Origin of the sequence: Stenotrophomonas sp. (assembly GCF_032103445.1) — a bacterium.
In the GTDB taxonomy this organism is placed as follows: domain Bacteria; phylum Pseudomonadota; class Gammaproteobacteria; order Xanthomonadales; family Xanthomonadaceae; genus Stenotrophomonas.
In genome coordinates this window covers 1-54,839 of the sequence record NZ_DAMDFR010000020.1, presented here as the reverse complement: position 1 = coordinate 54,839, position 54,839 = coordinate 1, and the positions used below count along the sequence as shown (strand labels likewise).

Genomic DNA, 54,839 nt, shown 5'->3' with positions numbered 1-54,839 from the left:
GTAGACTAAGCTGGGTAGACTAAGTTTAGGCTCCCGCCATGAAGAGCTTTAACATTCACTACGCTAAGACCCACCTCTCCGCGCTTATCGCTTTGGCGTCGGAGGGGCATTCCTTTGTCATCGCGAAGGCGGGCAAGCCCGTGGTCAAGGTCGTCCCGTTCACCGAGCCGGCACAAAAACCGACCAAAAGAATCGGTTTCCTCAGCGGAGCGGGATTCAAGATCCCTTCGCAGAAGGCATTCGACGCGATGGGGGCCGAAGAGATTGAAGCGATGTTTGGCGGAGATGGAGATCGATGAAGTACCTGGTCGACACTCACCTGCTGTTGTGGGCATCGATAGGGCAGATCAAGGGGGCGGGATCAAGCGCCGGCCTTTCGCGAAAGGCCGTTGATATCATTGCCGATGCCGACAATGAGCTGTATTTCAGCTCGGCTGCGATCTGGGAGGTGGCTATCAAGGCCGCCATGGGTCGACCTGACTTCACCGTAGACGCCGGTGTCCTTCGGCGCGAGCTTCTCGACAATGGATATATGGAGCTTCCGATAACTGGCGAGCACGCCGCCGCCGTTACGGGATTGGAAGCGCATCACGCCGATCCGTTTGACCGCATCCAGATTGCCCAGGCAACCGTTGAGGGAATGCCGTTGCTGACGCAGGATGAGAAGATCGGCTTGTATAGGAAGAACCCGATCAAGCTTGTGTAGGAACAGGGCGGCCAGGGAATGCCGTACCGGTCTTTGACATTAGATCGTGGGATAGACGACCTTTTCATTGTGATCGCTGTGGTCATCAGACCAGATCAGTCGGACCGGTTGCTTGCTTTGGGTGTCGTAATCAACTGCCGCGATGAGATCGACCGATTGATGAGGTTCCATCTGCTCCAAGGGGAACTTGAAGTCAATATCGAATTGAATGAGGCAATCTGTGCCTTCCAACGGCTCTAGGCGCACATTGCGGGCATCAGTTTTTCCCTTGTTGAATACCCTGAGGCGATAAGTGTTGCTTCCCAATTTTTTGAATCTGGCATCCAAGTAGGCCTTCTTCGCGTTGTTGGCTTCTCCAGACTCTTTCGCCAGGAGTAGGCGGTTGAGCAGATCTTGGGTTTCGGCCAACTTTTTCTGACGCCTGTTGAACAGAAAAGTCATCCAGGTCGCGAAGGCGGACAACGCCAGCGCGGCAGTAGCGATAACGTCGCCTGTGTCAAAGGTGATCGGCATTATTTTATCTTGAAATCCTTGTTGGCGCGAAATGCTTTCTTCAGCGTGTGGTGTAGCTGCTTCTGCACATCCTGAGTGACTTGCTTTTTGACCTCTTCGAGGTGAGCGCCAATGTTCTCTGCGTTTGCTTCTTTCAGCTCATTCCGCGTCATGACTCTTTCGCAGCTAGTGCACTTGATAGGCGCGTCGCCGGAAGTCTCCGCTTCGTCGAATTCAAACTGCGTGCCCGTGCAAGTAGGGCAGTTCAGGATAATTTTGCGAGAGTATTTTTCGCTGTTGAACGACATTGCTTTCCCCTATTGAGTCAACGCAGTGGCCTTGGATAAGGCGGAGTGCCGGGATCCGCTTTGGAAAATCGGGCGATCCACCCAGTCCAAGAGGGTCGTGACTAACTTCACGCCTTGGTTGATCGCCTTAAACGATTGTTGCGGGCTCCGACGCGTCGCCAGAGTCCCGAAGGGTCGATGCCCGATCAGGGTCCATGTTGCTGCGCTGTAACGGACAGGCGAGATACCGTAATTCGCCCAAGTGGCCATGTTTCCCCCCTGTGATGGTTGGTAGAGGTCTTTTACTAGGACCGTGTCGCATGGGATGCGACTGAACAAGGAAAGATCGATCCCTAACGGAGGCTGCGAGCAGAGGTGGCCGGTTTGCTGCGGCGAAGAGCAGCCACGTCTACGTGTCGAATGTGGTTGGATGGTGGCCGCAGCGTTCTCCGGGGATTGCGGGGCCCATCCATGGGCCCCGCCCCTGCGCGGAGCGCAGGGGCCAGCCATTCGGCTGTCCGGATTCGCTCCGCGCCGTAGTAGCAAGGACGCGCCGGGTTGAAGAACGCGTCGCCACGCGCCCGGGCGTTGCCGCTAAACCTTTTATCCCCCTCTCTCCGCCAGACAAACGCAAAAGGCCGCCCAATGGGCGGCCTTTTGCGTTTGTCTGGCGGAGAGAGGGGGATCGGATCGACCCGACCCTAACCCTTTGACCCTGCAACAGATCGCAAACCGGACATGTGTCCTGTGTTGTGTCCGGTCCATCATAGCTTCCAAGCGGGGCGGGAAACAGTCGGAGAGTGCCTTGGCCTTGTCCCCTTCAGTGGGAAGGGGTAGAGCGGCCCCAAGGGACTCTGAGCCGCCATCCGTCCAGATGTTACAATCGGTTCCGCTGTCCGGCCCTTGACTGCACGGAAGATTCCGTTAGTTTGGAATCCTTGGCTGTTCAGTCTGTTAGAGCACTTTGTGGGCCCTTAGGAGAGCTTCAGTGACCTTGCGATATATCGGTTCGAAGACTCGCCTCGTGGACGGCTTGGCACCCTTCATCGGGCAATATTCTGGGAAAGGTCGCTTCGTTGACGCCTTCTGTGGCATGGGCTCGGTGGCAGCCCAAGCATCCCAGCTTGGCTGGCCTGTGTTGCTGAACGACCACCTTTCCTATGCTGCTGTCATGAGCTCGGCTCGGCTGACGGGCCGCAACCAGGTGCCCTTCGCTGAGCTGGAAGGCTACACCTCAGCGATAGAGCGGCTGAACGAACTAGACGGCCGGCGAGGTTTCATCTGGAGCGAGTACAGCCCGGCTTCCTTGCAGCATTCCCGCGCAGGTATAGAACGTCGCTACTTCACCGAGGCCAACGCCGCGCGTATCGACAGCTGCCGTTCGCAGATCTTCGACTGGAGCAAGGCGGGGCTGCTGAATCCTTCAGAAGAACGAGTGCTGTTGGCAGATCTGCTTTCAGCCGCCAATCGTGTGGCCAATATTGCGGGCACCTACGGATGCTTCTTGTCGCGCTGGACGGCGCAGAGCCAAGGAAGCCTTTTGCTTCGTCCGCGTGATTTGGTCGACGAAGGGATGCCAGTCGACATTTCGGTGGGGGACGTGATGGATGTCAGCATTACCCCTGATGACACCGTCTACTTAGATCCCCCTTACACGAAGCGCCAATACGCGTCCTATTACCACCTCCTGGAAACGATCGTTCATGGCGATGCTCCCGTGGTGGAGGGTGTTTCTGGGCTTCGCCCTTGGCAGCATCTGGCATCCGACTTTTGCTACAAGCGAAAGGCGCTCGGGGCATTGGTTGACCTGATTCAAGGTGTTGACGCGCGGCGAGTCCTTCTGTCCTACAGCAGCGAAGGTCACGTTGATCTGGACGAGCTGACCGAACGACTGGTTGACACTGGTGTTGTCAATGTTGAACCACTGGCAAGTATTGGTCGCTACAGGCCAAATCAGAAGGCGAGTGACAACGCTTCTGAGGTCAGTGAATACCTCGTCGTGATCGAGCCGAAGTCAGCGGCCTCGCTGACAAGAATGAGTGCGACGGCACGGAAATGAGTTCACCTGGAACATTAGAACAAGCTCGGCTGCGCGCTGCTGCGTCTCAGATTCGCGATTTCTCAAACCAGTTCAAGTCTAAGCAGGAAGAAGCTCGATTCCAGTTGCTGGAGGCTGTGGCAGCACGCCTTGGCTCACACGACGTTGCAGAGTTCCAAGCAGCTTTTGGCCGGGCCTTGATTGCTCCAGCTCCTCAGCTGGACGAAGTCGCCGGCGCAGTGCTTGCACGGATTCGTATGGCTGGCATTGAACCGGCCCTTGCTCTGAGTGCACTCTCTCGGGAGTCAGTTACGGCGTCCTTGCAAAAAAGCACTGGGGCGTATCACACCGACTTTCGACTCGCTCAGCGTCTGGCCAAGGTCTTGGCTCCGAGCCTAACGGCCAAAAGTAAGGTCATCGATCCGGCATCGGGTTCGGGGATTTTGCTTGTAGCGCTGACCTTGGCTGTATGCGGGGATGATCGTCGGATGACGGCTCGTTGGCTTCGGAATGGCGTCCATGCAATGGACCTTTCTGAAGCTGCGCTTCGCGGGGCAACATTGTCTCTAGCGGCGCTCACCGATGACCTTAGTGCGGTTATCGAGATGCGTAAGCGTTGGAGAGCAGGCGACAGCCTTGCGCTAGAGGCGGCAGAGTGGGAAAGGATGGCTCCGCGCGGCTTTGACGCGATCATTGCTAATCCCCCGTGGGAAAAAGTCCGTCTAACTAAGCACGAGTTCCTCTTGGGAAAGGGCACCGCTCGTCACTACGGCTCTGATCTCGAACACATGGACCGCGCGGCGTTCGAAGCATCGTCGGGCGAGGTGAAGTCTTACGCAGAGTTCCTGGCGAGGCGTTTTCCTCTCCTGGTTCGAGGCGAGCCAGACTTGTATGCGGCTTTCATGGCGCTTTACTTGAATCTGCTGAAGCCGGGAGGTCAGGCATCAGTCTTGGTTCCGGGGGGGCTGATACGCTCTCAAGGCACTCATGCTATCCGGGAAGCACTTTTCGACCGCGCTGAACGGCTCGAGATTGGGCTATTCGACAATCGCGCCCGCTTCTTTGGAATAGATACCCGCTTTAAGTTCTTGGCGCTCAGCTTTACTCAGCACGCTAACACCCATACAAAAGAGCCTATCCAACTGACCCGTGAGGGTGGGACGGAAACTGAGACGGAGGTGTTGAGCCGAGTTCGCATTGGAAGAAAGACCCTGCGCGCAGTGCGGCCGGACCTTAGTGTGCCAGAGGTCCATAGCAATGCGAGCTGGGCATTGTTCCAGCGTTTGGTTGAACGTGGAGAGCGTATGGACGACCCTCTTTCGCCCTGGTTTGCGGAGTTCTGCCGCGAGGTCGACATGACAGGCCAGCGCTCATCTTTCACACGGTGTCCGGGCAAGGGAAGGATCGGAGTTATTGAGGGCCGTCATGTTCAGCAACACCGCTTTGGTGCGAAGGCCTACGTCGCCGGATCGGGCCGTTCAGCCGTCTGGGAAAGTCTTCCGTTGGGAGGGGCTGAGGTTGTCCCTCAGTTCTACATCGCTGCGAAGGACTGCCCTGCCAAGGCCCAAGAGCGCATCCAGCGCCGTAGGGTCGGCTTCTGTGATATCGCAGGTCAGACTAACGAGCGCTCAATGATGGCGGCCCTGGTGGAGCCGGGCTACGTGTGCGGTAACAAGGTCCCAACAGTCTGCTTCCCCAATGACCCCGATGAGGATCGCCTCTTCGTGTGGCTGGCCGTCGTCAATAGTTTGACCTTTGACTGGATGCTCCGTAGGGTCCTTACGACCAGCATCAACTACTTTGTGCTCGTGGGTATCCCCATGCCCTCGATAAAGCCCAACGGGTTGCCTTGGAGGCGTCTTGCTACCGCTGCGCGGGAGCTCCATGAACTTAACTTGGCTGCCAGAACTCCTGAAACCGACCGGGAGGCCGCAGGGCTACGCGCAAGGATTGAGGTCGAAGTGGCCCGTGCCTATAGCGTCACCCTTGCAGAACTTGATCTAATGTCCTCTGATTTCCCGTTGTTGGATCGTGGGCAGCCTTCCTTGGAACAGGACAGCCGGTCGACGATCACTTGGGACTCTGTGCTCGCTGGCATGTCCGGTGGCAAAGACCCTTGGCAACGGCGAATGGTTGCTGCGCAGGACGCAGGGGCAATCGCCTTTGTTCCAGCTCAGCATTCAGGTTTCGAGCCGGAGGAAGGGGGCACGTATGGAGCAGAGCGGGTCGAGTCAACGTAAAGGGGCAGCAGGCATCGCCCGAGTCCTTTGGAAGGAAATCCTCCCAGGAGACCGCAGGAAGTTTGTTGCGCAGTCTCACGACTCTGACACTGGGGGTGGGGCTAGAGACCTCCGGTTCCGTGGAGATAAAGAGCTGGAGGCTATTGTCTTGGCGATGTTTCCTGCTCAAGAGCAGGCCAACCGTCGGCGGAACGGCGTGTCTACGATCATTAGCCGGCACCGTGGTCTGTTTTGTTGGCGCTCTGGGACCGGGCCGAGTCAACGGACGCGGTCTGAAGTGGCTTACATTGAGCCGCCAACCAGCGCTCGTGAGGGTGAGTGGCGCATCACCCGTGTTCACACCTACGAGGTGTTTCAGGGGTCGCTTCCGCCTTCAAATTCGGGCGAGCGTGTGCTCCTGCTGCTGATTCAGACCGATGACGGCAACATCTGGCCGCGCTTTACAACGGATGTGTCGCTTCGCAAAGACAAATGGAGTGCAGCGGTCAAGCAGCACATCTTGGGATGCCTAGATAGCAAAAAGTCTGAGCGCCGCGCTTCCTACGGCTTCTTTGACCTTCAAAATGGGCGGATGCACTGCCATGTCTGATTCACCATCTAACGCAGCTCACGAGGTTCTTCGCCTTCTGGCGTCTTCAAAGAATGTCCTGCTTTCGGGGCCTCCAGGCGTCGGCAAAACGCGTCTTCTATCAGAGATCGCCGCGGCCTTTGAAGCCGGGGAGCTTGGTTCACAGGGCATGCCCACGTTAAGCCACAGCGATGACGTCGCCATCCAGGACGCGGAAGAAGCGAAAGTTTTTCGGACGGTTTTCCACCAAAACTCAAAGTATCGAGACTTCGTTACCGGACTGGCTCCCGCAGTCGGCGAGGGAAAGGCTGGTCAGTTCACCATCGTGGAAGGGACACTTTTCCGCGCAGCGCAGCATGCGCGCCAAGAGGGTTGCGCTTCGCTTCTCGTCATTGATGAAATCAACAGAGGGCCGGCCGTCCAAGTCTTTGGCGGCTCCATGGTGGCACTCGAGGCGGACAAGCGCCTGAGTCCCGATGGTAGGCCTCACGGGCTCACGCAGTTCTTTGAGGTGATGGTCCCCCCGTCGGGTCTGATCGAGGAATACGCGCTTCCGGATCGACTCTTCATCCTTGCGGTTCAGAACCAAGCTGATAGCTCGGTGGAGCCCATGGACGTCGCTTTCCTGCGGCGGTTTGAACCATATCGACTCGATCCGGACGAAGCCGTGCTGCGAAGCCACTTTCAGATCGAAGGGGGCCAGCAGCGCCATCTTCCGGAGCAGCCGGGGGCCGTGGCTGACCTTGCAGAGGCGAGCACTCGCGCATGGGCGGCGGTCAACAAGAGAATAGCCATAGGCAGGGGCAGGGACTTTCAGATCGGGCAAGGTGTACTGATGCCAGCTTGGTCTACAGCTCTTTCCGTCGCTGAAGCAACGATGCTACTGGCTAAAGCCTGGGACAAGGTAATAGCCCACGTTGCGGAGGTCTTCTATGGAGACATCCGAAGCATGGCGATTACCCTGAACGCCACTGAGTCTTCTGGCGAAGAGTCGCCCTTGAAGCTCGTTGAGCACTCGTTCGGAACCGAGATTCGATACGCTCTGGAAGGCGAAAGCGTGTGGACCCGGGACGATCTGTATAGAGGTCTCCGTAGCATTGCGGGGGCGTAGCGCCGGATGGCTCGCTTCTCCGTCGTTGAATACGGGTCTCCGGCCAATCTTCTTCCTGCCATCGCTGCGTCAATGGGGAGAGGGACTGCGGAGGCGGCGCGGCACCTCTCTGATGCTGGGGCACGGGTCGCCCGCCAGGTCGGGCTTAAGAAGTCGCCGATTGAAGTGAGCGGCCCGCTCGTGTCTTCTAGTAAAGTCGCAGGCCTCCTTCACTTGGGGCGATCGTGCGAGCTTGAGATTGCGCCCAAGTTTTTGGGCGAGCACGCTGGTGGTGCGGGATGGCATGAAGATTTTTTCTTTCTAGCTATGCTCTCCAAGCACGGACACGTCCTTGCCTCCGATCGCATCCGAGCGGACACCGCCGCAGACAGCGATCTAGACTCGCTGCTGGCTCGAGCAATCACGGATATGTATTGGGAGCATCATCACCGCCCAATCAGGTCCTACAAGAGGACCATCGAGCACGATTTCTTCCTCGACGGCGACGTCGACCCATTCGATCTGCGCGTCCCCGGGCCAGCAGGATATCCACAAGAGGTTATTCGATATACCAGAGCCAACCGACACAACGCCATCATTTCCGCTGCTGCAGGAGTTGCCCGTCGGCACGCTCGAACCCCAGCAGTAAGCGGAGAGCTAACCAGAGTAAGAGCGCATTTGGGAGTTCAACCCCGCTTGGTTCGTGGCCACTTGCTTCAGCAAGCAGTCCCCGGTAGGTCAAGGCATTGGCAGGCTCTGATGGATCTGTCGGTTGATGTAGTAAACGGTTTCGGCATGGGGTTCAACGAAGGAGAGGCGAGGGCTCCAGGGTTTGTCATGGGGACTTGGCAGCTATGGCAGGACCTCATCACGGTCGGTCTTCGTTTAGGCTTCGGGGATGGTCACGTTGTTGCAGAGCAGCCATTGAGTCTAGGTGAGAGGCGCTATACGGATGGAAAGATGGGAAGGTTAAATGTGAGGCCTGACACGTCGGTTGTTCTAAATGGGCGCAAGTTCCACGTGGACGCTAAATACAAGGGGCGCTTGGACAGTGGTCGTTTGAATGCGTCTGAGTCAGACATCTACGAGGCCATTGCCTTTTCCATGGCTAGCAAGGGACTACCTGTGATACTGGCCTATCCTAGGCTTGCTTCGGCTCCGCTGACTCCGGTTGGAACAGTTGAGGTGCTGGAACAGGTTGGTGTTAAGGGTTGCGGGCCGATTGTCGCTGCCTCCATCGAGGTGAGAGGCATATCCCGTCGCGGCGCGCTCAAGTGCTTTGCTCAACAAGTGAGACTTGGTATCGCTGATTTGTCCGGGATATTGCATTGAGGCGACGAACCGCGCTATGGATGTCTCGGCTGTAATCGATCGTTGACCAACAGGAGGGTCGCATGGCTGCAGTAGCAGGGGGAAATATCTTCGGGAATGCGCAGCGAATCCTTTTCAAGGCTCTTCCTCCCGGGGATTGGAAGAAGTTTGGCGGGGTCTCTAACAATGATCCCAAGGCTGGCGGAGGCGCGCGCGATCTCCGATACAATGGATTCAAAGATTTCGAGCGTGTCGCTAATGCTCTGTTCCCCACAAAAATGATTCGGAGAACTAGGGACGGTACGCCTAAGCTGATCAGTGCCTATCAAGGATCTCTTAAACACACCTTCGGCCCATCACTTTCGGATGACGCGTTCTTCGAGAATCCCACGGACGTAAGAGACGCGGAGTGGCGGTTCACCAAAGTTAGCTCGAAATCGCCGATTGCGCTTGCAACGCCGCAGGCCGGTGAGGATGATCTTGATATTCTGGTGTTGGTCCAGGAGAGTTCGGGCGAAGTGGTGCCTGTGTTCACTACGCTCAACACGATGCCACCAGGTCAGATTTCTGCGTTCATCCACCAGGTATGTCAGGCCCCCCGAAAGTCGAGGTCTGATGCTACACCCGCAGGTTTTCTAGATATAGCGGGCAACTGGATTGATCACAACTGAAGCATGGGCATTCGCTTGTCTTTGCCCACATGACAACGCCCGAGGGCGTGATATGAGCCCTCGGGCGTTGTTTCGGGCATCTAGTTTGTCAGCTGCGCATAAATCACGAACATAAACATCGGCAGCCCGCTCAGGACAGCGAAGGCCCCGACCGCGCCCATCAGGGTCAAGACGGTCATGGCCCACCACTGCCACCAAGTGAAACCTGTGTCCCGGGCCTGAGCCAGTCGAGCCTCGGCAGGATAGAGGCGTCCTACCTTCCGTGTTCCTCGCCGGGCCATAAGCGGCCCGACAATGAACCCAAAAGGTCCAGTGAGGAGCAGGGCACCCGAATACCACCAGAAAAATCTGTCCCGTGGCGTCATGAGCTTTCGGCGGGCGGGCACCGGCTGGTCAAGCAGGGGAGGAGGCAGACTCATTTGGCGTAGGCCCTCCAGCTCCCTGACTCCTTCGCATACCTAAGGTTCTTGCTGACCGGAATGGGCACCTGGCGGCCGCCGATATCGATGGAGACTTTCCCCTTAGTGTCGCAGCGGTAGCCCGCCATGTCTTGGGCCTCTACGCATCCGGTCAGTTCGAAGTCGCGGATGTCGCCTACCCGTCCAGCCCCGCTTTCCTCCAGAAGGGTCGCGAGTGCCCTTTCGGCATCGTTAGTAGACGGCGGGCCACCGCAAGCAGAGAGGGTCAGTGCAATGGCCAAGCCGGCCAGGGGAAACCTTGCATTCATGGGTCAGTCCTTGAGGGGGATGATGGGGCGGCCATAGGGCCGCCCTGAATGGATGGCGAAAGACAGGGCTTACCGGTCGCGGTTCCCGTCTGCCTTGAAGCCTGCAATCCAGAGTCGGCTGTCCTTGAAGGGCGTCAGCATTCCCGATGGGCCAGGGTGCAGATCCGATGTTTGGATGAAGCCGCTGACCCACGCCACCCTCAGGGCCACGTCGACCGCCTTGTCCGAAACGCCAGGGCGGCTGACATTGACGACAAACGGTTGGGCGGGCGGATTAGGACCAGCGGACCGGGTGGCCCCGGTGTTCGGTTTGCCTGCCGGCACTCGAACGCCCGTCAGGCTGTCGCGCCCCTTCCAAAGTGCCGCCGTGTTGAGCTCGGCGGTGTCGCCCAGGTCATCCGTCTCGGTCAGTGACGCGTTGGCGCAGGTCCGGAAGGTTTCCGTGGTGGACGCGGAGGGGCTGGTCCAAATCCGAGCCTCGACCGTCCAACACGGCAACGTTGTGCCCCATTCAAGGTAGGTCAAAGCGACCCGGGGCCAGTCCAATCGGCCCTGCTGGGCAAGCTGGTGGTTATCGGATTTGAAGAGCCCGGGCAGCTTCCCTGCGCCGCTGACAGGGGCATAGATAGCCCCATTGCTGCCGGTGGTCGTCGTGCTGCCCGCAGCCGGCTTCACCCCCATCATCTGTTGCCCAGCGTCCTTCAGGCTGCTGCCCAACTGTCGGAAGAACCCCGGTTTGCTGGGGATCTCCTCCTGCTCCGGGTGGGTTTGTGCGCCTGCGCTCTGGGAGGTCAAAAGAAATGCGGCCGCCAGGGCGGTGGCCATCCTTTGGTTCTTCTTCATGAAAACCCCTGTGGTCGGTCGGGAGGGTGCTACATTTCATGAAGAGTCTGCCATGCATTGAGGGACCACGTCATGCTGTCCACCCAAGTTTTCAACATTCGTTCACGTGCCCAAGGCTTCCCCCCGTTCATTGTTCGCCGCCCGCCTCAAACAGGCCCGGGAACTGCGCGGCATCGCCAGCCAGCGAGCGCTGGGGGTTTTGATGGGGCTCGATAAGAAGCTGGCGAGCAGCCGGGTCAACCGGTATGAGACCGAGGTCAGTGGGATTGATCTAGACGGGTTGGGGCGTTTGGCGGACGTTTTAGGCGTGCCAATGGCCTACTTGGTCGCGAGAGATGACCACACGGCCGACGTTATTCTGGCGTTGGAAGAGCTTTCGCCGGAGGAGCGCGCTGATGCGGCGCTTTGGTTGCTGAAAAAGCTCAAGCGGTGACTGTCGTTGTTTCCCTTTCTAGAAGGAGAGCAGCAAATGGCAACGAGGAAAGTCGGACGCGATGCTGGAACGGGTCAGTTCAAGCCCGTGAAGGAAGCTCAGCGGGACAAAAAGGGATCGGTGGTTGAGACGATCAAAACGCCGCCCCCGAAGCCCAAGAAGAAATGACCGATCGGTGCCACAGGGATGTGGCACATCTTGGAGAAAGTCAGGAGGAAACCGCCCTGCCACAGGCCACCGCGAGCACGCCCGCAAGCTGGGACAGGGTGTAGGGTTTCCTCAGCAGGGTGAAGCCATGGTTGGGGTCTTGGGCCAGCAGTTCGCTGTAGCCGCTTGTTAGGATCACGGGGAGAGAGGGATATCGCTCTTTGACTAGGTGCCCCAGTTCGACCCCGCTTCTTCCGGGCATGACCACGTCACTGAAGACGACGCTGAAGCGCTCATGGTCCTTCTCAAGTTCCGCGATAGCCTCATCCACGTTGTGCGCGTGGACGACGCCATAGCGCAGCCCTTTGAGCGCGTTGAAGGCGAACTCTGCCACGTCGACGTTGTCCTCGACCAGTAGGACGCAAATGCCGTCGCCGTCCAGTTGCTTGTAATCTCCCTGGACGGCTGACATCCCATCCGACGATACGCTTCGCGGAAGGTAGAGGGTGAACGTGGTTCCTTGCCCTGCCACGCTCTGAACCGCTATGTCCCCCTCGGATTGCTTTGCGAAGCCGAAGACCTGGCTCAAGCCCAAGCCGGTTCCCGCTCCTACTTCTTTAGTTGTGAAGAATGGTTCGAAGATTCTTTCAACATCGTCCTCGGCGATCCCGGTTCCATCATCGCTGAAGCTAATGGCTACGTAACGACCGCTTATCCTTCCAGATGAACGTATCGCAGGGATACTGTCGCAAGTGGCTACTTTGATCTTCAGCGTTCCGCTTCCGACGACCGCATCCCTCGCATTGACGGCGATGTTGATGATTGCCGTATCGAGCTGGTTTCGATCAATAATGACCGGAACAGGGTGCTGCGGCATCTCCATTTGAACTCTGATTCTTGCCCCAACCAATGTGGAGACGATATCTGTCATTGACCGTATGCTTTCGACCAAGTCAAAGACCTCAGGGGTCAAGCTCTGACGCCGCGCGAAGGCCAGCAGCTGTGAGGTCAGTTTGGTCGCTCTGTCGGAGGCGCTGATGATTCCATTGACGTATCGAGCTTGGTCCGGGGTCAGCTGGCCAATGTGTTGCAGCATGTCCGCAGAGCCACCGATGACTTGAAGGAGGTTGTTGAAGTCGTGGGCGACCCCGCCCGTCAGCTGCCCCATTGCTTCAAGCTTTTGGCTCTGGCGAAGCTGCTCCCTGGCCGAAACCAGTTCTTGATTGGCTTCTCTCGCCTCTTCTGTGAAGGTGGCAATCTGACGGCTATGCGTATTGCGCTCCTCCACGATCTCCGTCTGTTCGCTGACCACGCAGAGGAGGCCCTTCACCTCTCCTGAGCGTATGCGAAGCGGGGAGTAGGAGAAGGTCCAAACAGTGTCTTCCAAGAAGCCGTCCCGATCCATCCGGAGCCTCATGTTCGTCAGGCTCTGCGCTTGGCCGTCGAAGGTGGCTTGAAGAAGGTCTTTCACCTCTTCCCAAACGTCCTTCCAGACCACCTCCATCCGGTTGCCCATCGCCCCGTGCAGCTTTCCGCGAAGGAGAGGGAGATATGCGTCGTTGAAGAAGAAGCGCTTCTCCGTCGGGCCCCAGGCGATCCACAACGGCTCAGGGGAATCGAAGATCATGCTCAAGGCGGAGCAAAACTCACAACTGGCCCCCTTCATCCCCCCTCCTTGAACCCAGTCGCAGTCTTTGAACAGCCTGAAGGCCAGGGAGTTCGGGTTCGATACGGTGGGGAGCATTGGGGGTCCAGAGGGAGGGCTAAAGGCAGCTGGTTCAGTATGCCTCATGCCTTGTGTAGACCAGCCACACAGCTGGCCGCCCCTATCCCGCCGGCGACACCGCCCTCCTGCAGTCGCCCGTTGTCGGCTAAAACCGGTGTTCTTGGGTCACGCAAGGCGTGCGGGACTGACTGCCCGGGTGACTTGACCCGGGTAGTTGCGGGTGGCGGGCGCTTCGCGCCCTCAGCACGGTGTTGGAAAAGGATCAGCAGCGTAAGAGCTGGGCGCACTGAAGCGGCCACGTTGCCCCTGTGCTTTACCTAATGAGGAAATCCGTGGGTGACTTTCCGTTTTGGACCAGCGCTGCCATCCACTTGGGTCGCTTTCCACGGCCGGTCCAAGTTTCGTCCGCATTGACTGGGTTGCGATACTTTGGAGCCACCTTGCCGAGTTTCCGGCCAAGGGTGCTTTTCCGAGCACTCGCTCTCTTCGGGTCGCCGGATGGTCTTGCGGAAGAGATGCCATAGAGCTCCTCAATCGTATAGCCATGATCCTTAACGTATTTATTTATTTTGGAGCGCATGGCTGTCGCCGTTGGACGTGTCAGAATCTTGGTTTGCTGCTTCTCCGCGGTGCTAATCAGGGAGCGCAGCTCCTTAGCGGACAGCCTAGTCAAATCGATAGTCATTGGGGCTTCTGTCAGAAAGAAAGGCTGTTAGCCTAGTCTGGAAAGTGCTTGATTGCCAATGCTAGAGGGTGTTCGGGTTCGACCAACGTGTGCTGATGAGACTGCCGACAGCGCTTCGCTTTTCTAGTCCTTGAGCGCAATGAGGCGACATATCCATCAGAAGGATGACATGTTCATTTACGTCGACGAATCCGGCTCGTTCGTCCCTGCTGCGAATAGCAACAGTTGGTGCGTAGTTGCGGGGTATGTTGTCCCAGAGGTGGCCAAGAGGCAGGTAGAGCAGTCTCTGGCATTGCTCAAGCGGCGCTTAGGGCGCGGTATCCAAGATGAGGTCAAACTGAAAGACCTGTCGGAAGCCAACCTGACGCGCTTCCTGGGCGAGCTTGGTAAGCTCGAAGCAACGCTCTTCATCTCTGCGATCGACCTGGGCCATCAAGACCCCGAAGTGGTGGTGGCCCACAAAGTAAAGCAGGTCGAGAGCGTGAGAGCCAATCGGCCAAATATGCTTTACGAGGAGGGACGTGCTTCCATCGATGATCTGTCGGGCAGGCTGGAGCGACTCTCCCCACAGCTATACACCCAGATGGTTGCGCAAATCAGTCTACTGGACCAGATCTTTCGGATGGCGACGCTTTACTACGTCCAACGATTGCCGGCCACGCTGAGCAGCTTCAAATGGCGCATGGATGAGAAGAACTCAGTTCGACCGCTTTTCGAGCAGACGCTTACTCATATGGCCCCAGGCATCATCCAGGCAAAGTCTTTTCGAGACCCCGGAATCTTTGTGGAAGGCTTCGACTACTCCCACTTTGATAGGAACTTTAGGAGTGCCCCGCAGGACATTCCCGCCTACCTGCAAGAAGCGGTCGACCGTACGATCAAGTCAGCGGTGAACTTGGGAGCGGTCATGCGAGATTCCAAGTTCGTTCGCTCGCACGATGTTTCTGGCATTCAAGTGGCCGACCTGTTGGCGTCGGCCTGGCGCAGGGTGCTGAGGGGAGAGTTTGAGGACAACGAGGGCGTCGCGAGTCTTCTAGGGATGCTGACGGTTGAGGGGCAAACGCCCAATCCCTCCATCCACCTGATGACATTGGGCGAAGATCAGTTGGCGGAAGGGACGGCGTATCGCGCGGCCCTGAATGCAAAACGGACCTGTAGGCCGATGGTCTACAAGAAAGTGGCCAAGGGCGGCAATAGCCGTAAGGCAAAGCCTTCAGGCGGCTAAGTGATGGAAGCCTTGGGGAATCGTGCTCTGAGCCTTCCCATGAAGTCGTGCCACTCCCGTTCAAACATGGAGGATGCTGCCCCCCCATTGGTGAGCTTGGACTCCCTCAAGAACTGCGGGAAGAGGTAGCCTTTGAAGCGTTGAGTCGACTTTTCAGTGAAGATCCGCAGTCCATGCTGGCTGATCGAATCCACCAGTTGCGGAAGCGCTGCATATCCCACAACGGCAAAGGGGTAGCGCTCTTGGATGCCGGCTTCCATGCCCCGTTCCTCGAGCTCGCTTTCCACTAGGGTCGAAAGCGCGTCCACGGACTTGTCCCCAAACAGCACCCAGTCTTCCAAGGTGACAACCAAGCAATAAATGGGGCCGTCTGCCACTTGGATGCCTGCTCGGCCCGACGTTGCGTCAAGAATATTGCGATAGTTCTGGACGACTGCCTTGGCCAAACGCTTCAGGCCGGCCTCCAGATCGCCCGGGTTAGCCGCAAGCTTTGCCGGGATGGGAATGCGCATGGTCTTGCATTCCACGAACACGGTGGCGTTGGTATCCGTCAGCAGCCAGTCACTCCCTTGGTGCTGCGCCCCATGCACGACGTATGGCGCGGGACGCTCAGCCGCCGTTTCGCCCTGGATGAGGCCAAAGCAATCCCCTACCACCTCCTCAAATGCATCGCCATAGGCCTGAGCGAAGCCGGTAGCGTTCGCGAGGTCATAAAAGAGCCCGGCGAGTAGGCGCTTCCCAAGCAACTGTGGTCGCGGGCAGGTAAGGTGATCTGGTGCGTCGGAGCGGAGCTGGATGAGCGGCCTTACGACAACAGGATTGGGTGTGTAGTCCCAAGAAGAATCAAACCTTGCGTCTAGCGTGCATCGGTCGCGTAGTAGCTTAGGCGTGCCAGTGATTGCTGCCACACGGGATGCGACCACCGAAGGATTCAATCCGAGCTTGGCGAGCTGCGGGGCCAAGGGCACTTCGTAGCTGCTCATGAAGAGCGCTTGGGTAGCTCCGGCCAGCAGGAAGTAGTCCTCCGATGTCAGTCCCAGTGCGTTGAAAACAACGCTTGAAAGGCGACCCCGCTTATAAAGTGACCAGTAGCGTCCAAAGTAGGCGGGTCCAAAGCGATCGAAATGAGGCAGTTGTTGGTGACCGATTCGGTGCATGGTTGTCCAGATGTCCAGATCACACCTTGCCTTGAAATCGCTGTAGCTACGGATGGCGTTGTGCAGCGTGCCTAGGTCTTGCCAGTTTCGCAGTGAACGGCGAGCACCTTTTGAGGCTCCTGCGTGCTGAAGCACTTCTCTCAGATAGAGATCTAGGTAGAACTCGAAGGTGTAGGCCTTGACCTGGTTCGGCAGCCCTGGCCGAGAGTGTTCATACTCGATGGGAAGATGGTGCCCATAACCGACATGCAGGCTATAGGCCCAAATATGAAGGATTGAGTCACGCAGGCCAAAGGAAGCAGCGATCTTGGCCACTTTGTCGTATGTCACGCCAGCGCCTCGTCCGGTGAGTGGGTTCATTATCCCCTCAAGCGAGCCCTACGACAGCATGGTGACCGGTTTTGGATTGAACCACCCCTTCGGCTGCGCCATTGCTCCGGCTGCGCCGGGCCCATGACCGAGGTCACAAGGGCCTATCACTCCATCTTTCTTAATAGGGGCGTATGGTTGGAACGCGCTATCGGAGGAGACGCGTCATGCCCCTCAGGGCCATCGGCTATGTAAGCCAAGCAACCCAGCCGTGGGATCGGGAAACCGTGGAGGCCATGGTAGCGGGAGCGGTGGCGTTCAACCTTCAAGCGGGGGTGACCGGGGTGCTCTTCTTTGACGGCATTCGATACCTCCAATACCTGGAAGGCCCCGACGACGGGCTGGAGATTGCCTACAGCCGCATCCGGGCGTCCACTCTCCACTCCGACGTGATGGAGCTGGCGCGGGGGCACATCGGGCGACGCCTGATGCCTTATTGGAGCATGCGCTGGCTTCTGGCGGACCCTAGCCACACCCGGACAATGGTGGGGGCAGACTGGACGGGCTTCATCCTCTCTCCCGGCCGAAAAGGCACTCCAGAAACCGCGATGGAGCATGTCCACGGGTATGTGGAGCCCTACCTTGGGGCGAGGCCTTCTGATGCTCAAGTCGCGAGGCCAGGGGTGGGCGATGGCCAAGCCCGCCTTGCCTGACGTTGAGAGGGGACCAGCTGCGGGGAGCAAGCCGCCGTTGGAGGTCGGTTGGGGGGGCTTTAAGCAGTCCTGGCCCCAAAGGCACGCCCAGGCTGAGGGAACAGCCGCTGATGCGTGCCTCCGGGTGAAGCCCTGCCAGGGTGCGAGACGTGGATGTCTCCTCGCACTGGGGCCGAATGTGCGACCTGACTCGTTAATAGGGTGAGAAATCTCCTATATGCTTCTCGTTTTAAGCTGTAAAGCTGGTAGAGGTCGGCGCGGGTTCTTGGGACACCTTGGAAGCGCGAACGGCCCTCCAGAGCTCGACATTTTTGTGCGCGTTAACCATTCGCGAGAACTGACGGCTTGCTTGCAAAGTGGGGCCGAATCTTCCGGTCGCATCGGCGACCACAACCTGCATGAGCGGTGTAAGCAACGGTAGTTGATCTACTGCGACTTCGGGAGCAATGAGCAGCCATCCAGAGGAATCGTTCTGGGTCCCTCTCTTTAACAAGGGCAATACGGGTTCCGACTTGCCCGGGAGCTCATACTTCGTCTTAGAGCGGTCACGGCCCAGTTCTTTCTTGTAGACAGCCCCAAGCTGGCTCAGTGGAACACAGACTGGCTCGCCCAATGTGTAGATGAGGTAGTGGATCCAGTTCAAGCTCCCAAGCTCTCCAATAGTAGCTGGGTCCGTTCCGGGTTCTTGGAGTAGCTTAAGAACGTCCTTAGACTGCTTTGGAACGTAGGCTACCCCCTCGCTGAGGGCTTGAATGCGCCGACCGGTCTCGGCGAGCATGAAAATCTGGGGGTCGCGTGAGGTCCCATGGTAATCCCCCCGCAGATTAGCTGACGTCAGAAGTGGAATTTTCTCGTACGCTTTCCCGAGGAGGTTCCATGAAGAAGTCCCGCTTCACCGACAGTCAGATCATCGCCGTGCTCAAGCAGGCCGAAGCCGGCACGCCGGTACCGGAGCTGTGCCGCGAGCACAGCATCAGCTCGGCGACGTTCTACAAGTGGCGCAGCAAGTTCGGCGGCATGGAGGTGTCCATGGTGGCCCGCATGAAGGAGCTGGAGGATGAGAACCGGCGGCTCAAGAAGATGTACGCCGACGCCCAGCTCAGCGCCGACCTGCTGAAGGAGGCGATGTCAAAAAAATGGTGAGGCCATCTCAACGCCGGGAGATGGCCCGATGCGCAGTTGAGGGCGGACGCACGAACATCCGGCACGCCTGCCAGACCTTCGAGGTCAGCCAGACCTGTTATCGCTACCAGGCCAGGGCCAGCGAGGAGAACGCCCGGATCGCCGACTGGTTGGTCCGGCTGACCACTGCGTACAAGGATTGGGGCTTTGGGCTGTGCTTCTTGCACCTGCGCAACGTCAAAGGCTATGGCTGGAACCACAAGCGCGTCTACCGCGTCTATCGGGAGCTGGAGTTGAACCTTCGGATCAAGCCGAAGAAGCGCCTGGTGCGCGAGAAGCCCGAGCCGTTGGCGGTTCCGGATACGATCAACCAGGTGTGGTCGATGGACTTCATGCACGACCAGCTCAGCGACGGCCGCAACTTCCGACTGTTCAATGTGATCGACGACTTCAACCGCGAAGGGCTGGGGATCGAGATCGACCTGTCGTTGCCCGCGGCCCGTGTGATCCGTTCCCTGGAGCAGATCATCGAATGGCGTGGCAAGCCGTGCGTGATCCGCTGCGATAACGGGCCCGAATACATCAGCGGGACACTGCTGGCTTGGGCGGAGCAGCACAACATCCGCATTGAACACATCCAGCCGGGCAAGCCACAACAGAACGCCTACGTCGAACGCTACAACCGGACCGTGCGTTACGCCTGGCTCGCCCGAACCCTGTTCGATTCGATCGAGCAGGTGCAGGAAAAGGCCACCCGCTGGCTATGGACGTACAACCACGAGCGCCCCAACATGGCGCTCGGCGGCATCACGCCGATGCAGGCGCTCAACAGGCGAATGTCCGGTTAACTGGCACTCGCCGCTTAGCTCCACTTTTGGAGTCCGCTAAAAGCGGGGGGATTACCCCATCTTTGCGATCTTTTGGGATTCTATTTAAGTCGGCATACCAGCTCTCAGGCTTGTCTCCGTTGTCGACGTCGAAACTTGACTTCTTGGCCTGGAAAATGATTAGGCGTGCCTGGCCTGATATTGGAAACAGACACAACGCAAAGTCCGCGCCGCTACCGGGCTCCGTAATCTTCATGTCTTGCCCCCGGTTCTTACTGAACGATCCCCACCAAATCGGGTTCGGATCACTTCCATAAAGTTCGGATTGAGCGAGAAGGTTGCTTGAGGCCGCAATGGCACCCATAAAAGCGCCAGTGAACGTCTCCTCACTTTCAGTGTTGACCCGGCAAAGCCCGTCTAACGTGTCGACAGCGGCCGCGAACGCGGCGTTGAGTAGAGATGGGGTTGTCATCCAAGAGTCCTCCGGGGGAAGACCCATAGTATGCCTAGGCGGAGGTGCTTAACAGCAATCTATCCAATGCGGCTTCTGCCCTTGCGGCAAAGCAGAAGCCGGACTTTCGGTCGTTCCAGATCTGATCAAAATCGCTCTGCCAAGTTTCAGGGAGGTGGTCCGTGCACGGTTGAGGCAGGCCCTCGAACATCACCTCTAGAGGTCCTGTCGATGTATCCGGATAGTTGGCCAAAGCAGTCAGCAAGTCCTTGCGTCCTTCTGGGCTGGAACTCTCAAAGCGTGAGACGAAGCGCTTCACTTTGCTCTCGATGCTTAGTCGTTCGGCGGCGTAGTCCATCCACTCCAGCCACAGCGCGCCAAGCGATGGGAACGAGCGTCCATCCAAGGGGAGATTAGGGGCGACGACTTTCCAGCCTCTGCTAGATCCGAGATCGGCAGAACTGATCTGCAAACCGTATCGTGAGAAATACTGGGCCGTTTCTTCGGCGCTGGGAATCCGCATGGGGAGCTCGGGGATGGGGTGACGAACACTAGATCAGACATTCAGATAGTCAACCCATGGAGCGGCCCATGCTCTGGCTTCTGGAGCTAGGCCAGAGCGATCGCTGGCAGGCAAACTCTCGATCTTTGACGCGGGGCGCTTCACAGCGCCCTTGCGACCCCCTCACTTGTCTAACTGTTTCTTCCTCATGGATAGAACTTATTCCGGTCCGCCAAGGCCGCGCGGAACTGTCCGGGTTGGTAGACCGGAAGCACCACATCAGGGCGATACTTCTCCAGGACTGCGATCTGCTTCGTTCGTGCCTGCGCCGGCTTCTTGTGGAAATAGGCCTCGTGCAGCACAGGGACCCGCTTGCTGATGGAGTGGCCGGTGACCAGGGCAATGTCCTCATCGGCCACCCCCATGTGATGCAGCTCCGTGGCGAGGGTATGCCGGAAAGCGTGGAACCCGACGCCTTTAGGAAAGCCGAGATCCTTCATGTATCTGCTGAACTGGTTGAGGACGCCTTGGCTGTAACGGGCGTTGGTATCGCCATTGTCGCGTCGCACGCCGGCAGACAGGTGGGGGAAGAGGCGAGGATGGCCACAAGCTCGGATGTCCTCCACGAACGCCAGGAACCCCGCATCGAGCAGCGGTTGGGGAATGGGGAGCGTTCGGACGGCTGCTTTGCCTTTTAGGCTTTGGCGGCTCCGGTTCCTGTCTCTGTGGCTCAGGTCCGCGTCTACCGTTTTCTGGATCTTAATGCACCAGACGCCAGCCTCCTGGACGATGTCGTTCAACTTCAGCTGAGCGACTTCATTGATACGCGCTCCCGTGTGGAGTCCAATCATCGGCACCCACCACCGGTGGGGCGCTTTCATTGCCCAGGGGATGAACGTGTTGGGGGCAAAGATGCGACGCAGATCTTCTTCGTCAAACAAGCGCTCGGCCTTGTCGGGGTCAATGACCAGGTCCTTCTTCGCCTCTGGGAAAAAGTGCATGGGAGAGCCCACAATGGCTTTTGCTTTGTCCAGTCGGCCAAAGAAGGTGACGAGAAACCTTCGGTGCTTCTCTACGGTGGCCGGTGCGGGCGGTTGGACGCAGAGCGCCTTCCCCTGAGCCACCGCCTGCTCATAAGTGTAGTTCCGATACTGAGGGTCTGACTGGAGAAGTGGTGGAGCCCAGCGCATCAGCTCCCAGAGTCGGTAGATATGCACGTGGTCGACCCGGGACACCGGAATATCCCCGCAGGCCATCAGGAGCATCTTCAGTGACCGCGCTGTGGCCTCGATGGTGTTGCGTGTCAGGCCCATGCGCTCGCGGTCAGCCAGGTAGTCCCGGATCTCGATAGACAGCAATCGAGCGGGGGCGGCCACGGGGAGAGGCTCAGGGTGGCGAGTGCCATTCTTTCCAAGGAGCGCTCGACGGGTCCGCTCGCAGGCGTCGTTGATGATCTCTTGAGCATGGATGGCGGCTTCTCGGCCAGTCACGATCATTTCGCCGATGCGGACGCGGCCAATCCGCACGTCTGTCAGTTTGAGGGTGCCCGTTGGGTCTGCGAGGTAGGAGTTGAGGTGTTTCGAGGTGGGGGAGGTCACTGCGTTGCTTCCATCTGAAGGATGGAAGTACAGATACTGCGGGCCTAAAAATCGTCAACGAAAAACCGGCTTTTTATTCACGGCCTTAGGCATCGTCTGAGAGGTGCCATTTTGCACGTCTGACTAACCAATCGTACCGCCCTAAAACACGGTGGCGTTTACATTATAATCAATGACTTGCGCTGGTCAGGTCAGCCCATTTTCGGAGTCATTACCGTACTGTTTAACTGAAGTAAGCTAACAGTTCAATTTTTGAACATGAACGGAAAGTAAATGAAGAAAAGTGCTCGTTAGTGTTTACGTCTGTTTTTCATATCCTCCGCCTGCCACCACTTGGTGGTCAGGAGAGACGACATGGCAAAGAACGAACAGACAAGTCCGAAGGCGGCAAAGGCCGCAAGTGCTGTTTTGCGTGACGGTCGAACCGGTAGCAAGTCCAAGACGGCAGCCGGCTCCGCCCTGAGTCAGGCACCCGACAAGGGCAAGAAGACCAAGAAGTAGTTTCATTGGCCGGTGCCACCCGGTGCCGGCCACTTCGGAATGCTTTGCTCAAGGATTGAAGATGACCGGCCATACTCCAATAGCGCATAGCCCGATCAGCTCAGCCGAGGCGGAGCTAGACGGTCACCAGTGGCCCTCCTCAGTCCGTTTCGTTCCATACTGGGGCGACCATTACTGGGACGGGATGGATGGCCGAAGGGTGCTCTTGTTGGGTGAGTCGCACTATCGTCTAGAGGGTTTGAGCGAATCCCTTGAAGTGACCCGTCCGTTCACTCAATACCATTTCCGTGAGATGGCCTCGGCGGTCCGGAGTGGCCGGGACGGCCCCTTCTTCAAAGCACTCGACCTGGTGCTAATCGGGCGGCAGGACTTCCAAGTTCAAGAGGCCGCAGAGGCCTGGAAGCGCGTTGCCTTCCTGAATCTATCCCAGGCGTTCGCAGGTTCTCAGGCAAATCACCGGCCAAGGAATCAGGCGCTGCGCGATGGCGGGGACGTATTGGTTCGAGACATTCTGCCGGCGCTGCGGCCAGATGTGGTGCTAGTGCTAGGTCGCACCGCATGGCGATTCTTTAGTCATGGTGAGCCGCAACCTTGCTTGGAGCCCTTCATTGCCCGACAGGTGAATCGAGGAGAGAGCAAGCGACGTTACATCGAATCCAGGGAAGTCTGGTCCCTGGACTACGAGGGAGGGTCAGCCCTGATGACGTGGGTCTATCATCCATCGTGGAACGTCGATACATGGAAGGACCGGGCGGGAGCGCTGCGTCACCTTATGGCGCTTGCGAAGCACAGCTGAGACTATCCAAGCACAGTGGCCGAAGGAAAAGATCCGATGAACGATGCAGTGGATTTGGCTAAAGTCGTTCGGAAGACGGCGAGCAGTGGAAAGCTCGACTATGTGCCCGTCGTCGTGCTCAACGAAACGTCCAGGACAAAGCTTCATGTCGTCGGCTGGCTGATTCCGCACAGTGACCATACCGGCTTCTCCATCAAGCTGGAGGGTTTCAAGAAAACGAAAGCTTCGCCTTGGGAGGAAGACAAGCCGAAGACTATCAGCCTGACTGAAATCTCAACGCTGAAGCTCTTTAAATACCTTCAGACCCATCTTCCGTTGACGCAGCAATCGGAAGCCGGTGAGTTCATCCTAATCAAGGTCGCAAACGGCGTAGCGGATCTGACCGGGCATGACCCCCAGTCCCTCGTCGGTGCGCTCACCAAAGTGCTTTCCCATTCGGATTTAGTCCAGCACCTGGCCAGCACTGAGCTCACTGAAGAGCTGACAAGTGCGCTTCGCGGGTCTATCCGTCTCAGCGAGATGCGCTCCGCAGTCGCCGAGCTGCGCTCCAGCCTAGGGCGTGGAGAGTCGGCTGAGCAGGTCTACCAGTCATGGTGCGAGAAGCACTGCTGGGCCTTCGGCAATGCCTACGTGGTCCGGGACGAGGTGCGTGCAATCACCACTGGGGACAACATCGATCTGATGTTGCCTAACGTCATTGCGGGGTATCGAGATATCGTTGAGCTGAAACGGCCCGACATGGAGGTGCTTCTCTATGACAAGGCCCACAAGAACCACTACTTTTCCGCCGAAGTATCGAAAGCCATCGGTCAGTGCCACCGATACCTCGACATGCTCCACGACTTCGCAGACAAGGGCTTGCTTGATCACAAGGAAGTGGTGGCTTACCACCCCCGGGCCACAATCGTCATTGGGCGCTCTCATGATTGGACAGAGGAGCAACAGCGCGCACTCCACGGTCTCAATCGGCGGATGAACGGTATCACCGTCATGACCTATGACCATCTACTGGCGCAAGGGGAGCGGTTGTTGGAAATGTTGTCCCCCGCAGCGGGTCCCGAGGCCGCGTCGGTCAACACCGTCGAACTTGACGACGACATTCCCTGGTAGCTCCTGCCAAGGTATAAAGAGATTTTCCAACCCCTCACAACGGAGGTTTAGATGAGCGTTTCAGTGCACAAGGATGCCCCGCACCTAAAGGTCTGCGAGGGGAGCCCGGAGTCGGGCACGACCCCATACATCGCGTTCGAGGAATACTTGACCATTCCAGGGCTTGAGGATGCAGATATTCGCTTGGAGTTCGATAGCAAGCCGAATTTGGAAGAGGTGGAAGACCTGTGTCGCAGGCTGAAGAGCGCCGGACTCGTCTTTGTGGTCCAGCGGAGAATCTAGGCTGCCCGGAGGGGAAGAACGGGATGTGGCTGCCCTGAACGCAGCCCGCCGTCCTCGTATCAAAGGGGGCGCTCTGCCACGGGCTTAGGGGAGAGAGTTGGATCATTTCGAGAACGTAGTGCTGGACTTCCTCCGGGCAGACCGGCGGTTGTTCCTCAATGCGCAGTGCTGCATCCAACTGAACCCTGGCAGCAATCCTGATACCAGTGGGCCTCACTGGTATTGCGACGCGGTGGCTGTGAGTGTTCGAGACCGAGCGGCTTACCTCTGCGAAATCTCATATGCGGTCCGCTTGCCTGCATTATTGAACCGCCTGAAGAGCTGGGACCAGCATTGGCTTGGATTGAAGGAGGCGTTAGCCAGGGACTGTGGTATCCCTCTCGACTGGACGCTTCAGCCATGGCTATTCGTTCCCAATGACCGCGTGGATCGCTTGCGTTTGGGTGCAAATGCGCTATCACTGATGCCAGAGCCGCGGATAACGGCCTTGGAGGAGGTCCTCCCTTGGCGCTACCGATCTTGGGACCGTGGAGACTATCTGGATTCTGGTCGTGACTGACTTCAATCTTAAAGCGCCTAGCTTTGCTTTGCTTTGCTCCAAGCTTCCATGGGCTGTTGGGAATGTGGCTTACCTACCCTAGTCACTGCCATCTGGGTCCCCCGTCTCACTGAGTTCGATGAGGAGGGCGAACTGGAGGTTGCCGATGCCGCCGTCCTGCAATATGTCGAGTCCTTGGACGCCGCTGTGGAGACGTTCGTAGACCAGGCCGCACCACTCCTGCGCATCGGACGGTCACAGACTGCCGGCGTCAACTATTGGGCCAACCATTGTTCTCACTGTGGTGTCCTCCAGGGAGATCACTTCGTGATGGGTGTCAATGGGCCGTTTTTTCTCCAGTCCCGAGATGATCTGGCTTCGTTGACAGTTCACCAATGTAGTAGCGTTCTCAGGGCGTCTGCCGGATATTCAGAGTCGGGCTGGATGACTTGGGTTGGCGAGTAGGTGTAGTGGCAGTAAGTGTTGAAGTCCATTTCGAGCATCTTTCTGCGTATCCATTTTCGTCAGGATCCGAGGATGCTGTTGGGGTTCGTCAGCGCGGGTCGATCCGCGCTCACAATCAAGGAAGGAGTCGATGGACTACGCTTATGTTGAAGGACAGTCCATAGGTCAGTAAGCAGCTCTCTGTGCCACCTCATGTCTCCACTTTGATGCCTGTCGAGTTCGGGGTGTCAAGGGTCCATCTGGAGCTGGGATCCTCACCTTTCTAGCTTGGACATTCGTCGTCTTGGGAGCGCATTCAGGGTATCTCTAAGGGCTTGACGAAACCAGAAGCTTGTCTAGCATGCCGTTTTTGTCGGAGACGCAAACGGTGATGGTCGAATCAGCTATCTGCAATGAAGAGCGCTTTTGGACGGAGGCCTTCAAGGTCGGGCTAGGGAAGTTCGACGTCACCACTGCGCTTGCGAAAGCAGAGGCGGCACTTCAGTTGCACAGGTTTATGTGGACCAAAGAGAAAGAGGGGATGCATATCTCCTTTGCCGCATCGAAGGCTGGTCACGAAGAGCACTGGAACACTGGCGGATTTGGAGCTGAAAATGCCGATGCTCTCCTGTTTCGCAGGGTGTCGGCTAGGGATGTATGGTCTGCTGCCTTCGCTAGGGAATGGGCTGAAAATTCATCGCTCGTGTCCGCAGCAACTCAGGCTGGCAGTGCTTTGGATGGCTATGCGAAAAAGACGGGGGTTGACGTTTCGAGTCTATATGCTGACGGCAATGCTGCCAGCAAAGCAAAATGGCGCTCTGTATGGGACCTCATGGACCATTGACGCCAAACGTCGACTTTGGCTGGGTCACAGAAAGCTGAGGATGCTGGCTGATTTCTGGCGTGAGGCCTGGGGTGGGCACCAAGGTATTGTCTCGGTAAGCGGCGATTACGTTCATCAACTCATTCGTGTGGGATATGTGCCTGACGAAGCCTTGGCTCCCGATAAGCATCAACTTAAGTTCTTCTCCTAAAGCGTCTCTGTCGCATCCGTCCGACTGCCTTTCGATGCATAGGAAGTTGACGTAGTTTTGGAGTTCGTCCATGTCAAGGCCCAACTCCATAAGGTCCGTCTTTTTAACGGATGTAGCGGCCGGATCCTTCTGGCAGAAGCGGGGTGTGTGGTGGAGGGAAAAAAGTTCTGCGAGAGTTAAAGGCCAGCGAGGAGCAAAAGACGATCCGTCTGTCAATCCAACCGTCAGTGAGCGTATAAGGGCAAACGCATACTGTGAGCTTGGCCTCCCTGAATAGCAGGAGCCCGGTCCTTTGTGGCTTGCTTTGGCAGGTATGGCTTCTAAGGAAGTCAGAAGATACGGCTGAAGGAAAAGCTGGTCGAAATGACTTTGAGCACTTTCGGTCTGCCCCCAATATGCAAAAAAGTGTCCTCGCGTGCTCTGGCTCAGGAGCTTCCTCGACGCGGCTGCACCATTGTTGACTTCGTCGCGTGCTGCCAGATCCATGAGCTTCTTGTAAGCACGCTTTTGCCCCTTGCTTCCCGTCCACTCGCTCTGACAAGCGGATTGATCCGACTTGATCTCTAACAGGGCGAATTTTTCGCCGACTTGATGAACGCCGTCGCCCATCTTGGATTCCGCATTCCCATCTAGGGAAATGTTCAGAGGGGGGATCTCCGCGCCCGGGTTAGCTTGAAGCCACTGCGCGTCGCGCAGCGCTAAGACTACACCCACTTCCCAGTGGTTCTTCATATTAGTAGTGCTCCATTGTGAAGAAGGCACCTTTCAGGTATCCCTTCGCTCTACGCGTGATGGGCGTTGACCTGGGTATTTGGGGGTAGGCAGTTGGCTGCCGCCCGCATACACCACTAGATCCGTCGCGGTGCAGGGGGGGGCTCCTCCTCGGAAGGCGAGATCTTGCTGTCATCTGTGCTTGCAGGATCGCCGTCTTCCCGGGACGATTCATTATTCAGTGCGTCTATAAGCACTTGTCTCTGCCGTTTCGCCGCGTCTTCGGCTTTTGCGTGCCTGCTAAGCGCTCCACAATCGTCTGAGAGTTGTTCGAGTTCAGCCTTCGTTGCCTCTGCGACGCCATCTTTGATTGTGATCTTGTTCACAGGATTTGGAATGTCGAGCGGCCTGACTGCCTCAGCAGCATCGAAAATGTCTTTCATTCCTGGCATCTTTCGCGCGTCCCCTTTCGCCGCAGCTGCTTGATCAAGTATGTCGATACTCTCCTGACGAGTTCTTTCACCAGCCTGTTTCCTATCCATACAGACATCCATGACGTTGCATTGGGAGTGTGTGAATTTACCTGAGAATCCGATTCTAATCACTGCCTTTTCAGATCTAGGAAGGGCAAGAGCGCACTTAGGCATCCTGGCGGATGCGCGCGCCAAGGGCTTCGCCCCTGGGACCCCAAGCCTCTGCGAGGCTTGCCAACGGCAAAAGCTGGTCCATAAAGAACCTGTTTTCACAGGAGTCTTTATGGCCATCTTCCACACATCAGTCAAAACCTTCAGCCGAGGCAAGGGCCAGTCCGCCGTCGCCGCAGCCGCCTACCGGGGCGGTCTACTGCTGTCCGATTTCGCGACCGGGCAACAGCACGACTACCGCCGTAGGAGCGGCGTTGTCGAAACCTTTTGCCTCGCGCCGCCAGATGCACCCGACTGGGCGCTGGTGCCCGGCGAGCTTTGGGCCGTGGCCGAAGCCGCCGAGCGCCGTAAGGACGCTACGGTGGCTCGCGAGTTCGAGCTGTCGTTGCCCCATGAGCTTTCGGACGAACAGCGCGCATACTTGGCGTTCTCCATTGCCGAGGCGTTGGTAGACCGCTACCAGTTCGCCATCCAAGCCAGCATTCACTCTCCTGGAACCCCGGACGGGCTCAACCATCACGTGCACCTGCTTGCCAGCACCAGGCGCATTGGTCCGGATGGGTTTGGACAGAAAACGCGCGAGCTCGATGGGGGCGTGTCGGGGAAAGTGCAGGTTCAATGGGTCCGGGAAATGGTCGCTGAAACGACCAACGCACATCTTGAAGCCGCTGGCCTGACGGTCACGATTGACCACCGCAGCTTGGCAGAGCAGGCTCGGGCGGCGTCGGACCGGGGAGACGAACTCCAGGCGGTGGCATTGTGTCGAGAGCCGACCAAGCACCTGGGCAAGGCGGCTGCCGCGCTGTCCCGAAAGGGCATGGACAGCCGGCTGGTAGCAGAGAATGACGCCATTGAGGCCGGCAACGCCGAACATCTGGATCATCTCACCATTCAAGCTGGGCGTGAGGGCAGGGCCGTGCCCATGCATCCGTCAGTCGGTCATGGCCAAGGTGGCCGGCCGTCCTCCATGCGGGGCTTGGCTCCTGGCTTGGAGATTCGAGGCGTGTCCGGAATGCGGCTGCCTCAGGTCTTGGGCCGCCAGCACGAAGCGAACGAAGATCAGCGGCCCATCAGCCTCGCCGAGCGCGTGGCTCAGGCCCTGCGAGACCTTCAGGACATCGCGCGCGCCAGGGCAGACCTGGCGACCCAGCGCATCCGTGCTGGTCTCGAATGGGCTCAAGCCGAACTTGGGCGGGCTGGGGAGACCGTCCCGTTACGGCAGTGGATCACCAAGGCGGTTCTCCAGGTCCGGGCACTGCGAGCAGCAATCCTGGGGCGTGCCTTGCGATTGGTGTCTCTGGGCAGGGCTGAACGCCTACATCACCTGGCTCAGCACGAATGGGAGCGCTTCAACACCGACTACCCCATGGGAACCAACGGCTACTCGCGCCCCGAATGGACGCAGCGCCGGGAGCGCCGCCTGTCTGCGCTGGAGCAACGGACCAAGGAGCTGGAGAAGGCGCGGTCGCGGGGCTCCGCCGAGGCATTGGCGGAGGTCGATGCGGATGTTTTTCGTAGAGCGACCGAACTGGAGGCCATGCCTTCGCCGTCACAGTTCGTCCTTGAGTGCCAGACCATGGCTCCGGTTGTCGCCGACTCCCCGGTGCCAGTTTTGAAGCCACGGCCGCCCACCCTCCATTGAACGAAAGAGCCCCGCAGATGCGGGGCTTTGCCTTTCAGTGAATCGTCGGTCCAGAAGGCTTTCGAGGAGCCGGCGCGGGAGCCAGCCCGCGTGCCTTGCGCCATTCGTCCGGCGAAATGAACGTTGGCGGCACCTGATCTCGGCTTACAGTCGCCGCCCGTGGGGCAGGTCGCGCCCCGGCGCTGGGCACATAGGCTTGCTGCGCTTGTCCGGCAGGTGATGCTGCGAACCGGCGCATCAGAGCGGCGGCTACATCCAGGGCGTGTTGAATATCGGCTTCGCGTTCGGCAACGTCTCTGGTCCCGCTTTGCGCCATGAGGGCGGGCAGAAGGCGGCTGGCGATGCGAAGTTCTACGTTGGCAGGCATTGGATCTCTGAAGCTCTCAGTATGAAGGGTCTTCACATCGAAGCACTTCGTTCCAGATTGGCAAGAGACGGAATCTGCGCTGGTTCACAAATATTGAAGTTGACTCACAATGCCTAGGGATGACAGAAGCCTGCCGGTAACAAAGTCATGCGGCTGTCGATTCGGGTTGTGGTGCCAGTCTGACTAGCCAATGCCCGCCGGGCGCTTGTGTGGCTGTCAGCAGGTCATATGTCTGGATCATGTCCAGGAGGCCGGAGTGGCCGTAGGCCTTCGGCGAGAAGGATGGGTCAGTCCGCTTCAGATAGTGGCCGAGTGTCCCTAGCACCACTTCCCCGTCCGTGGTCCCATCGGCTAGTAAGGCAACCGCGTCGACAAGGAAGCGAGGGCGGCGTTTGGGAATCGGCTTGGCCACTTCGGCTTTGCTGGGCGCGACTTTAGCAGTCGGAGCAGGCGACTCTTCGCAGGTCGCATTCGACTCCGTTGGTTGCCACTCAAAAAACTGGTCGCAGGCGTTACGCAACGCCTCTGGCGTCTTAGCTTCACCCACGATGCAAACCGTGGCTCCTCGTTCTCGAAGCTTACGACACAGGTAGGCGAAGTCAGAGTCACTGGTGACCAAACAGAAGGTGTCTGCGCGCTGGTCGAACATGGCTTCTAAGGCGTCCAGCGCCAACGCGATGTCCGCCGTGTTCTTGCCAGCGGCGTATTGGTATTGCAGGCATGGGGTAAACGCTTGCCGGACGAGTGTTTCCTGCCAACGCTTGGTCAGCGTGGAGTGGTTGCCGTAACCCCTCCGAACCACCACCCGGCCGAACTGCGCTCCCATCAGTAGGGCATGGTCAACGATCTCAGGGTTTACATTGTCGCAATCGACCAACACAGCCACTTTGCTATCGTGAGCGGCGGATCCGTTTGCCATTTTGTTGGTCCTTACGCTGCGATACGTGCATCAAGGCCTGCATGCTCCCTTAAGAGGTAGAGCAGGCCGCCTCCATCGATCAACTCGATGGGCTTATCCTTTGCGAACTCGAACGCCGCAGTGCCGTAGCCGCTGGTGCAAACTAGGATGCCTTTGCTGGCACCTTCGTTGAGCATGGTTCCGTAGAGGTCCCGAACCGCGCTGACGCCAACTGTGTCCTTATAGCGCTTAGCTTGAATGACGACCTTTCCACCAAGCACCGGCCGGGTGTCGAAGGCCACCGCATCCACGCCGCCGTCGCGGGAGCTGCGTGTCAGCTTTGTATCCAACCCCATTTGACTAAAGAGATTCGATACCAGCGCTTCGAACTCACCAGGGGTCAGCTCCAGCAGGTTGGGCCGCGACTCCAGGCCCGAGAGCACGTCTGTCTGGGCAATGAAGCGCTTATCGACCATGTTGAACTCAACAATCGGCTTGATGGCTTGTAGCTCATCCGGCCGGCTGGATACCTGAGCGCCCAAGTTTCGGAGGCATGGGATCTTTTCTACTCGGTCCAGCCGTAGTTGCAGGAAGGAGGCCTTGGTCGCGCGGACCGAGACCACAGGGACGCGGACCTCTTGCCCAGTGGTGGGGTCGTGTGCATCGACCACGCCATTGAAGGTCACCAACGCTAAGGCATCCGCTTGGTCGGCTTCAAACACCTCGTGCAGTGTGCGCAAGGTGATCGAGGCGATGATGTCCTGGTAGAGCGCTTTGATGTCGCTTGCCTTACGCGCCTTGGCTTCGATAGCATCCCGGGTCTTGACGTAGCGGTAGTCGGCCTCCGTGGGAACGACCGAAAGCTCTGGAAGGTCGTATTCGATGATCAGTTCCTTGGACGCGTCCGCATACGCGAGCTTGTATCGCTGGGGGAAGCCTTGGGTCGGGTATTCCGAGCGTGCCAAGACCATGTCGTTGTAGGCCACGATGGCATCAGGCTCATGGGCCAAGTAGGCGCGTTGGAACTCGTCAACTTCCCCGTTTCGGCGGGCCACGTCGGCCTCGTAGAGGGCGCGAGCAGCCTCGTGTTGAGCACGCAGGTCAGCCAGCTTCTGCTTCTTTAGCGTCTCTGCCCGTTGGAACTGGTCGAGGATTTGCTGGTGGGCCTGTTGCGCCGCCGCCAATGCAGCCGCGTGCTTCTTCCCGGCTCCCGGCCAAAAGCGGGCAAGGCCCGTCGGTGGGACGATCTCCGCAGCGGCTGGTGCGAAGCCGGGCACCAACTCCTTCGGCACCTCAAAGGCAGGGTGGGGGGCGGTGTGACGTAGGCTGTCAAAGCGGATGGTGTCGTTCACCGACAGGGTGTGCACCAGCAACCCCTCGAGCTCCTCCAGGCGGTCCTTCAACTCGGCGTTGAGATCGTCGACCTCGCCCTGTCGATCTTCTAGGTATCCCGCTTTGGCTTGGCGAGCGGCTTCACGTTCCGACAGCTCGTAGGCGCGAATCTCTCGCAACAGCTGTGCGGCCGCCATGCGCTCTTGGCGCTCCAACTGCCTCTGTTGAGTGGCTTGCATCCTCTGCTGGCGTTTGGTCTCCCGCTCTGCCGCTGCCGCTGCCCGGCCGGCTGCCCGCAAAAACCCTTCTAAGCCGCTTCGCCGTCCCATACATCCTCCTGATGTTGAAAAGCTAAAAAGACAAACCGCTTCACCCGCCGTCGCGGGGTGTTTAGCGCTTTAACCGGTCAGGAGACTCCTGAGGACCGGCAGAGTCAACCCATACGAAAGCACCGCCAGCCCCGGCGAGACGCCTTTAAGGCCTTCCAGCTTTTCCCGGACCGTGAAGGTCCTGCTGTAGGTCGCATGGTGCTCGTCGTCCAGCTCATGGCCCACCAGTTGGGCCCGGAGTTCGGACACTACGCCAGCGCCCTGAAGCTCTTGGATGAAGGTCTTGCGCAACGAATGGAAGCCCCTTTTGGCTTCCGGCCAGTTTGCCCCGACCTGTTCCAGGTGTCGGCCAAACGCCTTCGTGATCCAGTTGCCCGCACCGTTTTTGGCGTTCGCCTTGGCGGCGGGGAAGAGCCGTGGTGCCTTCTGCGCTCGAAGGGTGCCCACCCAGTCCAAGAAGCCTAGCTCAATGAGGTCGGGATGCACGGGGATGGTGCGCAGGCTCACCTCGGTTTTGACCTTCTGGTGCTCCCCCTCGTCAGAAATACGGATGCAGGGCAGTCCGTCCACCGTCAAGACATCCTCGACCAAGAGCTGACCGACCTCTGAGGCCCGGGCACCCGTGTAGAGGCCCAGCAACGAGGCCCAACGGGCGGACAGGGCCAGGTCTTGGAACGCGGCCGGTGCGAACAGCGCTTGGACCTGATGGCTGTCATAGGCTTTAAAGCCGAACCGCTTCCTAGCCCGCTTCTCGCGGGTAGAGTAGGTGACATGGCCTGCGGCCGGGTTGTCTCCCTTCGGGTAGTGGCCCGAGGCCATGGCCCACTCGAAGAACCCGCCCTTGCCGCCAATGTAGGACTGTTTGTTGGTCAAGGTGGGGGTGGCTGCGCCCCCGTCCCTCATGTGCTGATACCAGCGGGCCAGGTCCGACCTAGTCAGCGAGTGCAGCTTGGCTTTGTCGCACAGGAAGGACACCAGCGCCTCGATGGCGGTCTTTTTGATGGTGAAGGTCTTGGGCAGGCAGCCGGGCTGGATGCTGGCCAGCCAAGCGTCGCGGGCCTTGCCCAGGGTGATGGTCTCCACGGCAGGCTTGGTTACCCGACGGGCCACGGGCATGGGCGGCACGCCCTGACGGATTAACTCGCTCAGTTCACTGGGCTGAGACGCAGAGAGCTCCATCATCTGCTGATAGAGCCTGACATCGTCTGGCGTATCGAGTTGCCAGTGCTCGGTCACCGTCCCGTCTGCTGCCTTGGTCCGGTTCAAAATCAACTGCTGTAGCGAGTCGCCGCCGGTCATGCGCCTGAGCAGCGCGTCGATGTCCCCTTCCTTGATTCCCATGCGTTGCTCCCTCAACACGTCGAAGGCCTGAGCATAGCGCGCCGCCAGTTGCAGGGCGCGCAGCTGGGCCACGGCCAGCTCGGACGTGCGCAGGGTGCGCTTGAAGACGCGTCGGCCAATGAAGGCCTGGAGATCGGCGGGGACCCGTTGCCGGAAGGACCAGAGCCCAGAAGGGGATCGAACAAGATGGTGTGGGATGCGCATCGAGAGATGTGTCCCGATTTGTGTCCCGCCGAAGGTCACCCCAGAAAAGCAAAACCCCCTGAAAAATCAGGGGGTTCGCAAATCTGGCGGAGAGAGGGGGATTCGAACCCCCGAAGCGCGGTTTAGACGCTTACACACTTTCCAGGCGTGCTCCTTCAACCACTCGGACACCTCTCCGGACCTGCGGCAAACCCGCTGCAGGGGCGCAGATTCTAGCCGGGGAATGCGTCGGGCACAAGCGTCTTCACGCAGGGCGGGGAGGGCTGGACAGGCATGGCACAATGGACGTCCCGATGAAGACGGTGGCCTGATGTCCTATCTCGTCCTTGCCCGCAAGTGGCGTCCGAAGCGTTTTGCCGAGCTGGTGGGCCAGGAACACGTGGTCCGTGCGCTCAGCAATGCGCTGGACAGCGGCCGGGTGCACCATGCGTTCCTGTTTACCGGTACCCGCGGGGTCGGCAAGACCACCATCGCGCGTATCTTCGCCAAGTCGCTGAACTGCGAACAGGGCACCAGCGCTGACCCCTGCGGCCAGTGCCCGGCCTGCCTGGACATCGATTCCGGCCGCTACATCGACCTGCTGGAAATCGACGCCGCGTCCAATACCGGTGTCGACGATGTCCGCGAGGTCATCGAAAACGCCCAGTACATGCCCTCGCGCGGCAAGTTCAAGGTCTACCTGATCGACGAAGTGCACATGCTGTCCAAGGCGGCCTTCAATGCGCTGCTGAAGACGCTGGAAGAGCCGCCTGAACACGTTAAGTTCCTGCTGGCCACCACCGATCCGCAGAAGCTGCCGGTGACGGTGCTGTCGCGCTGCCTGCAGTTCAACCTGAAGCGGCTGGACGAAGAGCAGATCCAGGGTCAGATGACCCGCATTCTGGCCGCCGAAGAGATCGAAGCCGACCCCAGCGCCATTGTGCAGCTGGCCAAGGCCGCCGACGGCAGCCTGCGTGACGGCCTTTCCTTGCTGGATCAGGCCATTGCCTACGCCGGCGGCGCGCTGCGCGACGATGTGGTGCGCACCATGCTGGGCACCGTCGACCGTACCCAGGTCGCGGCCATGCTGGACGCGCTGGCCGAAGGCGACGGCGCACGCCTGCTGCAGGTAGTGGCCGCGCTGGCCGAATTCTCGCCGGACTGGAGCGGGGTGCTGGAAGCGCTGGCCGAAGGCCTGCACCGCATCCAGGTGCAGCAGCTGGTGCCGGGTGCGGAGGCCGATGGCGAAGGTATCGATGCGGTGGGCTTTGCCCAGCGCCTGCGCCCGGAAGTGGTGCAGCTCTGGTATCAGATGGCCCTGAGCGGCCGCCGTGACCTGTATCTGGCCCCCAGCCCGCGCGCGGGCTTTGAGATGGCGGTGCTGCGCATGCTGGCGTTCCGCCCGGCGGCTGCGGTACCGCCCGTTCCCCGTGATGCCGGCAACGACACGGAGGTGGTTCCGGGCCCGGGAAACGTAGCTAGCGGCGGCATTGCCGCCGCGCCGGTCGCTGCACCTGTGGCAGCACCGGTTGCCGCGCCTGCACCTGTGGCTGCCCCCGTGGCACCGAACGTTACCGAGCCGCCGAAAGCGCCGGAACCGCCGGTCCAGACCGCGCCGAAACCGTCATTACCGCCTGAGCCGACTCCCGCCAACGACCCGCCGCCGTGGGTGCAGGGCGGGGCAGAGGACCGCGACGAGGCCCTGGCCGCCGAAATGGCCGGTCCCGATGCGGCGATGGTGCCGCCGTGGGAAGAGCCCGTGCGTCCGGCCGCGCCGCCCGCGCGCCCGCAAGGCATCACCATCGCGCCGGCACCGCAGTCCGACGCACCGGTTGTCGCGGCTGAACCGGCACCCGGCGTCCCGCCCGGCGAAGGCGTGGCCCTGGATTCGGCCGACACCTGGCTGCAGCTGGTGGCGCAGAGCGAGCTCAACGGGCCGTCACGGCAGCTGGCCGCGCATGCGGCCTTCATCAGTTTTCAACGCCGTGTCTTGAAACTGGCGGTATCGCCCGGATTTGAGTACCTGTGTTCAGACCGCTCGCTGGCGGCCCTGACCGACGCACTGTCCGGCCCGCTGGGGCTCGCCCCGCGGATCGTGATCGAGCACGGCGAGGCTGAAGCCGAAACGCTGCACCAGCGTTCGGACCGTCAGCGCGGCGAACGTCAGCAGGCGGCCGAAACCGCCTTCATGGCCGACCCCAACGTGCAGGTGCTCATCCAACAGCACGGCGCACGGGTAGTGGCCGATTCCATCCGTCCCATTGAAGAGTAAAGAATCATGCGCGGCAACATCGCCCAACTGATGCAACAGGCCCAGAAGATGCAGGAAAACCTGCAGAAGGCCCAGGAAGATCTGGCCAAGCTGGAAGTCACCGGCAGCGCCGGCGGCGGCATGGTCAACGTCACCCTCACCGGTGCCAAGGAGTGCCGCAAGGTGCGCATCGACCCGTCCATCCTCAGCGACGCGGAAATGCTGGAAGACCTGGTCGCGGCCGCCTTCAACGACGCCTCCAACAAGATCGACGCCGAATCCAAGACCCGCATGGGCTCGGCCACGGCCGGCATGCAGCTGCCCCCGGGCATGAAGCTGCCGTTCTAACCGTGAGTCTGCCCCTGCTCGAACAGCTGATCGACGCTTTCCGCATCCTGCCGGGCGTCGGCCAGAAGACCGCCCAGCGCATGGCCTACCACGTGCTGGAGCGCGAGCGCGAAGGGGCGCAGAAGCTGGCCGAGGTGCTGGCCAAGGCGATTGAACGCATTGGCCACTGCACGCAATGCCGCGACTTCAGCGAAACCGAGGTGTGCGCGGTCTGCGCCAACAGCAGCCGCGAACGCGCGCAGCTGTGCGTGGTGGAATCGCCAGCCGACCGGCTGGCAATTGAAAGCGCCACCGGTTTCCGTGGCGTTTACTACGTGCTGCAGGGACGGCTTTCGCCGCTGGATGGCATCGGCCCACGCGAGCTGGGGCTGGATGCGCTGGGCACCCGCATGCAGCAGGGCGAAGTGCAGGAGCTGATCATTGCCACCAGCGCCACCGTGGAAGGTGAGGCCACCGCGCACTATCTGGCGCAATTGGCCCGTGCACACAACGTGCGGCCCAGTCGTCTGGCCCAAGGCCTGCCGTTGGGCGGCGAGCTGGAGTACGTTGATCGCGGCACGCTCTCGCATGCATTCGGTACCCGTACCGAAGCAACCTGACTCCCCATTGGTGACCCATGACCGAAACGCTGTTCTCCAAGATCATCCGCCGCGAAATTCCGGCCACCGTCGTCTACGAGGACGATGAAGTGCTGGGCTTCAAGGACATCGCGCCGCAGGCTCCGGTGCATGTGCTGTTCATTCCCAAGAACCACATCATTCCAACCCTGGATGACCTGACCGCCGACCAGGCGCATCTGATCGGCAAGCTGGCCCTGGCCGCCGCCGAGTACGCACGTCGGGAAGGTTTTGCGCAGGATGGCTATCGCATCGTCATGAACTGTCGCGAAGACGCCGGGCAGACCGTATTCCACATCCACATGCACCTGTTGGCGGGTGCACCGTTGGGACATTTCGGTTCACCCGGGAAATGACCCAAAAAAAACCGCCCCGAAGGGCGGTTTTTTCATTCACGCGAGGCCGTTACCACCAGCCCCAACCGCGGTAGCCCCAGCCCGGACCCCAGCCCGGGCCCCACGGCCCGTACGGGTACACCGGCACCACGTCCACCTGGCGCTGTTCCGGCCACAGGTAGATCACATCGGCTTCCAGCTTCGGCAGCTTGTAGTCGTAGTCGCCGATGCGGGTGTTCTCATAGCCGGCGATCTTGCCGATGAAGGTCACATCACGGCCGGCTTCGAACACGGCCGGGTCGTAGAAGCCGGCGCGGCAGGCGACGAAGCGGCCATCGCTGGCGTCGTTGCTGGTGGTGTTCGGGCGGCCGGTGCCATTGAGCGGGCGCGACAGCAGCTGGAAGCAGGTCTGGCCCTGTCCCGGCGTGGTTTCAATGATGCGGCCGCCCCAACGCACCGGCGTGCCGACCTGCTGGGTGGCAACCGAATCGCGCGGACTCACCACGCTGAAGGTGCCCTGCAGCGGTTTCGGCGCGGTGGCGCAGGCCGACAGCGCCAGCGCGGCGGCAAGGGGAAGCAGAAGCTTGGTGTTCATGAGGATGCTCCGGTGGACGGACGATGCCGCTGCAGGTCACGCACAAGTGATGGGTCGAGCGTTGTGCCAGCGTAGCGCGCCTGAACGAAACGCTGGCTGAGTGAAAGCAGCGCCGGGTCGGGACGCTGGTGGTGGACGCGCTGCGCCCAGTCCGTGGCGGTTTCGGCCGGTTCCCGGGCCAGGCCATGCCGCGCGTAACGCCGGCCCATCCGGTGCCAGGCCCGCAGCAGCGGATCGCGTTCGCGTTCGCCCCGGGCCAGCACCCACGCCATCCAGCCTAGCGCAGCGCCTGCGAAGGCAATGAAAATGGCCGCCAGCTGCGCCGGTTCCAGCCGGTCGATGCCGAGTGGGCGCAGCAGCTGTTGCTGGCGGCTGGCGTCGAAGCTGAGCACCAGGTCGTTCCAGCCGCGACGCAGGTAGTCGGTCATCTGCCCCAGCTGGGCCCAGCGCCCCTCCAGGGTCACGTCGGCGTCGCCGGCGTTCAAGCGGTCTTCAATGGTGTCGTAGATGCGTTCCGGGGCCACCGCTGCGGTGGGGTCCACGCGCACCCAGCCGCGTTGCGGCAGCCACACTTCCGCCCAGGCATGGGCATCCATGCGGCGCACGACCCAGTAGTTGCCGTAGGGATTGCGCTGACCGCCGGCAAACCCGGTGACCACCCGCGCGGGGATGCCAGCGCTGCGCATCAGCACCACGAACGAGGAGCTGAAGTGCTGGCAGAAGCCCGCCTGCTGGTCGAACAGGAAGTCGTCCACCGCATTGCGGCCCGGGGGCAGCGTTTCCAGCGTATAGACAAACCGGGAGCGCACCCATTCCAGGGTGCGGTTGACGATCGCCATGTCGTTGCTGCCCGCCTCACGCCGCCATTGCCGCCCCAGTGCGGCGGTGCGCGGATTGAGGCCGGGCGGCAGCGCCAGCAGCTGCCGACGTTGCCACTCACTCAGCGGCTGCACATAGCGTTCGGCCGGCGAGGACTGCAGGTGCCAGCGCGTCAGCGCGGCCAGCGGAGCGTTGCTGCGCAGGCTGTAGTTGGCATCCAGCCGGGTGCCGTCCGGAGCCTGCAACGGCAGGTCCAGCGCCACCAGCTGGCGGCGGTCGGTGGGTTCGTAGTCAATGCGGTAGTCCCAGCGCGGGGCGCGGCGGGTGACCGGCGGCGGCTCGGCGTATTCGGCCTGGCGGTCCTGTTCCCACACCTTGCCATCGAACCGAACCAGTACCGGGCCGCGCCAGTAGCGCTGCTCGGGGGCCGGTACCGCGCCGTTGAAGGTCACGCGCATGGCAGGTGCATCGTCGGCCATCAGATCCAGCCATTCGCTCGGCTCCATCTTGTCCGACAGCCCGGGTTTGCCTACCGCGCGGTCGGGCAGGCCCCACAGCGGCTCGCTCAGGCGCGGGAACAACCAGAACGCGATCAACGCCAATGGCAGTCCCAGTGCCACCAGCCGCCCTACGCCGCGCAGCTGCCCGCCCAGCGCCGGGCTGGGCGCTTCGCCTTCGGCCTGGGCCAGGCGCTGCAGCGTGATCAGCGCGCTCAATGCGGCCAGCACGGCCAGCACCATGGTGGTCGGGCCCTGGTCCAGCAGGAAGGCCGAGAACGGCGCGAACAGCGCAAACCCAAGCAGGCTGCGCGCGTCGCGCAGGGTGCGCAGTTCGCTGGACTTCAGCGCCAGCATCGCCGCCAGTAGTGCACAACCGGTATCACGGCCCGGGCGCGCCCCCATCTGCCAGTAGATGGCGGCCAGCATGCCCAGCACCAGCAGCAGGCGCACCGGCCCGGGCAGCACGCGTTGGCCGGCCAGCAATGCGGTGATCAGGGCCGCCGCGGCGAACACGCCGCCTAGAAGCGGCGGCAGCAACAGCAGCAGCGGCAGCAGCGAAAGCGCTGCGCTGAGCAGGGTCCAGCGTCGTGCGTCGGCACTCAGAATTTGGGCGGTGCGCTCAGTCATGGGGCATCAGCGCCAGTGCGCGTTGGCAGAGGTGATGGTGGCTGTTGCCCTGGCCCGGACCCAGCACCGGCTGGCCGGGCAGCTTCAAGGTGTAGCGGCGGCCCTCGCGCTCGGCCAGGTCCACCCAGCGCGCCAGCCGCGCAATGCGGGTTTCGGTGGGCAGTGACTTCAGCTGCCACCAGTCCAGCAGCACATCCACGCCCACCGGCTTTTCGTACTCGCGCACCAGCAGCGTGTCGCGGCGCGCCGAGTGCTTCCAGGCAATGCTGCGCTGAGGGTCGCCGGCACGGTAAGGGCGCAGCTGGTGCAGCTCCTCGCCGCTGGGATGCACGCGGGTGTGCAGCGGATCGCCTGCACCATCGGGCAGGGCAGGGGCGTGCAGCTCGGGCGTGGCGTACACCAGCAACGGCGTATCCGGCCACACCCAGGCCCATGCGCGGACCAGCCCCAGCGGCTGCGTGGTGGAGATGCGGATGCGTTCCAGATCCAGCCAACCACGTTGCTGGGTGGGCAGGTCCAGATCCACTTCGACCTGGTCGCTGTCGACCAGGTGGCCATGCGCCCGCGCCTCGGCATGCTGCAGCAGCAGCCCGCGGCGCGGCCGCGTGTCGTTGCGCGAAAGACTCACGCGCAGGCGCAGCGGTGTGCCGGCGATCACCGGTTCGGCGGAAATGGCGTCAATGCGCAACCCGGAAAGCTGCAGGTGCGCGGCAAAGGTGCTGGCCACCGCCACCGTGGCCAGCAGCAGGGCCAGCAGCAGGGCCGGGTTGTTGTTGTAGTTCAGCGCGCCCAGCAGCATGGCCACCAGCAGCACCGTAACGAACAGCCCGAAGCGCGTGGGCAGCACATAGATGCGGCGGCGGTGCAGCCGCTGCGGCAGGGTTTCCTGCCGCCGTGGCCGTGCCATTTTCTGGATGATGCGGTCTCCCCAGCCGCGCAGCATGTCAGTCCACCGGGACCGTCTGCAGGATCGCGCGGGCCAGCGCCGGCCCGTTGCCGGCTTCGGCTTCGGGAACCAGCCGGTGCCCGGCCACGGCCACGAACAGGGTCTGCACGTCTTCGGGCACCACGTGGCTGCGGCCCAGCAGCAGCGCATGCGCTTTGGCCGCGCGCAGCAGTGCCAGGCCCGCGCGCGGGGACAGTCCGACGCGCACGCCGGTGTGCTGGCGGCTGCGTGCCAGCAGCGACTGCACATAGGTAATAAGTGCTTCGCTGGCGTGCACCTGGCCAACCGCCTCGCGCAGGCTGCGCACCTGCGCTTCGGTGAGCGCGGCGCTGGTCTGTGCGATCAGGTGGCGGCGGTCAGTGCCGCGCAGCAGTTCGCGCTCCGATTCCGGGTTCGGGTAGCCCAGCGCCAGCCGCAGCAGGAAGCGGTCCAGCTGTGAATCGGGCAGCGGGAAGGTGCCGGACAGATCCACCGGGTTCTGCGTGGCAATCACGAAGAACGGGTCGGGCAGGGCATGGGTGACCCCGTCCAGGGTGACCTGCTGTTCGGCCATCGCCTCCAGCAGCGCGCTCTGCGTGCGCGGCGGCGCGCGGTTGATTTCATCGGCCAGCAGCACGTTGGTGAACACCGGGCCGGGGTGGAACTGGAACTGGCGGCTGGTCGCTTCGTAGACCGAAACGCCGAGCACATCGGCCGGCAGCAGGTCGGAGGTGAACTGCACGCGCTGGAAGCCCAGCCCCAGGCTGGACGCCATGGCGTGGGCCAGCGTGGTCTTGCCCAGCCCGGGCAGGTCCTCGATCAGCAGGTGGCCGCCCGAAAGCAGGGCCACGAAGGCCAACCGCACCTCATGGGATTTACCAAGCACCAGGCCGTTGACCTGGTCCTGGGCGTTGCGAAGAGCCTGTCGCACTACATCGGTTAGCATGGCGGGCACGTGGGGCGAAGATTCCATGTTCGTCTCGTGTCGTCGATTCCTTCGATTCTATAGGCCAATGCAGGGCGAACAACGCGCACGTACCATTTTTTTGACGTTGTGGACGTTGATCACCGCGGTAAAGCTGGTGATTGCAGCGCGTCTGCCCTTGTTCGTGGACGAAGCGTTCTACTGGCAGGAAGGTCAGCACCTGGCCATGGCCTACTCCGACCTGCCGGGGTTGACCGCCTGGCTCACCCGCCTGGGCGTGGAACTGGGCGGCGCGCATGTGCTGGCGGTGCGGCTGCCGTTCCTGGCCATCGGCGCGGCGCTGCCATGGATGGTCTCGCGCATTGCCACGCGCTGGTTTGGTGCGGTGGCCGGCTGGCAGGCCGGCAGCCTGACCCTGCTGATGCCGCTGTCGGCCACGCTGGGCATGCTGGCGGTGCCGGATGTGCCGATGGCGCTGGCTGCGGTGCTGTGCCTGGATGCCGGCGCGCGCCTGCTGCGCAATGTAGATGCCGCCGCGGCCATGAAGCTGGCGCTGGGCCTGATGATCGGTGCGCTCAGCCATTACCGTTTCATCGGCGTGATCGGCGTTGGCCTGATCGCGCTGCTGGTGTTGCCGCAGGGCCGGCGCATGCTGCGTGATCCGCGCGTGTGGGTGGCGTTGGCCCTGGGCGTGCTGGCCTGGCTGCCACTGCTGGCCTGGAATGCCGACAACCACGACGCCGGGCTCAAGTTCCAGGTGGTCGAGCGCCACCCCTGGGACTTCCAGTGGAGCGGGCTGTGGTTCCTGGTGATCCAGCCGGTGCTGGTGACCCCCATTCTGTGCGTGGCGATGTGGAAGGTGGCGTTGGCCGGCACCCGCTCCGGTGGCGGCGCACGTGCGCAGTGGCGCTACTTCGGCCTGGTGGGCGCGGTGTCCACCGTGGCGATCTTCCTGCTGGGTTTCTTCACGGACGTGGAGCGGATCAGCTTCCACTGGCCGCTGCCGGGGTATCTGGCACTGCTGGTGGCGGTGCCGGTGGTGCTCAACGGCTGGCCGCGCTGGCTGCGCCGCACCGGCTGGTGGCTGGCCGGAGGCGGGCTGGCGCTGGCCTTCGGCTACTACCTGATGGCGTCAACGCCCGCGCTGCGTGAGCAGCTGGCCGGCGACAAGTATTACCCGCGCAATTTCGCCGGCTGGCAGCCGCTGGCCGCGGTGGTGCGCGAGGAACTGCAGCAGATGCCGGAAGGTACCCGCGTGCTGGCCGGCAACTTCAAGGTCGGAGCCGAGCTGGGCTTCCAGCTGCGCGATCCGCGCATCGCGGTGCTGCCGCATCCGCTCAATGACAAGCATGGCCGCACCGCCCAGCTGGGCGAGTGGACGCTGCTGCATCAGGGGGAGCGCAACACGCCGCTGCTGCTGGTGCTGTCGCCCAGCGATCAGCGCTATCGCGATCTGCTGGAGCGTTATCACCAGGTGTGCGAGCAGGTGGGGCCGTTGCCGCCGCCGCGCGTGGTCAGCCAGGACCACGGCTACCAGCGCTTCCTGCTGTTCCGCCTGCCGGCGCAGCGCGCTGAAGGTCCGTGCGTGACCCCGGCGATGGCGTGGATGGACACGCCGCAGTTCGGTGCGCAGGTGCAGGGCGCGGTGGAAGTGCGCGGCTGGGCGTTCAAGGACGGGGTGGGGCTTTCCAGGGTCGAGCTGCTGCTGGACGGGAAGCCTGCCGGCACGGTGACCTATGGTCGTCCGTACGACATCACCGGGTTCTGGAAGATCTCCAGCGACCCGCAACATCCGAATGTCGGCTTCGATGCGCAGCTGGATACGACCGGGTTGGCCCCGGGCAAGCACTGGCTCGGTCTGCGCCTGCACGGCAACGACGGCAGCGTCGAGACCTGGCAGGAGCAGGCGGTGATCGTGCGTTGATGAGGGTCATGACCGTTGGTCATGACGCACGGAGATCACGGCAACCTGTAACCCGCTTCCCGCAACAAGCGCGCCACCGCGATCAGCGGCAACCCGATCAACGCGGTCGGGTCGGAATTCTCGATCGCCTCGAACAAAGTGATCCCCAGCCCCTCGCACTTGAAGCTGCCCGCACAGTCCAACGGCATTTCAGCGGCCACGTAGCGCGCAATCTCATCAACCTGCAAGACGCGGAACCGCACCGTGGTCACATCAACGGCCTCCAGCACCCGGCCATCGCACTGCAGGCTCACCGCCGTATGGAAGGCGACGGCCTGCCCGGACATCGCCGCCAGTTGGGCCTGGGCGGCCTCCACCGTGCCAGGCTTGCCCAGCGGGGCACCGTTCAGCTCCGCGACCTGGTCTGATCCGATCACCCAGCGCCCCGGGTGGCGCGCGGCCACCTCGGCTGCCTTGGCCCGGGCCAGGCGCACCGCCAGCGCCGCCGGGGCTTCACCCGGGGCCGGGGTCTCGTCCACGTCCGGGCGCGCCGTTTCCAGGGGCAGGCCCAGGCGTTCCAGCAGTTCGCGGCGGTAGCGGGAGGTAGAGGCAAGCAGCAGCGCATTCATGCGACAATGGTACCCGACCGTCGGCGCACGACCGTTGGTCGTTCGGCCTTTGCCGGGATCCACAACACAGGCATTTGACAACCGTCACCGCGGTCCTTAACATTCAGCGGCTTATGTCCGCGAACGTGCCCGAATTGCTGGATGCCTGGCGGATGGTCGCAGCGCGCAGGCGCTTCGAAGGCCAGGTCAACCTGGCTGACCTGACCCGCCTGCAAGGCCTTGTTGCCGATACCGAAGGAACGTGCACCTATGCACTGGAATTCGGACGCGACGAGATCGTGCGGGTATCCTATGTGGAACTGACCATCACCACCGAGCTGCCGCTGATCTGTCAGCGCAGCATGCAGCGATTCCTGTTGCCGGTGCATGTGGTACAGCGTCTTGGCCTGGTCCGCGACGAAGCTGAAGAAGCTGCGTTGCCGGAAGAGTACGAAGCGCTGCTGGTGCCCGAGGATGGCGAGCTGCGTCCGCTGGATGTGGTCGAGGACGAACTGGTCCTGGCCGTCCCGGTGGTGCCGCTGTCGCCCGATGGTGAAGCGGTTGACCGTGACTGGGCACCGACCGAAGAAGAAACAAGCAAGGCCAACCCGTTCGCGGCGTTGGCGGCGTTGAAGAAACAATAGCAGCCGGTTGTCGTCGGCGGCTGCGGCGAAAGCGAAGACTGTGCTGGGCGCTGGCGTCCTGTGCGACGAAACGACGAAGCAAAACGAACCGAGTTTGGAGCAATCCCATGGCTGTGCAGAAATCCCGTGTTACCCCGTCCCGCCGCGGCCAGCGCCGTTCGCATGACGCCCTGAGCGCCAAGCAGCTGTCGACCGACCCGACCACCGGCGAAGTGCATCTGCGTCACCACATCACCGCTGACGGTTTCTACCGTGGCAAGAAGGTGATCACGACCAAGTCGAACTCGGTCGTCGAAGAAGATTGATCAGTGTGAAGGCCGCTGTCCGGTCGGGCGGCGGCCTTTGCCCTTTCTTCCAGGCCGCGTTGCGGCCGCGTTTCAGGAATTGCAATGAGCAAGCGGATCTACTCGAGGATCGCGGGCACCGGTAGTTATTTGCCCGAAAAAGTGCTGACCAACCAGGATCTGGAGAAATTGGTCGACACCAGCGATGAGTGGATTCAAACGCGCACCGGTATTCGCGAACGGCACATTGCCGCTGACAGCGAAACCACGAGCGACCTCGGCTACCACGCCGCGGTGCGTGCGCTGGAGGCCGCCGGTATCGAGGCCTCGCAGCTCGACATGATCGTGGTGGGTACGACCACCCCTGATCTGATTTTCCCGTCCACCGCGTGCCTGATCCAGGCCAAGCTCGGTGCGAGCGGCTGCCCCGCCTTTGATGTGAACGCCGCCTGCTCGGGCTTCGTGTTCGCACTCAGCGTGGCTGACAAATTCATCCGTTCCGGTGACGCCCGCCATGTGCTGGTGATCGGTGCGGAAACCCTGACCCGTATCGTTGACTGGAACGACCGCACCACCTGCGTGCTGTTCGGCGACGGCGCGGGCGCGGTGGTGCTGAAGGCCGACGAAGACACCGGCATTCTCAGCACCCACCTGCATTCCGATGGCAGCAAGAAGGAACTGCTGTGGAACCCGGTCGGCGTTTCCAGCGGCTTCGGCGAGGGCGAAAACGCCCGCGGCGCGATCCTGATGAAGGGCAACGACGTGTTCAAGTACGCCGTCAAGGCGCTGGATTCGGTCGTGGACGAAACCCTGGATGCCAACGGCCTGGACAAGAGCGACCTGGACTGGCTGATTCCGCACCAGGCCAACCTGCGCATCATTGAAGCCACCGCCAAGCGCCTGGACATGTCCATGGACCAGGTGGTGGTCACCGTCGACAAGCACGGCAACACCTCGTCGGCCTCGGTGCCGCTGGCATTGGACGCCGCGGTGCGCTCCGGCCGCGTGCAGCGCGGTCAGCTGCTGCTGCTGGAAGCCTTCGGTGGCGGCTTCACGTGGGGTTCGGCTCTGCTGCGTTATTAATACGTTAAACGGTCACGCGCGGCCTTGTGCTGCATGCGTTTAACACGGCCCCGTTTGGGGCCGTTCGCATTTCTGGAGACATCGCATGGTCGAGCCCATTGTCATTGAAGGGCAGCGCGCCTGGCTGAAGCAGTATGGCGAGGGCAGCCGCGCCGTCGCGCTGGGCCTGCTGCGCTTCATCGCCAACCGCTTCCAGCTGGACGCCCTGCGTCCGCCGCCGCACCGGGGTGGTGATGCTGCCCGCGAAACCGAGGCGCGCCGCCTGGCCGAACTGCTGGCCCAGGGCGTCAACGTGCCGCACGTGATCGGCAGCGGCCACGCCGCGCTGGTGCTGGGCGACAACGGCAGCTCGTTCAATACCTGCCTGCGCCAGGCCGACGATGCCGGCCGCGACCAGCTGGTGGCGGCCGCCATGCAGGCCATTGCCGCCGCCCACCACAACGGCGCGTACTTTGGCCAGCCGCTGCCGCGCAACCTGACCTGGGACGGGCAGAACATCGGCTTCATCGATTTCGAGGAAGATCCGCTGGAAGTGATGGACCTGGCCCAGGCCCAGGCCCGCGATTGGCTGATGTTCGGCTATGGCGTGGCCAGGTATTACGAACACCGCCCCGAGCGTCTGCAGGAACTGATGGCCCAGGCCATGGACGGGGTGGACAGCCCGGTGCTGGCGCATGCGCACGAAGTCTCCGGCCGGCTGCAGCGGTTGGCCCGCTACAGCCTGAAAATGGGCCGCTCGGCGCGCGCGCTGGCCCACGCCATCCTGATCGTGCACGGGGCCACCACGCTGGGCATGGTGATGCTGCTGGCCATCTGTGTGGACTTCTTTGCCGACGGCGAACTGGACGTCCTGCAGCTGTTTGTGTGAAACCCCACATACGCGCCAGTACAGACGAAGCTGGCTAAACCCCCTTATCATTCGCCGTTCGATTTTTGCAGGCGGACCCCCGCGTGACCGATTCCACTCTTGCTTTCGTGTTCCCCGGCCAAGGCTCCCAGTCGCTGGGCATGCTGGCCGAGCTCTCCGAACTGCACCCGCAAGTTCGTGAAGCCTTCACCGAAGCCTCTGACGGTGCCGGCGTGGACCTCTGGGCCCTGTCCCAGGGCGGTCCGGAAGAAATGCTCAACCGCACCGAATACACCCAGCCGGCGCTGCTGGCCGCCAGCATTGGCGTGTGGCGCGCGTGGCAGGCGGTGGGCGGTGCCCAGCCGGCCGTGCTGGCCGGCCACAGCCTGGGCGAATACACCGCCCTGGTGGCCGCGGGCGCGCTGACCCTGCGCGACGGTGCCCACCTGGTGCGCCTGCGTGGCCAGCTGATGCAGGACGCGGCCCCGGCTGGCGTCGGTGCCATGGCGGCCGTGCTGGGTGCCGAAGACGCCTTGGTGCTGGAAGTCTGTGAACAGGCCGCCGGCAGCCAGGTCGTGGTGCCCGCCAACTACAACTCGCCCGGCCAGATCGTGATCGGCGGCGACGCTGCCGCGGTCGACCGCGCGCTGGCGCTGCTGGCCGAGAAGGGCGTGCGCAAGGCGGTCAAGCTGGCCGTCAGCGTGCCCTCGCACACCCCGCTGATGCGCGAAGCCGCCAACCGCCTGGCCGAAACCATGGCCGGCCTGCAGTGGCAGGCTCCGGCCCTGCCGGTGGTGCAGAACGTGGATGCGCGCGTGCATGACGGCGTGGACGCCATCCGCCAGGCGCTGGTGCAGCAGCTGTACCAGCCGGTGCAGTGGACCGGCTGCGTGCAGGCGCTGGCCGCGCGTGGCGTCACCCGCGTGGCCGAGTGCGGCCCCGGCAAGGTGTTGGCTGGATTGATCAAGCGCATCGACAAGGGCCTGGACGCGCGTACCCTGTCCACCCCGGCCGATTTTGAAACCGCCCGCGAAACCTGGGCCGCCTGAGCTCCACGTCTTTCAAGGAAACAGATTCATGAGCAAGCCCCTGCAGGGTGAAATCGCATTGGTCACCGGTGCCAGCCGTGGCATCGGTGCCGCCATTGCCGACACGCTGGCCGCCCAGGGCGCCACGGTCATCGGTACCGCCACCACCGAATCCGGTGCTGCCGCCATTGGCGAGCGCCTGGCCGCACTGGGTGGCCACGGCCGCGCGCTGAACGTCACCGACGCCGCTGCGCTTGAAGCCGTGCTGGATGCCATCACCAAGGAATTCGGCCCGATCTCCATCCTCGTCAACAATGCCGGCATCACCCGCGACAACCTGCTGATGCGCATGAAAGAAGAGGATTGGCAGGCCATTCTCGACACCAACCTGACCAGCGTGTACCGCACCTCCAAGGCGGTGATGCGCGGCATGATGAAGGCACGCAAGGGCCGCATCATCAACATCGCCTCGGTCATCGGTGTCACCGGCAACGCCGGGCAGGCAAACTACGCCGCCGCCAAGGCCGGCATCATTGCCTTCTCCAAGTCGCTGGCCAAGGAAATCGGTTCGCGCAACATCACCGTCAATGTGGTCGCCCCCGGCTTCATCGACACCGACATGACCAAGGCGCTGCCGGAAGAGCAGCGCACCGGTCTGGTCAAAAGCATCGCGCTGGAACGCCTCGGCGAGCCGGCTGATATCGCCAACGCGGTGGCGTTCCTGGCCGGCCCCTCGGCCAGCTACATCACCGGCGAAACCCTCCATGTGAACGGCGGCATGTACATGCCGTAAGCATGTGGCGCAGGGACTGCGCCGCAAGTGGTTGATCCATTTGGCCTTTTGCTGCAAATGCATGGGCCACGCGGTTTCCACTACACTATCCCACGGCCATCACTCCCTGATGGCAATACTTTGAACCACTACTCCATCTGGAGCGATATCCAATGAGCACCATCGAAGAACGCGTCAAGAAAATCGTCGTCGAACAGCTTGGCGTCAAGGAAGAAGAAGTCACCAACAGCGCATCGTTCGTCGATGACCTGGGCGCTGACTCGCTGGACACCGTTGAGCTGGTGATGGCGCTGGAAGAAGAATTCGAGTGCGAGATCCCGGACGAAGAAGCCGAAAAGATCAGCACCGTGCAGGCTGCCATCGACTACATCAAGGCCCACGTCAAGGCCTGATGTCAGCCGGCTGATGCGCGTGTGTGGTTCTTCCACCACGCGCAACGGCACCCCCATGGGGCCGCACTTGCGGCCCTGTGTATTTGTAAGCGTCAGGAGAATCTGAAATGAAGCGTCGCGTCGTCGTTACCGGCATGGGCATGGTCTCGCCGTTGGGCAATGATCTGGCCACCAGTTGGAAGGGCATCACCGAAGGCCGCTCCGGCATCGGTCCGCTGACCAATGTTTCAGACGCTTACCTGGAGCGTTTCACCACCAAGATTGCAGGTGAGGTCAAGGGCTTTGACATCACCGCCGACAACGAGCAGTTCGGCAAATTCCGGGTCAGTGGCAAAGATGCCAAGAAGATGGACCCGTTCATTCATTACGGCCTGGGCGCTTCGTTCATGGCCCTGCACGATTCCGGCCTGGACATCACCGACGCCAATGCTGAACGCATCGGCGCGATCGTCGGTGCCGGCATCGGCGGCCTGCTCGGCATTGAAGAGCAGACCATCGAATTCCACGAGGGCAAGAAGATCTCGCCCTTCTATGTGCCCAAGACCATCATCAACATGCTGCCGGGCCAGCTGAGCATCATCACCGGCCTGAAGGGTCCGTCCTTCTCCGCCGTGTCCGCTTGCGCTACCTCGAATCATTCCATCGGCACCGCCATGCGCATGATCCAGTACGGCGATGCCGACGTGATGGTGGTCGGTGGTGCCGAGCGTGGCTCCTCGCCGACCGCACTGGGCGGCTTCTGCGCAATGAAGGCCATGAGCACCCGCAACGATGCCCCCGAACAGGCCTCGCGCCCGTGGGACAAGGACCGCGACGGCTTCGTGCTGGGCGACGGTGCCGGCATTCTGATTCTGGAAGAGTACGAGCACGCCAAGGCACGTGGCGCGAAGATCTACTGCGAGCTCGCCGGCTTCGGTGCCAGCTCCGACGCGTACCACATGACCGCGCCCAGCGAGAACGGTGAAGGTGCCGCGCGCTGCATGACCATGGCCCTGAAGGACGCCGGCGTCACCCCGGACCAGGTCGGTTACCTCAATGCACATGGCACCTCCACGCCGCTGGGCGACCTGGGTGAAACCATGGCCATGAAGACCGCCTTCGGCGACCACGCCTACAAGATGATGGTCAGCTCCACCAAGAGCATGACCGGCCACCTGCTCGGCGCGGCCGGCGGCGTGGAAGCCATCTTCTCGGTGCTCGCGATCCGCGACAACATCATCCCGCCGACCATCAACCTGGAACAGCCGGGCGAAGGCTGCGACCTGGACTACGTGCCGAACGTGGCCCGCGAAGCCACCGTCGACGTGGTCATGTCGAACGGCTTCGGCTTCGGTGGCACCAACGGCACGCTGGTGTTCAAGCGCGTCTGAGGTTTTCCGCGTAACGTGTACCACCACACCCGGGCCGCCTTTTTGGGCGGCCTTGGTGCATCTGGCCTTCGCGCATCCACGGTCCTTCCCATGTTCCAAACCCGCCCGCTACCGCCGACCACCGACCTTCCATCCCTGCAGCGCGTGGCGCCCCACCGCTACCCGCTGCTGATGGAATCCACCGCCTCCGGCACCGCCCAGGGTCGCTGGGACCTGCTGCTGATGGCCAGCGGCCCCTCGCTTGCGCTGCATGCCGACGGCGTAGTCCGCGACGAATCCGGAACGCCGCACGAAGGTAACTTCCTGCAGGTTCTCGACGCCCATTGGCAGGTTGCCCGCCTGCCGCGCGAAGAGACTGGCCTGCCATTCCGTGGCGGCTGGGCGCTGATGCTCGACTACGAACTGGCCGGTCAGATTGAAACCGTGCTGGCGCTGCCCACCCGCGCCGACGGCCTGCCATCCGCCTTGGCCCTGCGCTGCCCCGCAGGCGTACTGCACGACCGCGTGCTGGGCCAGTACCACGCCGTGTGCGAAACCGGCAGCGAGGCGCTGCTGGACGTCCTCATGGCCGACCTGCAGGCCGCCGAGACGCAACCCGCGCTGCCCGCCTGGCAGCCGCCGCAGCAGATGGACGAAGACGCGCCCACGCGCTTCACCGACGGCGTGGAAAAGGTCATCGACTACCTGCGCGCGGGCGACGTGTTCCAGGTGAACCTGTCGCGCCGCTGGGTCGCCCAATTCAGCGACAATCTCGACCCGCACGCGCTTTACGCGCAGTTGCGCGTCGCCAACCCCGCCCCCTTCGCTGGCTTGTTCATCGCACAGGGCAGGGCAGTGGTCAGTTCCTCACCCGAGCGCCTCGTGTCCGTGCACGGCGACGACGTGCAGACCCGTCCCATCGCCGGCACGCGCCCGCGCTTTGAAGGCGACGACGATGCCGAGCGCATCCGCGAACTGGTTGGCCACCCCAAGGAACGCGCCGAGCACGTGATGCTGATCGACCTCGAACGCAACGACCTCGGCCGCATCTGCAGCCCCGGCAGCGTCGAAGTGGATGAACTGATGTCCGTGGAAAGCTACGCCCACGTGCACCACATCGTCAGCAACGTGCGCGGCCGCCTGCTGCCCGGCACCACGCCCGGGCAGGTGATCGCCGCCACCTTCCCCGGCGGCACCATCACCGGCTGCCCCAAGGTGCGCTGCATGCAGATCATTGCCGAACTCGAGCAGACCGCGCGCGGTGCCTACACCGGCGCATTCGGCTGGCTGAACCGCGACGGTGACCTCGACCTGAACATCCTCATCCGCACCGCCGAGGTCGCTGGCCCGCACGCCGCCTTCCGCACCGGAGCCGGCATCGTCGTCGATTCAGATCCCACCAAGGAACTCGACGAAACCCGCGCCAAAGCCCGCGGCCTGATGCGCGCGCTGGGCCGCAACGACTGACTCATCGCATCCCTGTATCCTGTAGGGCGTGCTCCCACGCATGCCAGGGACGCACAAATCGCCGAACATACCCGGTCGAATGAATCGCCCGGTATGCCCCGTAGAGCCGGGCTTGCCCGGCTGCCCGCAAAAACCGAACCACCCGTAACAACCGGAACCACGCAAAAGGACCCCCATGGCAGGTGCAAAAAGAGGTTGCCTCACCATCCTCACAGTGCTGCTCCTAGGCGCACTGGCGCTAGCCGCCGCCGGCCTCTGGTTCTGGAACTCCCAATCCAGCTTCGCCGACGAACCCATCAGCCCGGACCAACCGGCGGTCATCATCGCCCCCGGCGACGGCCTCAACACCGTCGTACGCAAGCTGCGCGAAGTCGGCGTTGAAGAAGGCACCGACACCCAATGGCAGCTGCTCGCGCGCCAGCTCGACGCCGCCGGCAAACTCAAGGTCGGCGAATACGCCCTCGACAACACTCTCACCCCGCGCGAACTGCTCACCCGCATGCGCCAGGGCCGCGTGGTCCAGCACCGCGTCACCATCGTTGAAGGCTGGAACATCCGCCAGCTGCGCGCCGCGCTCAAGCGCGCCGAACCCCTCGTGCACACCACCGACAACCTCAGCGACAGCGAGCTGATGGCCAAGCTCGGCTTCCCCGGCCAGCACCCCGAAGGCCGCTTCCTGCCCGAAACCTACGTCTACCAGCGCGGCGACACCGACGTGGACGTGCTCAAGCGCGCCCACGCCGCCATGGAAAAGGAACTGACCGCCGCCTGGGACAGCCGCAGCGACGACCTGCCGCTCAACACGCCGTATGAACTGCTCACCCTGGCCTCCATCATCGAAAAAGAAACCGCGCTGGCCAGCGAGCGCCCGCAGATTGCCGGCGTGTTCGCGCGCCGCCTGAAGATGGGCATGCGCCTGCAGACCGACCCCACTGTCATCTACGGCATCGGCAGCAGCTACGACGGCAACATCCGCAAGCGCGACCTCACCACCGACACCCCATACAACACCTACACCCGCGCCGGGCTGACTCCCACGCCGATCGCCATGCCCGGCCGCGACGCCCTGCATGCCGCCGCGCAGCCCGCACCCGGCGACGCGCTGTACTTCGTCGCCGTCGGTGATGGCAGTGGCGCACACGTGTTCTCGGCCACTTACACCGACCACAACGCCGCCGTAGCCCGTTACCTGCAGCAGCTGCGCCAGCAGCGTGCGCAGCAGCAGGCACAGCCGCAATGAGTACCGACCTGCACCGCCACCCGCACTTCATCAGCCTGGAAGGCGGGGAGGGCGCGGGCAAGACCACCGCGCTCAACGCCATCCGGCAGGCGCTGGAAGCCCATGGCCACCGCGTGCTGCTCACCCGCGAGCCGGGTGGCACCCCGCTGGCCGAGCGCATCCGCGCGCTGGTGCTTACCCCGGACCCCGAGATCGCCGCCGAGCCGCTGAGCGCCGAGGCCGAGCTGCTGCTGGTGTTCGCTGGCCGCGCCCAGCACGTGCGTCAGGTGGTGCAGCCCGCGCTGGATCAAGGCACCTACGTGCTCAGCGACCGCTTCACCGATTCCAGCTACGCCTACCAGGGCGGCGGGCGCGGGCTCGATCCCGCCTTCATCGCCGAGCTCGAGCGCCGCACCGTCGGCCTGCAGCCCGGCCTGACCCTGTTGCTGGACGTGGATGTGGCCGTCGGCCGCGCCCGCGCCAGCGGCCGTGACGAGGGCCCAGACCGCATCGAGCGCGAGCAGGACGACTTCTTCCAGCGCGTGCGCAACGTGTTCCGCCAGCGCGCCGCCGCCGAGCCCGAGCGCTTCCGCGTGATCGACGCCAGCCAGGACCAGGCCGGCGTCGCCGCCCAGGTGGTGGCCGCGATTGATGCTTACCTGGGCAAGGGAGGTGGCAATGGCTGATTTCTCGCCCTGGCAGCAGCGCGCCTATGACCAGACCGTCGCCGCGCTTGACGCCGGCCGTCTCGGCCACGGCCTGCTGATCTGCGGCCCCGCCGGTCTCGGCAAGGCCGAGGTGGCCCTGGCGCTGGCCAGGCACGTACTAGAGCGCGGCGAGCCCGCTGCTGCCCAGCGCGCCGCCCAGCTGATTGCCGCCGGCACCCACCCGGACCTGCAGCAGGTGTCGTTCATTCCGAACAAGACCGGCGACAAGCTGCGCACCGAAATCGTGATCGAGCAGGTGCGCGAGATCTCGCAGAAGCTGGCGCTGACCCCGCAGTACGGCGTGGCCCAGGTGGTCATCGTCGACCCGGCCGACGCCATCAACCGCGCCGCCTGCAACGCGCTGCTGAAGACCCTGGAAGAGCCGCAGCCCGGCCGCTATCTGTGGCTGATCAGCAGCGACCCCGCGCGCCTGCCGGCCACCGTGCGTAGCCGCTGCCAGCGCCTTGAATTCAAGCTGCCGCCGCGCGAGGAAGCGCTGGCCTGGCTGCAGGCCCAGGGCCACAGCGAAGCCAGCGCCCGCGAGGCGCTGGAC

The 54,839-nt window shown here is 61.7% G+C and carries 56 protein-coding genes and 1 tRNA gene; 35 read left to right on the top strand and 22 right to left on the bottom strand.

Features of this window, described 5'->3' with window-relative positions:
* The first annotated feature begins 38 nt into the window (after positions 1-38).
* Together RT551_RS09755 and RT551_RS09750 are read left to right on the top strand one after the other, a co-directional pair.
* Positions 39-299 carry a type II toxin-antitoxin system Phd/YefM family antitoxin gene (locus RT551_RS09755; protein WP_313457999.1) on the top strand — a complete coding sequence of 87 codons (261 nt, stop codon included), beginning with the start codon at positions 39-41 and terminating at the stop codon, positions 297-299.
* Positions 296-706, top strand: a complete 411-nt coding sequence (locus RT551_RS09750) for a type II toxin-antitoxin system VapC family toxin (RefSeq protein ID WP_313457997.1) — start codon at positions 296-298, stop codon at positions 704-706. The genes RT551_RS09755 and RT551_RS09750 overlap by 4 nt, the downstream gene beginning before the upstream one ends.
* 39 nt (positions 707-745) lie before the next feature.
* Here the strand turns inward: RT551_RS09750 and RT551_RS09745 are convergent, their stop codons facing one another.
* Positions 746-1,219: a hypothetical protein gene (locus RT551_RS09745; protein ID WP_313457995.1), complete on the bottom strand. Its 474-nt coding sequence runs from the start codon at positions 1,217-1,219 to the stop codon at positions 746-748.
* Positions 1,219-1,506, bottom strand: a complete 288-nt coding sequence (locus tag RT551_RS09740; RefSeq protein ID WP_313457992.1) for a hypothetical protein — start codon at positions 1,504-1,506, stop codon at positions 1,219-1,221. Before RT551_RS09740 ends, RT551_RS09745 begins: the two co-directional genes overlap by 1 nt.
* A 967-nt stretch (positions 1,507-2,473) precedes the next feature.
* Between RT551_RS09740 and RT551_RS09735 the strand changes: the two genes are divergently transcribed.
* The 6 genes from RT551_RS09735 (at position 2,474) to RT551_RS09710 (ending at position 9,403) form a co-directional block, all read left to right on the top strand.
* Positions 2,474-3,544 carry a DNA adenine methylase gene (locus RT551_RS09735; protein WP_164125337.1) on the top strand — a complete coding sequence of 357 codons (1,071 nt, stop codon included), beginning with the start codon at positions 2,474-2,476 and terminating at the stop codon, positions 3,542-3,544.
* Complete coding sequence (locus tag RT551_RS09730) at positions 3,541-5,763, top strand: class I SAM-dependent methyltransferase (protein ID WP_164125336.1); 2,223 nt, start codon at positions 3,541-3,543, stop codon at positions 5,761-5,763. Before RT551_RS09735 ends, RT551_RS09730 begins: the two co-directional genes overlap by 4 nt.
* 277 nt (positions 5,764-6,040) lie before the next feature.
* Positions 6,041-6,352, top strand: a complete 312-nt coding sequence (locus RT551_RS09725) for a hypothetical protein (protein ID WP_164125335.1) — start codon at positions 6,041-6,043, stop codon at positions 6,350-6,352.
* The gene (locus RT551_RS09720; protein WP_164125334.1) at positions 6,345-7,442 is read left to right on the top strand and encodes an AAA family ATPase; all 1,098 of its coding nucleotides are present in this window, start codon (positions 6,345-6,347) and stop codon (positions 7,440-7,442) included. Before RT551_RS09725 ends, RT551_RS09720 begins: the two co-directional genes overlap by 8 nt.
* Positions 7,443-7,448: 6 nt before the next feature.
* Positions 7,449-8,753 (top strand): restriction endonuclease, encoded by a 1,305-nt coding sequence (locus RT551_RS09715; protein ID WP_197586016.1) that lies wholly within the window; start codon positions 7,449-7,451, stop codon positions 8,751-8,753.
* A 62-nt stretch (positions 8,754-8,815) separates the two neighbouring features.
* Positions 8,816-9,403: a hypothetical protein gene (locus tag RT551_RS09710; protein ID WP_164125332.1), complete on the top strand. Its 588-nt coding sequence runs from the start codon at positions 8,816-8,818 to the stop codon at positions 9,401-9,403.
* Between the two features lie 80 nt (positions 9,404-9,483).
* Here RT551_RS09710 and RT551_RS09705 read toward each other — a convergent pair whose 3' ends face one another.
* The 3 genes from RT551_RS09705 to RT551_RS09695 all read right to left on the bottom strand — a co-directional run bounded on the left by RT551_RS09705 (position 9,484) and on the right by RT551_RS09695 (position 10,973).
* On the bottom strand, positions 9,484-9,822 hold the full coding sequence (locus tag RT551_RS09705; protein ID WP_239515836.1) for a hypothetical protein: 339 nt from the start codon (positions 9,820-9,822) through the stop codon (positions 9,484-9,486).
* Positions 9,819-10,130, bottom strand: coding sequence for a hypothetical protein (locus RT551_RS09700; protein ID WP_164125331.1), 312 nt, complete (start codon positions 10,128-10,130; stop codon positions 9,819-9,821). The genes RT551_RS09705 and RT551_RS09700 overlap by 4 nt, the downstream gene beginning before the upstream one ends.
* Before the next feature lie 69 nt (positions 10,131-10,199).
* On the bottom strand, positions 10,200-10,973 hold the full coding sequence (locus tag RT551_RS09695; protein ID WP_239515835.1) for a hypothetical protein: 774 nt from the start codon (positions 10,971-10,973) through the stop codon (positions 10,200-10,202).
* A gap of 130 nt (positions 10,974-11,103) precedes the next feature.
* Between RT551_RS09695 and RT551_RS09690 the strand changes: the two genes are divergently transcribed.
* Positions 11,104-11,406 (top strand): helix-turn-helix transcriptional regulator, encoded by a 303-nt coding sequence (locus RT551_RS09690; protein WP_164125339.1) that lies wholly within the window; start codon positions 11,104-11,106, stop codon positions 11,404-11,406.
* Positions 11,407-11,614: 208 nt separating this feature from the next.
* Here the strand turns inward: RT551_RS09690 and RT551_RS09685 are convergent, their stop codons facing one another.
* Together RT551_RS09685 and RT551_RS09680 are read right to left on the bottom strand one after the other, a co-directional pair.
* Positions 11,615-13,297 (bottom strand): ATP-binding protein, encoded by a 1,683-nt coding sequence (locus RT551_RS09685; protein WP_164125330.1) that lies wholly within the window; start codon positions 13,295-13,297, stop codon positions 11,615-11,617.
* A 295-nt stretch (positions 13,298-13,592) separates the two neighbouring features.
* Entirely contained in the window at positions 13,593-13,964 is a 372-nt protein-coding gene (locus RT551_RS09680; protein ID WP_164125329.1) for an H-NS histone family protein, read from the bottom strand.
* A 169-nt stretch (positions 13,965-14,133) separates the two neighbouring features.
* Here RT551_RS09680 and RT551_RS09675 point away from each other — a divergent pair, with 169 nt between their 5' ends.
* A complete protein-coding gene (locus RT551_RS09675) occupies positions 14,134-15,189 on the top strand; it encodes a DUF3800 domain-containing protein (protein ID WP_164125328.1) in 1,056 nt (351 codons plus the stop codon).
* Here RT551_RS09675 and RT551_RS09670 read toward each other — a convergent pair.
* The gene (locus RT551_RS09670; RefSeq protein WP_239515834.1) at positions 15,186-16,706 is read right to left on the bottom strand and encodes a hypothetical protein; all 1,521 of its coding nucleotides are present in this window, start codon (positions 16,704-16,706) and stop codon (positions 15,186-15,188) included. The two genes, RT551_RS09675 and RT551_RS09670, sit on opposite strands and share 4 nt — an antisense overlap.
* 176 nt (positions 16,707-16,882) lie before the next feature.
* On the opposite strand from RT551_RS09670, the gene RT551_RS09665 reads away from it, so the two are divergent.
* Positions 16,883-17,368 carry a BLUF domain-containing protein gene (locus RT551_RS09665; RefSeq protein WP_164125327.1) on the top strand — a complete coding sequence of 162 codons (486 nt, stop codon included), beginning with the start codon at positions 16,883-16,885 and terminating at the stop codon, positions 17,366-17,368.
* Between the two features lie 229 nt (positions 17,369-17,597).
* On the opposite strand, the gene RT551_RS09660 is transcribed toward RT551_RS09665, so the two are convergent.
* Positions 17,598-18,146 (bottom strand): hypothetical protein, encoded by a 549-nt coding sequence (locus RT551_RS09660; protein ID WP_313457979.1) that lies wholly within the window; start codon positions 18,144-18,146, stop codon positions 17,598-17,600.
* A 98-nt stretch (positions 18,147-18,244) separates the two neighbouring features.
* Here RT551_RS09660 and RT551_RS09655 point away from each other — a divergent pair.
* A protein-coding gene (locus RT551_RS09655; RefSeq protein WP_153899592.1) for an IS3 family transposase occupies positions 18,245-19,338 on the top strand; the annotation gives its coding sequence in 2 pieces (ribosomal slippage) (positions 18,245-18,497 and positions 18,497-19,338; 1,095 coding nt in all).
* Between the two features lie 485 nt (positions 19,339-19,823).
* Here RT551_RS09655 and RT551_RS09650 read toward each other — a convergent pair.
* Positions 19,824-20,291 (bottom strand): hypothetical protein, encoded by a 468-nt coding sequence (locus RT551_RS09650; RefSeq protein WP_164125325.1) that lies wholly within the window; start codon positions 20,289-20,291, stop codon positions 19,824-19,826.
* A 185-nt stretch (positions 20,292-20,476) separates the two neighbouring features.
* A complete protein-coding gene (locus tag RT551_RS09645) occupies positions 20,477-21,868 on the bottom strand; it encodes a site-specific integrase (RefSeq protein WP_164125324.1) in 1,392 nt (463 codons plus the stop codon).
* A gap of 354 nt (positions 21,869-22,222) precedes the next feature.
* On the opposite strand from RT551_RS09645, the gene RT551_RS09640 reads away from it, so the two are divergent.
* The 5 genes from RT551_RS09640 (at position 22,223) to RT551_RS09620 (ending at position 26,383) form a co-directional block, all read left to right on the top strand.
* Positions 22,223-22,369 (top strand): hypothetical protein, encoded by a 147-nt coding sequence (locus tag RT551_RS09640; protein ID WP_164125315.1) that lies wholly within the window; start codon positions 22,223-22,225, stop codon positions 22,367-22,369.
* 61 nt (positions 22,370-22,430) lie between these two features.
* Complete coding sequence (locus tag RT551_RS09635) at positions 22,431-23,165, top strand: hypothetical protein (RefSeq protein WP_164125323.1); 735 nt, start codon at positions 22,431-22,433, stop codon at positions 23,163-23,165.
* A gap of 36 nt (positions 23,166-23,201) precedes the next feature.
* Positions 23,202-24,275 (top strand): Shedu anti-phage system protein SduA domain-containing protein, encoded by a 1,074-nt coding sequence (locus tag RT551_RS09630; RefSeq protein ID WP_164125322.1) that lies wholly within the window; start codon positions 23,202-23,204, stop codon positions 24,273-24,275.
* Between the two features lie 51 nt (positions 24,276-24,326).
* The gene (locus RT551_RS09625) at positions 24,327-24,557 is read left to right on the top strand and encodes a hypothetical protein (protein ID WP_197586017.1); all 231 of its coding nucleotides are present in this window, start codon (positions 24,327-24,329) and stop codon (positions 24,555-24,557) included.
* A 1,343-nt stretch (positions 24,558-25,900) separates the two neighbouring features.
* Positions 25,901-26,383: a hypothetical protein gene (locus tag RT551_RS09620; RefSeq protein ID WP_139042412.1), complete on the top strand. Its 483-nt coding sequence runs from the start codon at positions 25,901-25,903 to the stop codon at positions 26,381-26,383.
* On the opposite strand, the gene RT551_RS09615 is transcribed toward RT551_RS09620, so the two are convergent.
* Together RT551_RS09615 and RT551_RS09610 are read right to left on the bottom strand one after the other, a co-directional pair.
* A complete protein-coding gene (locus RT551_RS09615) occupies positions 26,370-27,305 on the bottom strand; it encodes a hypothetical protein (protein WP_164125321.1) in 936 nt (311 codons plus the stop codon). The two genes, RT551_RS09620 and RT551_RS09615, sit on opposite strands and share 14 nt — an antisense overlap.
* A 116-nt stretch (positions 27,306-27,421) precedes the next feature.
* Positions 27,422-27,826 carry a hypothetical protein gene (locus tag RT551_RS09610; protein WP_164125320.1) on the bottom strand — a complete coding sequence of 135 codons (405 nt, stop codon included), beginning with the start codon at positions 27,824-27,826 and terminating at the stop codon, positions 27,422-27,424.
* Between the two features lie 214 nt (positions 27,827-28,040).
* Here RT551_RS09610 and RT551_RS09605 point away from each other — a divergent pair, with 214 nt between their 5' ends.
* Positions 28,041-29,570 (top strand): MobA/MobL family protein, encoded by a 1,530-nt coding sequence (locus tag RT551_RS09605; protein ID WP_313457971.1) that lies wholly within the window; start codon positions 28,041-28,043, stop codon positions 29,568-29,570.
* Between the two features lie 512 nt (positions 29,571-30,082).
* Here RT551_RS09605 and RT551_RS09600 read toward each other — a convergent pair.
* From RT551_RS09600 to RT551_RS09585, 4 genes are all read right to left on the bottom strand, one after another.
* Positions 30,083-30,856 (bottom strand): NYN domain-containing protein, encoded by a 774-nt coding sequence (locus RT551_RS09600; protein ID WP_049450268.1) that lies wholly within the window; start codon positions 30,854-30,856, stop codon positions 30,083-30,085.
* 11 nt (positions 30,857-30,867) lie between these two features.
* Entirely contained in the window at positions 30,868-32,364 is a 1,497-nt protein-coding gene (locus RT551_RS09595; protein ID WP_197586019.1) for a restriction endonuclease, read from the bottom strand.
* A gap of 201 nt (positions 32,365-32,565) precedes the next feature.
* Positions 32,566-34,041, bottom strand: coding sequence for a site-specific integrase (locus RT551_RS09590; protein WP_164125317.1), 1,476 nt, complete (start codon positions 34,039-34,041; stop codon positions 32,566-32,568).
* A gap of 84 nt (positions 34,042-34,125) precedes the next feature.
* A tRNA-Ser gene (locus RT551_RS09585) sits at positions 34,126-34,218 on the bottom strand.
* 133 nt (positions 34,219-34,351) lie between these two features.
* Between RT551_RS09585 and dnaX the strand changes: the two genes are divergently transcribed.
* From dnaX to RT551_RS09565, 4 genes are read left to right on the top strand one after another with little or no spacing between them, the layout of a single operon-like run.
* Entirely contained in the window at positions 34,352-36,292 is a 1,941-nt protein-coding gene (gene dnaX / locus RT551_RS09580; RefSeq protein ID WP_313457963.1) for a DNA polymerase III subunit gamma/tau, read from the top strand.
* 6 nt (positions 36,293-36,298) lie between these two features.
* Positions 36,299-36,619 (top strand): YbaB/EbfC family nucleoid-associated protein, encoded by a 321-nt coding sequence (locus tag RT551_RS09575; protein WP_282297310.1) that lies wholly within the window; start codon positions 36,299-36,301, stop codon positions 36,617-36,619.
* Positions 36,620-36,621: 2 nt separating this feature from the next.
* Entirely contained in the window at positions 36,622-37,218 is a 597-nt protein-coding gene (gene recR / locus RT551_RS09570; RefSeq protein ID WP_313457960.1) for a recombination mediator RecR, read from the top strand.
* A 17-nt stretch (positions 37,219-37,235) separates the two neighbouring features.
* Positions 37,236-37,592, top strand: coding sequence for a histidine triad nucleotide-binding protein (locus RT551_RS09565; RefSeq protein WP_313457957.1), 357 nt, complete (start codon positions 37,236-37,238; stop codon positions 37,590-37,592).
* 49 nt (positions 37,593-37,641) lie between these two features.
* On the opposite strand, the gene RT551_RS09560 is transcribed toward RT551_RS09565, so the two are convergent.
* The 4 genes from RT551_RS09560 to RT551_RS09545 are packed head-to-tail and all read right to left on the bottom strand — an operon-like array spanning position 37,642 to position 42,010.
* Positions 37,642-38,166: a Slp family lipoprotein gene (locus RT551_RS09560; protein ID WP_313457955.1), complete on the bottom strand. Its 525-nt coding sequence runs from the start codon at positions 38,164-38,166 to the stop codon at positions 37,642-37,644.
* The gene (locus RT551_RS09555; RefSeq protein ID WP_313457952.1) at positions 38,163-40,112 is read right to left on the bottom strand and encodes a DUF3488 and transglutaminase-like domain-containing protein; all 1,950 of its coding nucleotides are present in this window, start codon (positions 40,110-40,112) and stop codon (positions 38,163-38,165) included. The genes RT551_RS09560 and RT551_RS09555 overlap by 4 nt, the downstream gene beginning before the upstream one ends.
* Positions 40,105-41,055 carry a DUF58 domain-containing protein gene (locus RT551_RS09550; RefSeq protein WP_313457949.1) on the bottom strand — a complete coding sequence of 317 codons (951 nt, stop codon included), beginning with the start codon at positions 41,053-41,055 and terminating at the stop codon, positions 40,105-40,107. The genes RT551_RS09555 and RT551_RS09550 overlap by 8 nt, the downstream gene beginning before the upstream one ends.
* Position 41,056: 1 nt before the next feature.
* Entirely contained in the window at positions 41,057-42,010 is a 954-nt protein-coding gene (locus RT551_RS09545) for a MoxR family ATPase (protein ID WP_313457946.1), read from the bottom strand.
* Between the two features lie 40 nt (positions 42,011-42,050).
* Between RT551_RS09545 and RT551_RS09540 the strand changes: the two genes are divergently transcribed.
* Entirely contained in the window at positions 42,051-43,886 is a 1,836-nt protein-coding gene (locus RT551_RS09540; protein WP_313457944.1) for a glycosyltransferase family 39 protein, read from the top strand.
* A gap of 35 nt (positions 43,887-43,921) precedes the next feature.
* Here RT551_RS09540 and RT551_RS09535 read toward each other — a convergent pair whose 3' ends face one another.
* A complete protein-coding gene (locus RT551_RS09535; RefSeq protein ID WP_313457941.1) occupies positions 43,922-44,494 on the bottom strand; it encodes a Maf family nucleotide pyrophosphatase in 573 nt (190 codons plus the stop codon).
* Positions 44,495-44,607: 113 nt separating this feature from the next.
* Here RT551_RS09535 and RT551_RS09530 point away from each other — a divergent pair, with 113 nt between their 5' ends.
* The 12 genes from RT551_RS09530 to RT551_RS09475 form a co-directional block, all read left to right on the top strand.
* A complete protein-coding gene (locus tag RT551_RS09530; protein WP_125361340.1) occupies positions 44,608-45,117 on the top strand; it encodes a YceD family protein in 510 nt (169 codons plus the stop codon).
* 107 nt (positions 45,118-45,224) lie between these two features.
* Positions 45,225-45,422, top strand: coding sequence for a 50S ribosomal protein L32 (gene rpmF / locus RT551_RS09525; RefSeq protein ID WP_311190367.1), 198 nt, complete (start codon positions 45,225-45,227; stop codon positions 45,420-45,422).
* A gap of 84 nt (positions 45,423-45,506) precedes the next feature.
* Entirely contained in the window at positions 45,507-46,484 is a 978-nt protein-coding gene (locus tag RT551_RS09520; protein WP_311190368.1) for a beta-ketoacyl-ACP synthase III, read from the top strand.
* An 85-nt stretch (positions 46,485-46,569) separates the two neighbouring features.
* Positions 46,570-47,352, top strand: coding sequence for a serine/threonine protein phosphatase (locus tag RT551_RS09515; protein WP_313457936.1), 783 nt, complete (start codon positions 46,570-46,572; stop codon positions 47,350-47,352).
* Positions 47,353-47,435: 83 nt separating this feature from the next.
* The gene (gene fabD, locus RT551_RS09510; protein ID WP_313457933.1) at positions 47,436-48,380 is read left to right on the top strand and encodes an ACP S-malonyltransferase; all 945 of its coding nucleotides are present in this window, start codon (positions 47,436-47,438) and stop codon (positions 48,378-48,380) included.
* A gap of 28 nt (positions 48,381-48,408) precedes the next feature.
* The gene (fabG, locus tag RT551_RS09505; protein ID WP_311190371.1) at positions 48,409-49,152 is read left to right on the top strand and encodes a 3-oxoacyl-ACP reductase FabG; all 744 of its coding nucleotides are present in this window, start codon (positions 48,409-48,411) and stop codon (positions 49,150-49,152) included.
* Positions 49,153-49,304: 152 nt separating this feature from the next.
* On the top strand, positions 49,305-49,544 hold the full coding sequence (gene acpP, locus RT551_RS09500; RefSeq protein WP_005415509.1) for an acyl carrier protein: 240 nt from the start codon (positions 49,305-49,307) through the stop codon (positions 49,542-49,544).
* Positions 49,545-49,651: 107 nt separating this feature from the next.
* Positions 49,652-50,914, top strand: coding sequence for a beta-ketoacyl-ACP synthase II (gene fabF / locus RT551_RS09495; RefSeq protein ID WP_313457928.1), 1,263 nt, complete (start codon positions 49,652-49,654; stop codon positions 50,912-50,914).
* Positions 50,915-51,004: 90 nt separating this feature from the next.
* Positions 51,005-52,360 carry an aminodeoxychorismate synthase component I gene (locus tag RT551_RS09490; protein WP_313457926.1) on the top strand — a complete coding sequence of 452 codons (1,356 nt, stop codon included), beginning with the start codon at positions 51,005-51,007 and terminating at the stop codon, positions 52,358-52,360.
* A 175-nt stretch (positions 52,361-52,535) separates the two neighbouring features.
* Positions 52,536-53,600: an endolytic transglycosylase MltG gene (gene mltG / locus RT551_RS09485; RefSeq protein ID WP_313457924.1), complete on the top strand. Its 1,065-nt coding sequence runs from the start codon at positions 52,536-52,538 to the stop codon at positions 53,598-53,600.
* The gene (tmk, locus tag RT551_RS09480) at positions 53,597-54,265 is read left to right on the top strand and encodes a dTMP kinase (RefSeq protein ID WP_313457922.1); all 669 of its coding nucleotides are present in this window, start codon (positions 53,597-53,599) and stop codon (positions 54,263-54,265) included. Before mltG ends, tmk begins: the two co-directional genes overlap by 4 nt.
* Positions 54,258-54,839 (top strand): DNA polymerase III subunit delta' (locus RT551_RS09475; RefSeq protein ID WP_313457920.1); only part of this gene is annotated, 582 nt, incomplete at its 3' end. The genes tmk and RT551_RS09475, both read left to right, overlap by 8 nt.

Bases quoted from the DNA above. Each gene is read 5' to 3' on its own strand.
- RT551_RS09730 (WP_164125336.1), top strand. From the start codon at position 3,541: ATGAGTTCACCTGGAACATTAGAACAAGCTCGGCTGCGCGCTGCTGCG.
- fabF (WP_313457928.1), top strand. From the start codon at position 49,652: ATGAAGCGTCGCGTCGTCGTTACCGGCATGGGCATGGTCTCGCCGTTG.
- RT551_RS09600 (WP_049450268.1), bottom strand. From the start codon at position 30,856: ATGGCAAACGGATCCGCCGCTCACGATAGCAAAGTGGCTGTGTTGGTC.
- RT551_RS09550 (WP_313457949.1), bottom strand. From the start codon at position 41,055: ATGCTGCGCGGCTGGGGAGACCGCATCATCCAGAAAATGGCACGGCCA.
- RT551_RS09650 (WP_164125325.1), bottom strand. From the start codon at position 20,291: ATGCGGATTCCCAGCGCCGAAGAAACGGCCCAGTATTTCTCACGATAC.
- RT551_RS09535 (WP_313457941.1), bottom strand. From the start codon at position 44,494: ATGAATGCGCTGCTGCTTGCCTCTACCTCCCGCTACCGCCGCGAACTG.
- RT551_RS09620 (WP_139042412.1), top strand. From the start codon at position 25,901: ATGCCGTTTTTGTCGGAGACGCAAACGGTGATGGTCGAATCAGCTATC.
- RT551_RS09560 (WP_313457955.1), bottom strand. From the start codon at position 38,166: ATGAACACCAAGCTTCTGCTTCCCCTTGCCGCCGCGCTGGCGCTGTCG.
- dnaX (WP_313457963.1), top strand. From the start codon at position 34,352: ATGTCCTATCTCGTCCTTGCCCGCAAGTGGCGTCCGAAGCGTTTTGCC.
- RT551_RS09660 (WP_313457979.1), bottom strand. From the start codon at position 18,146: ATGCTCGCCGAGACCGGTCGGCGCATTCAAGCCCTCAGCGAGGGGGTA.
- RT551_RS09720 (WP_164125334.1), top strand. From the start codon at position 6,345: ATGTCTGATTCACCATCTAACGCAGCTCACGAGGTTCTTCGCCTTCTG.
- RT551_RS09670 (WP_239515834.1), bottom strand. From the start codon at position 16,706: ATGAACCCACTCACCGGACGAGGCGCTGGCGTGACATACGACAAAGTG.
- RT551_RS09615 (WP_164125321.1), bottom strand. From the start codon at position 27,305: ATGAAGAACCACTGGGAAGTGGGTGTAGTCTTAGCGCTGCGCGACGCG.
- RT551_RS09740 (WP_313457992.1), bottom strand. From the start codon at position 1,506: ATGTCGTTCAACAGCGAAAAATACTCTCGCAAAATTATCCTGAACTGC.
- RT551_RS09755 (WP_313457999.1), top strand. From the start codon at position 39: ATGAAGAGCTTTAACATTCACTACGCTAAGACCCACCTCTCCGCGCTT.
- RT551_RS09675 (WP_164125328.1), top strand. From the start codon at position 14,134: ATGTTCATTTACGTCGACGAATCCGGCTCGTTCGTCCCTGCTGCGAAT.
- RT551_RS09665 (WP_164125327.1), top strand. From the start codon at position 16,883: ATGCCCCTCAGGGCCATCGGCTATGTAAGCCAAGCAACCCAGCCGTGG.
- RT551_RS09575 (WP_282297310.1), top strand. From the start codon at position 36,299: ATGCGCGGCAACATCGCCCAACTGATGCAACAGGCCCAGAAGATGCAG.
- tmk (WP_313457922.1), top strand. From the start codon at position 53,597: ATGAGTACCGACCTGCACCGCCACCCGCACTTCATCAGCCTGGAAGGC.
- RT551_RS09695 (WP_239515835.1), bottom strand. From the start codon at position 10,973: ATGAAGAAGAACCAAAGGATGGCCACCGCCCTGGCGGCCGCATTTCTT.
- RT551_RS09590 (WP_164125317.1), bottom strand. From the start codon at position 34,041: ATGCGCATCCCACACCATCTTGTTCGATCCCCTTCTGGGCTCTGGTCC.
- RT551_RS09705 (WP_239515836.1), bottom strand. From the start codon at position 9,822: ATGAGTCTGCCTCCTCCCCTGCTTGACCAGCCGGTGCCCGCCCGCCGA.
- RT551_RS09555 (WP_313457952.1), bottom strand. From the start codon at position 40,112: ATGACTGAGCGCACCGCCCAAATTCTGAGTGCCGACGCACGACGCTGG.
- RT551_RS09530 (WP_125361340.1), top strand. From the start codon at position 44,608: ATGTCCGCGAACGTGCCCGAATTGCTGGATGCCTGGCGGATGGTCGCA.
- RT551_RS09710 (WP_164125332.1), top strand. From the start codon at position 8,816: ATGGCTGCAGTAGCAGGGGGAAATATCTTCGGGAATGCGCAGCGAATC.
- RT551_RS09640 (WP_164125315.1), top strand. From the start codon at position 22,223: ATGGCAAAGAACGAACAGACAAGTCCGAAGGCGGCAAAGGCCGCAAGT.
- fabG (WP_311190371.1), top strand. From the start codon at position 48,409: ATGAGCAAGCCCCTGCAGGGTGAAATCGCATTGGTCACCGGTGCCAGC.
- RT551_RS09490 (WP_313457926.1), top strand. From the start codon at position 51,005: ATGTTCCAAACCCGCCCGCTACCGCCGACCACCGACCTTCCATCCCTG.
- RT551_RS09625 (WP_197586017.1), top strand. From the start codon at position 24,327: ATGAGCGTTTCAGTGCACAAGGATGCCCCGCACCTAAAGGTCTGCGAG.
- rpmF (WP_311190367.1), top strand. From the start codon at position 45,225: ATGGCTGTGCAGAAATCCCGTGTTACCCCGTCCCGCCGCGGCCAGCGC.
- RT551_RS09540 (WP_313457944.1), top strand. From the start codon at position 42,051: ATGCAGGGCGAACAACGCGCACGTACCATTTTTTTGACGTTGTGGACG.
- RT551_RS09565 (WP_313457957.1), top strand. From the start codon at position 37,236: ATGACCGAAACGCTGTTCTCCAAGATCATCCGCCGCGAAATTCCGGCC.
- RT551_RS09515 (WP_313457936.1), top strand. From the start codon at position 46,570: ATGGTCGAGCCCATTGTCATTGAAGGGCAGCGCGCCTGGCTGAAGCAG.
- RT551_RS09635 (WP_164125323.1), top strand. From the start codon at position 22,431: ATGACCGGCCATACTCCAATAGCGCATAGCCCGATCAGCTCAGCCGAG.
- RT551_RS09745 (WP_313457995.1), bottom strand. From the start codon at position 1,219: ATGCCGATCACCTTTGACACAGGCGACGTTATCGCTACTGCCGCGCTG.
- RT551_RS09715 (WP_197586016.1), top strand. From the start codon at position 7,449: ATGGCTCGCTTCTCCGTCGTTGAATACGGGTCTCCGGCCAATCTTCTT.
- RT551_RS09605 (WP_313457971.1), top strand. From the start codon at position 28,041: ATGGCCATCTTCCACACATCAGTCAAAACCTTCAGCCGAGGCAAGGGC.
- RT551_RS09520 (WP_311190368.1), top strand. From the start codon at position 45,507: ATGAGCAAGCGGATCTACTCGAGGATCGCGGGCACCGGTAGTTATTTG.
- RT551_RS09610 (WP_164125320.1), bottom strand. From the start codon at position 27,826: ATGGATAGGAAACAGGCTGGTGAAAGAACTCGTCAGGAGAGTATCGAC.
- acpP (WP_005415509.1), top strand. From the start codon at position 49,305: ATGAGCACCATCGAAGAACGCGTCAAGAAAATCGTCGTCGAACAGCTT.
- RT551_RS09630 (WP_164125322.1), top strand. From the start codon at position 23,202: ATGAACGATGCAGTGGATTTGGCTAAAGTCGTTCGGAAGACGGCGAGC.
- RT551_RS09595 (WP_197586019.1), bottom strand. From the start codon at position 32,364: ATGGCGGCCGCACAGCTGTTGCGAGAGATTCGCGCCTACGAGCTGTCG.
- RT551_RS09750 (WP_313457997.1), top strand. From the start codon at position 296: ATGAAGTACCTGGTCGACACTCACCTGCTGTTGTGGGCATCGATAGGG.
- RT551_RS09685 (WP_164125330.1), bottom strand. From the start codon at position 13,297: ATGCTCCCCACCGTATCGAACCCGAACTCCCTGGCCTTCAGGCTGTTC.
- mltG (WP_313457924.1), top strand. From the start codon at position 52,536: ATGGCAGGTGCAAAAAGAGGTTGCCTCACCATCCTCACAGTGCTGCTC.
- RT551_RS09680 (WP_164125329.1), bottom strand. From the start codon at position 13,964: ATGACTATCGATTTGACTAGGCTGTCCGCTAAGGAGCTGCGCTCCCTG.
- RT551_RS09545 (WP_313457946.1), bottom strand. From the start codon at position 42,010: ATGGAATCTTCGCCCCACGTGCCCGCCATGCTAACCGATGTAGTGCGA.
- RT551_RS09700 (WP_164125331.1), bottom strand. From the start codon at position 10,130: ATGAATGCAAGGTTTCCCCTGGCCGGCTTGGCCATTGCACTGACCCTC.